The following is a 57,671-nucleotide window of genomic DNA, read 5'->3' as shown; positions in this document are numbered from 1 at the left end:
TCTTCGCTCCGGGATTCAGCGCTGGCCACGGTGATCACCCCTGGGCTGCGGCCCAGCCCGCAACGCGTGCGGCACTTTCCCCTTCCGAGATGTCCTCAACCCGGGTCATGATGGACCAACGCACGCCAAAGGGATCCCGGATGCTGGCAAAACGGTCGCCCGAGACGAAGTTGGTGACGGGTTCCCTGACCGTTGCGCCAGCCTTGACGGCACGGTCCACAACAGCGTCAACATCGGAACAGTACAGGGCGATCGAATAGCAGTCGGCGTCGCCTTCCGGCGCCGGGACCAGGTGGTAATCCGGGTTGGGCTCGCCCATCTGGAGGTGGCCCTGGCCGAAGTCCAGCTCCGCATGAGCCACGACACCGGCAAACTCGGTGACTGCAACGGTCCGTGCCCCAAAAATGTCCTCGTAGAACGCGATGGCCTCCGCGGCGCGGGGGATGGCCAAAAACGGTGTCAGGCTGGTGAGGCCCTGCGGAATGCCGTGGTTGGTGAACTGGCCGTGGGCGGCGGTGGACTTTTCAAGTTCTGGTGATTTGTTCATGTCAGCAACGCTACGCAGCCTGGTTCCTGGAGGCTTGTAGATTCGCGACATCCCTGCCCATGGCACCGGCACTGCCCATAGAATTGCAAGGTGAGCAGCAGCTTCAAGGGAATCCTGTATCCCGCCCGCCTTCCAATGTTCCACCGCCTGCCCGCGCCCGCAACCGTTGAACACCTCGTACAGTGGTTTTGGATCCCGGAATGGGACATTGCACCGGGGCGCGTCTCCCGCCAGCAACTGCTCGCCTACCCGGCCTGCAACCTCGTGGTGCAGCCCGACGGGATGGAGCTATCCGGTCCCACAACCCGGGTCTCACATCAAGACCTCAGCGGGACGGGCTGGGCGGTGGGTGCACTCCTGAAACCGGCGGCGGTTCCGTTCTTTGCCGCCAATCCGCGGGAGCTGTGCGACGCCCGACTGGACGTTGAGGCACCCAAGCTGCTGGCCGCCGTCGTGCATGCCATGGGCGGGGCAGCACCGGAAGAGCAGCGGGAAAAGGCCGTCGCCATTTTCGCCGATTGGCTGGCGGAGCAGCTACCGGAAGCGTCCGCGGAGGCCCTGCTGGCCAACGCCATGACGGAGGCCATCGCGAACAACCCGGAACTGGTCCGTATCGAGGATGCGGCGGCGCAGCTGTCGGTGTCCACGAGAACGTTGCAACGGATGGCAAAGAAGTACGTGGGGTTGAGCCCTTCGGCCCTGATCCGGCGGCGGCGCCTGCAGGAGGCTGCCGACCATGCCCGCGCCCACCCTGAGATGGACCTGGCGGCCGTGGCAGCCGAGTTCGGCTACGCTGACCAAGCCCATCTGGCCAACGATTTCCAGCGCTTCCTTGGCATCACGGCCAGCAGCTATCGGCGGGCGGTGGGCGCGGGCCCGGTGGGTTCGGGCGGGCTGTGAGGGAATGAGCGGCCGCACGCTTTATGACGGGGTGTGAACGTCCGTGACCCCGAGCGTCGGGACTGTTGAAGCGGCGCCGTTCCGGTTTCTAGCCTTGGTGAATGAAGAAATCAGCCACGGCCGGGACCGCCCAGATTCCGGCCGTTTCCACCAGACAGCCCCGATTCTCACCGCGATGTAGCAGGCCCCAGACCTAAGCCCGCCATCCCCTTCATTCCGAGGAATCCCCATGTCTGAGCAAACCCCTGACAAGCAGCAATACCCGGCAATGCCTGTGCTGAAAACCAGCCGCATTGCGGCGGGCCAAAAGAGCCGCCGGAAACTTCGCGGCGTGGAAATCGTGGCCCTCGCCGCCTTGGTGGCCCTGATCGGCGCCGGGGCGGCTGTTGCCGCCGTCACCACGGGAAACCGTGACACCACGGAGCCGCCTGCCGCAGCAGCCGGCCCCGCCGCCGAGCTCCGGCTCGGCTATTTCGCCAACGTCACGCACGCCCCGGCCCTCATCGGTGTCAACGACGGCATCCTCGCCAAGCATCTGGGCGCCACCGATCTGAAAACGCAGGTGTTCAATGCCGGTCCCTCCGCCATCGAGGCCCTGAACGCCGGCGCCATCGACGCCGCCTACCTCGGCCCCAACCCGGCCATCAACTCCTTCGTGAAAAGCGGCGGTGAATCCATCCGCATCATCGCCGGGGCCACGAGCGGCGGGGCGCAGCTGGTGGTCAGGCCGGAGATCACCTCGGCGACGCAACTGCGCGGAAAGGTCCTGGCCACCCCGCAATTGGGCGGCACCCAGGACGTGGCGCTGCGTTCCTGGTTGGCCGGGGAAGGCCTGGCCACCACGCCCAGCGGCGGCGGCGATGTCGCCATCAACCCCACCGACAACGCCAGTACGCTGAAGCTGTTCCAGGAGGGAAAGCTCGACGGCGCCTGGCTGCCGGAGCCGTGGGCCTCCCGCCTGGTGCTCCAGGCCGGGGCAAAGGTCCTCATCAACGAGGCCGATCTGTGGGAGGACGGCGACTTTGCCACGACCATCCTGATTGTCAGCAAGGCCTTTCTTGACGCTCACCCCGAAACCGTGGACGCCCTACTGGCGGGCAATACGGAGGCCATCGACTGGCTCAACGCCCATCCCCAAGACGCAGCCACGGCGGTCAACGCCGCCTTGAAAGCACAAGCGGGAAAGGAACTGCCGGCGGATGTCATCGACCGCTCCCTGTCGGAGTTGAAGTTCACACCGGACCCGCTGGCGCGCACCTTCCCGAAACTGCTGCAGGACGGTGTCACCGCCGGAGTTGGCAAACAGGCGGACCTGTCCGGGATCTTTGCTCTCAAACCCTTGAACCGGATCCTGGAAAAGGCCGGTACTGCCGAGATATCCGCGGGCGGCTTGGACTAACCCTCCTCCGTCGAGATGTGCGATGACGCCCTGTGCGCCGCCAGCCCAATCCGTCGAAGTTTGAGATGACGCCCTGTGCGCCGCCGGGGACAGGGCGTCATCTCACCTGCGCCGCCGGGGACAGGGCGTCATCTCACACCTCGGCGGAGGGGGTGGGGGGAGTGCCGGGGCGGGCGCGGAGGTGACAGAGGGCAGGGGGCGCATTATTTGTGACGCCGCGTGAACTACCGTGACCTTGGGAGTCCCGGTCATTGATGCAGCCCACCCGCGTTCCCTACCGTTTAACCATGACTACACGCGGAGACGCTGCCGAGCCGCAGCCAGCCCAGCCCCTGCGCCTCACACGCATCGTTGCCGGCGAGAAGGCCAAGCACAAGATGCGCGGGCTGGAGATCCTGGTCGTCACCGCCTTGGTTGCACTGATCGGGGCCGGAGCCGCCGTGGCGAGCGTCAACGCGAAGGGCGCCAGCGACACCGGGATGGCCGCAGCTGCCGCAACCCCGGCCGCCGTCGTCAAGCTAGGTTACTTCGGCAACATCACCCACGGGCCGGCACTGGTGGGCGTGGAAAAGGGCATCTTCGCCAAGGACCTTGGCGCCACCGGGCTGGAAACGCAGGTGTTCACCACGGGACCTGCCACGGTGGAGGCGCTGAATGCCGGCGCCATCGATGCCGCGTATCTCGGCCCGAATCCGGCACTGAACTCCTTTGTGCAGAGCGGTGGCGAGTCCATCCGGATCATTGCCGGGGTGGCGTCGGGCGGGGCACAGTTCGTGGTCCGGCCCGGCATCAGCGACGCTGAGGACCTCCGCGGGGCAACCATTGCCACCCCGCAGCTGGGCGGCACCCAGGACGTGGCGCTGCGCAAGTGGCTGGGCGAGCGCGGACTGGAAACCAACACCTCCGGCGGCGGCGACGTGAACATCACCCCCACCACCAACGCCCAGACTTTGCGCCTGTTTCAGGATGGGAAGATCGACGGCGCATGGGTCGCCGAGCCGTGGACCTCGCGGCTGGTGTTGCAGGCCGGGGCCAAGGTCCTGGTCAACGAGGGTGACCTCTGGGACAAGGGCGAATTCAGCACCACCGTGCTGGCCGTGAATAAGAGCTTCCTGGAGCAACACCCGCAAACCGTGGCGGCGCTGCTGGCCGGGCACGTCGATGCAGTGAAGTGGCTCGGCGAACACCCCGACGAGGCCGGGGCCGTCATTAACGACGCCCTGACGGTGGCGATCGGCCAGCCGTTGGAGGATGACGTCATTGCGCGGTCCCTGTCCGAACTGAAGTTCACCTCGGACCCACTGGCCGGGACCTTCCCCCAACTGCTGGAAAACGGGGTCAGTGCCGGCGTCTCCAAACCGGCGGACCTGAACGGGCTCTTCGAGTTGACACTGCTTAATAAGGTGCTAAAAGCTGCCGGGCAACAACCCGTCACGGCAGCGGGATTGGGAACAGAATGACCGAGCTGCTGATTGCCGGAGCCGAAACTGACAGCCGCAGACGCGGGGGAGCCGACGGCGCGGGCCGGGCACCCGCCGTCGTCCTTGAGAACCTGGGCAAACGCTTTGGTGGCGGGGCGCCGGTGCTGGAGGACATCAACGCGACCGTCTACCAGGGCGAGTTTGTGGCCCTCTTGGGGGCCTCCGGCTGTGGAAAGTCAACGCTGCTGAACATCATTTCCGGGCTTGACGTGCCTTCGGCCGGCGCGCTCGAAGTGCCGGAGGCGGGGGCGGCGTTCATGTTCCAGGAATCATCGTTGTTCCCCTGGCTCAGTGCGCGCGGCAACGTGGAAATGGCGTTGAAGCTGCGCGGTGTGGGGCGCGCCGAGCGCAGGGTGCGTGCCGCCGAACTGCTGGACCTGGTGAACCTTGGCCACTCCATGGACAAGCGCCCGCACGAGCTCTCCGGCGGCATGCGCCAACGCGTGGCGCTGGCACGGTCGCTGGCGCAGGACCGGCCGCTGCTGCTCATGGATGAGCCGTTCGCCGCGCTGGATGCGATCACCCGCGACCTGCTGCACAACGAGCTGGAACGGATCTGGAAAGAGACCGGCCGGACCATTATTTTTGTCACCCACAATGTGCGCGAGGCTGTGCGGCTCGGGCAGCGCGTGCTGCTGCTCTCGTCGCGGCCGGGGCGCGTGGTTGCTGAATGGAACGTTTCCGACGAGCATCGGACCAACGCCGCAGCGGCAGGTTCATTGACCGCCGACATCACCACCCGATTGCGCCAGGAGATCCGCAAACATGCCTGAAACAGTAACGTCGCCGCTGCTCAAGAGCGGGACCGAAGAGGAAATGCGTTCCCTGGAAGCGGGGCTGGATTCGCTGCAGTCCGAGGCCGTTGAACGCCGCGGGGTCGACTGGTCCCGGGTGCTGCTGCCGCTGGCCGCCTTCATTGTGGTGCTGCTCGCCTGGCAGTTCTACGTCTCGCTGGGACTGCGCCGCCGCGACCTGGTGCCGGGGCCGCTGGATGTGCTTGGTTCACTGGGTGCGCTGTGGTCTGCAGGGACTGCCCAGGAAGCCATCTGGACCTCGCTGCAGCGCGGCATTATGGGCTTCACCATCAGCATCGTGGTGGCCACGCCGATCGGTTTGCTGCTCTCCCAGGTGCGTCTGCTGCGCCGCGCGTTTGGGCCGCTGATTTCCGGGTTGCAGGTGCTCCCGTCCGTGGCGTGGGTGCCGGCCGCCATCATCTGGTTCGGGCTGACCGACGCCACCGTCTACTTCGTCATGTTTATGGGCGCCATCCCGTCCATCATCAACGGGCTCATCGCCGGTGTGGACCAGATCCCTCCGCAGTACCGCCGCATGGGCCAAATCCTGGGCGCCTCGCGCTGGGAGATGGCCGTGAACGTGGTGCTCCCGGCCGCGCTGCCCGGTTACGTCGGCGGGCTCAAGCAGGGCTGGGCGTTCTCGTGGCGGTCCTTGATGGCTGCCGAGATCATCGCCATGGGCGGCTCCTTGGGCTTCGGACTCGGATCGCTGCTGGAACAGGGCCGTCAGCTCTCCGACATGGGCATCGTGATGTCGGCCATCCTGATCATCTTGTTCGTGGGCATTCTTGTGGAGCTCGTGGTGTTCGCCCCGGTGGAGAAGCGCCTCCTGCGCGGGCGCGGACTGCTCGCCGGCAGCACCCGGTAATTAAAACCGCGACAAGGAAGCCGCAGAACTGGCAGATACGGCGGGTGCCTACCAACTGGACCTGTCAGCTCGGCGGTACGGTCCCAGGATCCGTGGACCCTGGACCCTGGAGCTTGGGGCGTCAGCGACCGGATCCGTCCAAAGAGCCGGATTGGAGCATCGCAATGATCAAATGCACCGGGCATGGAACCGGAGGATAGCATGGCTGAGGTGCTGTGGATTGTCAGTCCGGCAACCGTCTTCACGGCAAACATTTAGCCATCCCCTTTCCGAAAGCAGATCCTAATGAAAACTATCGATGAACGCGCACTGGCTCTCGGCATGCCGGCCGAGGGGGCACCATCCGACTACCTGAACCTATGTGCCAAAGTGGGCTCCCTCTACTTGACGTCCGGCCATACCAGCCCGGGCACGGGCCGGCTGGGCCATGACCTTACCGTCGAGGAGGGGCAGCAGGCGGCCAGGGAGGCAATACTGAGCCTCCTGGCATCTGCCCGCAAGGCACACGGCACGCTGGAAGGACTGCGGGTGGTCCGCTTGATGGGTTGTGTGCAGGCGACGCCGGACTTTACGGAACATGGGGACGTTATCAATGGGGCCTCGGACCTCATCCATGAACTCTTCGGTCCGGAATACGGCCATCATGCCCGAAGCGCGCTGGGTTTCGCCTCGCTGCCCGGTGGCAGGGCCATTGAGATCGAGGCCATCCTTGAGGTTGTGGGCGGCTAGCAGAAGCTTCTTTTCGAATCCAATCGTCCTGGGGACGGTTGTGGCGGGGCGTCCCGCCGCGGGGTGGCCCCGTTACCGGCGGCGCAATGGTACCGTCATGAAACTCGCGGAATGTGTCCTCCCATGACGCCGCGTGAACTGGTGTAACGCGCCCCTTGTCCCTCGATATCGGCCGTCCCTAAGGTCGAAGACATGGCAATTGTGGATCTTTACCCAACCTCGCTCCGGCTGCTCGGCCGCCCCGTCCTCGTGGTGGGCGGCGGCGCCGTTGCGGCCCGCCGGGCCAAGGCATTGCTCGACGCCGGAGCCCGGGTCACGCTGGTCTCTCCCGTTCTCAGCGCCCCGACACAGGAATTGGCTGACGCCGGCCTGATCACCTGGCTCGGCCGCGGCTACGAAGCAGCCGACATGACCGGCGCCTGGTACGCCGTGGCAGCCACGGGCAGCTTGGAAGTGGACGCCCGCGTGGCGGCCGACGCCGAATGGAACCGTGTCTGGTGCGTCAACCACTCCGACACCCAGGAATCGGCCGCGTGGACGCCCGCCGTTGCGACAGTTGAAGACATCAAGGTGGCCGTCAACGCCGGGGGAGACCCACTGCGTGCCGTGGCCATCCGCAACGCCATTGCGGCTGCACTGGAAACCGGGGAACTGCCGCTGCAGAGATTCCGGGGCACGGCAGGCGGCCCTGTCAGCCGGGATATCGACAAGCTCGGCCGCCGAAGCGGTTCCGTTGCCCTCGTCGGCGGCGGCCCCGGCGCCGAGGACCTCATCACGGTGCGCGGGCGCAGACTTCTGGCCGAGGCCGACGTCGTGGTGGCCGACAGGCTCGGACCCCGCGGGCTGCTGGAAACACTGGGCGAAAACGTCAAAATCATCGAGGTCGGCAAGACCCCTGGCCACCACCCCGTTCCACAAACAGAGATCAACGCGATCCTGGTTCGCGAAGCCCAAGCCGGCAACCGGGTGGTCCGGCTCAAGGGCGGGGACCCCTACGTGCTGGGCCGTGGCGGGGAGGAAGCCATCGCCTGCCGCGAAAACGGCGTGGATGTGGAAGTTGTCCCGGGTGTCACCAGTGCCGTCAGTGTCCCGGCAGCGGCAGGAATTCCCGTCACGCACCGTGGCCTGGCCAAGGCGTTCACCATGATCAGCGGCCACGAAGAGCTGGAAAACGTCCCGCACGGCAGCGACCACACGGTGGTCCTGCTCATGGGGGTGGGCACGTTGAACCGCTCCATGCCGATTCTTGAAGCGGCGGGCCGCGGCAGGGACTGCCCGGTGGCCATCATCGAAAACGGCTACGCCAAAAACCAGCGCGTCACGATCGGCACGCTTGGCACCATCACGGCCCTCGCCCAGGCGGGCCAGGTGCGCAACCCGGCGGTCGTCGTCGTCGGCGATGTGGTGCGGGTCAGCCCGCTCGCCCCGGAAGAACTCGCCACGGCCAACTACGGCACGCGGGAAACTATCAGTTCTCTCTCTTAGACTTATCCATAAGCCCTTTGCACACAACGAAATGAGCACCTCCGTGTCATCACACACTCCAGCTGCGCCCGGAACCCAGGAGCGTCCGTTGCGCATCGCCGTCATTGGCTCAGGCCCCGCCGGCGTCTATGCGGCGGACATGATTACCAAGAGCGCGGCAGTGCGCGACGGCCTGGTCGTCAGTATTGACCTGTTCGACCGATACCCTGCCCCGTACGGCCTGATCCGCTACGGCGTCGCCCCGGACCACCCGCGCATCAAGGGCATCATGAACGCCCTTCACAAGGTGCTGGACCGCGGCGACATCCGCTTCTTCGGCAACGTCGACTACGGCACGGACCTGGCGCTCGAGGACCTGGCGAAGCATTACGACGCCGTCATCTTCGCCACCGGGGCCATCAAGGACGCGGACCTGAACATTCCTGGCATCGAGCTGGACGGCTCCTACGGCGGCGCGGACTTCGTCTCCTGGTACGACGGCCACCCCGACGTGTCCCGCGAATGGCCGCTGACCGCCAAGGAGATCGCCGTGATCGGGAACGGCAATGTGGCCCTTGACGTGGCCCGCGTCCTGTCCAAACACGCCGACGACATGCTCGTCACCGAAATCCCGGACAACGTCTACCAGGGCCTGAAGGCCTCGCCCGTCACCGACGTGCACATCTTCGGCCGCCGAGGCCCGGCACAGGTGAAGTTCACACCGATGGAGCTGCGGGAGCTGAGCCACTCCAAAGACGTTGACATTGTGCTCTACGAGGAGGACTTCGACTTCGACGAGGCCTCCGATGCCGCCGTCAAGACCAACAACCAGGTCAAGACCATGGTCAACACGCTCACCAACTGGCTCGTCGAGCAGGAGGACGACGCCGCCGACCCCGCCACGGGTGCCTCCCGACGCCTCCACCTGCACTTCCTCCACAACCCGGTCGAGATCACGGGCGACGACGGCAGGGTCACCGGCATCAAATTCGAGCGCACCGAGCTGGACGGGACAGGCAACGCACGCGGCACCGGCGAGTTCATCGACTACCCGGTCCAGGCTGTTTACCGCTCCGTGGGCTACTTCGGCTCGGCCCTGCCGGACGTTGAGTTTGACCACCGCCGCGGCGTTGTCACAAACGACGGCGGACGCGTTCTGGGTGCCGACGGAACCCATGTGCCGGGCCTCTACGCGACGGGCTGGATCAAGCGCGGACCGGTGGGCCTGATCGGCAGCACCAAGGGCGACGCCCTCGAAACCATCACGCACCTGCTCGCCGACCGTGCAGAACTGCCGCTGGCCGCCGAGCCTGCACCGGAGACGATCGTTGAGCTGCTCGATTCCCGCGGCGTGGAATTCACCAGCTGGGAAGGCTGGCTGGAACTGGATGCCCACGAAAAGGCGCTCGGTGCCGCAGCCTCCGAGGACGGCCCCGTGCAGCGCGAACGCGTCAAGGTGGTGCCCCGCGACGACATGGTCAACGTCTCCCGCGGCGCCTCCGTCGTCGGCTAAGCCGGCGGCGCCGGCCTTGACGGGGCTACTCCCCCAGGTTCTCGGCGGCTGTCTCAAATGCGGCGTCCGGGTCGCGGGCCTCAATGGCCGCAAGCAGGTCCTCGTGGCCTTCCTGCGGGCAGCCGTCGCCCTGGCCGCCGCTGTGCGCTGCAACGTCGCTGCGGACAACATCGCCGAAGGACTCGTAGAGGCCGGCCAGCAGCGGGTTCGCGGACGCCCGGGCCACGGCCAGATGGAATTCCCAGTCGTGGGCGACCCATCCGGCCACATCCTTCGCTTCCCATGCACGACGCCGGTCCGCCAGCAGCGCGCGCATCTCACCTTTTTGCGCATCCGTGGCGTTCAGCGCGGCCAACCGTGCTGCCTGGGTGTCGAGGGCGAGCCGGACCTCCACTACGTGCTGGTTGCCGTGCCGGCCGATCAGCTTTTGCGTCGCCCCGGCAATTTCACTGGTGGCCCGCACATAGGTGCCGTCGCCGCGCAGGACTTCCAGCATGCCCACGTGGGCCAGCGACTTGATGGCTTCCCGGAGGGTGCCGCGGGAGACACCCAGCTCCTTCATAAGCTCCTGCTCGGAGGGGATGCGTTCGTTGACGGCCCACATTCCCGAGCTGATCGCGTGGCTCAGCTTCCCGGTGACCTCTTGGGCAAGTGGTTCGCGGTGGGAGGGTGTCAGGCTCATGCGGGGCTTCCTTCCGCAAGGGGCACAGCAGTCGTTGCGCCCGTGTTCCGGCCGCCCCTGTCCCGGGAAACGCCGTCCCGCTTGGTGGCGGTGAGCAACCAGGCCAACACCACCTGTGCGGCGGCCACGCCCACCAGCAATATTAACGGCAGGGTCCAGCCGCCGCTGAGGCTGTGCGCCAGGCCCAGGCCGAACGGGCCCATCGTCCCCAAAAGGTAACCAACAGACTGGGCGACGGTGGACATGGCGGTGGCGTCCGCCGTCGTGCTTCCGCTCTTGCTGATGACGACCAGGACCAAGGCGAACACGCCAAATCCGAAACCGAGGAGCAGGGCGGGGGCGACGGCGGCCGGCGCGGGGAGTGTCAGAAGTGCGACGGCGCCCAGCAGGTAGGAGCCGCTGGCGAGCATGAACGCGAGGCGCAAACCGCCGGGGCGGCTGGCCAATGCGAGTAGGCCGATGTTCGTGACAACCGTGACCACCTGCGCCAGGCCGAGCATCAGGCCGGCGGTGGCGGGGTCGAGGCCGCCGTCGATCAGGATCAGGGGCAGCCAGCTGATGATGGAGTACGCGGCGATGGCCTGGATCGTGAAGAATGCGGTGATCAGTAAGCCCTGGCGGGTTTTGAGCAGCTTCCACGGTGACGTGGCGGGGCTCGGTGCGGCGGCGGGTCGGCGGTGCGCGGCGAGGGCGATCGGGATGAAGGCGAGCAGCGTCACCACGGACAGGATGGCCCACGCGGCCAGGCCCAGCGACGGCGAGTCCAGCTGCATGGCCAATGGCACGCTGACGGCCGCCGAGATGGTGGCGCCGAGCGACATGGTGATGGTGTAAACGCCCGTCATGGCGGCGGTTTTATGGGCATAATGTTCGCGGATGAACGACGGCATGGCCACGTTGCACACCGCGAGCCCGGACATGCTGACAATCGTTCCCAGGAGCAGCATTCCCACGCTGGGAACCGCCCGCAGCGCCAACCCCGCCGTCAGCGTGACCAGGGCGATGGCGATGGCCTTCTCAACGCCAACGCGGCGGACCAGCCATGAGGTTGCGGCTCCGGCAATCGCGAAACACAACGTGGGGATGGAGGGGAGCAGTGCCGCCGTGAAGGCGCCGTAGCCGACGACCAGTTGCAGGTCGTGGTACAGGGCCGAGGCGCTGGAGATGCCTGCGCGGAGGTTGAGGCCGATGAGCACGATGGCGAGGATGCCGAACGCGGCAATGAGCCGTTTTTGGGGGTTGGGTGCGGAAACCGGATGAGCGGCTGCGGGCGTCTGGGCAGGGGGCTGGGGGTGCTGCAGAGTGTGAGACATTGCTCCAATAGTAAAACGTTAGACGTTAGACGTTTGATGTCTAAGTCGTGTGGTGTTGGGCTGATCACCGCGGTGGCAGTGCCGAGGCGTGAGATATGGCGACTTAGATGGGTTGTATTCGCCATATCTCACGTCTCGCGACGAGGGCGAACCGAATTTTCCATTATTCGAAGTCCCTTCGCGTGCTGAGCTTCCCCCGCAGGGACTGTCCGGCCAGATTGTGCGGATCCGGCCACCCGCCCTGGACAAGCATTCGGGCAATCTTGGTGATGGCAACCTGTCCGCCGTTCTTCATATCGTGGTTGTTGATCAGGGCCTGGTGCCAGTCGAGGGATTTAGTGACGAAGTCGCGGTCGTGGTCCTTGCCTTGCTGCTCGGCCGTGAAGTGGTGGGCACCGTCGTACTCGGCACAGGTACGGTACTTCTTGCAGGCCAAATCTGGGCCTACTCTTCCTGTGCCGCTGGGGTCCTTGATTTCCACATTGCACTCGAACGCTGGCAGGGGGGTCCGTTCGATCAGGAGACGGAGCTGTGTTTCGCGTGGCGAATCCGAACCGACACGCACTAATTCCATGGCGGCGCGGACCTTTCGGATCCCCCGCATTCCGGTGTGCCTCTCGATGTAGTTGTGTAGTGCGCCCAGTGAGACCATGGGAAATTTTGGTGGTTTGAAGCTGTACGCATGGGCGCAGACGATTTGGTCCGCGATCTCCACGATTTCGTCAACGGCCAGCAGCGGGGCAATGTCGAGGAGTGTGCGCTGCACAGACGTCACCAGCATGCCCGCAAGCTCGACCACGTCGCCGTCTTCCAAGAACAATTCGTGGCCGCGGAGAAGATTTCTTTGCGGCCTGCCCTGACCCATGGGCCGAGAGATTTGCAGTAGTGGGTGGTTCTCCAGCCGGGACGGCAGAAAGAGACCGTGGAGGCTGGCTGCCGTGTTGTGGCTGGCGATACCGTCCGGAATCAGGGAGAGGTTCGCGCGGCAAATGCTGCGCCAATCGCCCAGGCCTTGGTGGGGAATGCGAATGCTTCTGCTGGGCGTCCACAGATCTGGCGCGCGGGTGCGTGAGCGGCTGAGCCCGGCCCGTTCGGCTTGATCGAGGGTGAATGCCTGTTGGGCCAGTGGCCAGGGGAGTGGTTTGGGTGTTCTCATACACCCATTAGCGGCCAAAAATGGATCGCAAGGGGGCCAAAATACGCCACATGGACAAATCTGTGGACAAGTTCCACTCGGCCCGGCCTGTGGAGGAATGAACACGAAGCGCTGCTGCGCCGAGACGTGAGATGTGGCGACTTAGAACCTTCGTAGTCGCCATATCTCACGCCTCGGCGCGGACAGGAGGCGAGGCAGGGCCCGGATGCCCGGTGCCCGGCGTGCCCAGCGTGCCCAGGATCAGGAAGGAGGCGACAGCCTGCGCACTGCAAGGGCCAGCCACAATTGCACGCGGTCCGGCGTCAGTGCGGGGTCGTAACCGGTCAGCTCGGCGATCTGGGTCAGCCGGTACCGGACGGTGTTTCGGTGCAGCGACAGCGCTTCTGCCACGGCGGCGACTGAGCCATTGAGCCGCAGATACGTCTCCAACGTGTCCAGCAGTTCGGAGCCGTGCGCGGTGTCGAAGGAGGTCAGGGGCCCCAGCGCCTCTGAGGCCATGTCGGCCATGGGCACGTCCTCGCTGGCCAGCAGCAGGGAGGTCAGGCTGAGCCTTTCGGGGACGTTGACCTCCAGTCCGCGTGTGGCTGCCTCACGGGCCTCAAAGTAGCTCCAGCGCAATCCGTTCGCCTGGGAATAGGCGCCGCCAATGCCCACGGGTGCCGTGATGCCAACGTTGTGCATCTGGTGGCTCAGGGCCCTGCCCAGCGAGGCGGGGTCGCCGGCCTTGGTGGGCACCACCAGCAGCAATTCCTGCCGACCCTCGGAATGCACTGTTGCGGCAATCGCCTGCTCCAAGAGGGGAGGCAGACTGATCGTGGACAGCGTTGCAAATTTGCTTTCGTCACAGCTGACCAACAGCACAAAGTTTTTTGCCGAGGCGGAGATGCCAAGATTTTCCAACCTGGCAGCCGAGTCCGCTGCCTCCAGCGTTCCGCGGATGACATCGGAAATGACCTGCCCGGCAATTTGCCGTGCCGCCTGCCTTCGCTGCATCAGGTTGTTCAATTCGATGCTGATCAGGCCGCGCGCGTAGTCAACAATCCCGTCATCGTGAACCGGTTTGCGGAGCCAAAGTGTGCTGGCATCGCGTTTGCCTGTTGACAGCGCAACCGCATGCCACGCGCCGTCGTCCGGGATGGTGCCGGGCATGGTGGAGGCAACCTCGCCGCCGTACTGGGTGATGAGCAGGTCCGCGGAGACCATGGCGGAGAGCTTGAGCAGCAGCGCCGGCAGTCCGCCGCCCGTCAACAGCGCCCGCGCCAGCACCTGGTGTTCGCGCAGCAGCCGCTCCAGCTTGATGTAATGGTCGGAGGAAAGGGCGTCGGCCACGAGCTTGCCGATGGCAATAAACGGGGTGCTGTAGGGGACTTCCACAACGGGAACGCCCCACCGGTTCGCCTCGGCAATGAGTGCCGGGGGCACCGACTCATGCTCAAAGCCAATGCCAAAACCAATTCCGACGGCGCCCGCCCGCTTGATCTGTCGGACAAAGGAGCGCTGTGCGTCAGCGGTGCCCTGCCGGGCTCCCGTGGTCAGCACCAGTTCCCCGCCGCTGAGGAAGGACTGCGGGTTTTCCAGCTCGGTGACAGCAACCCAATCGATGGCAGCCGTCAGCGGGGTTCGGCTGGAACCCATGTTCTTGAGCAGCAAGCTGGGTACGCCGAGGAGGTCCGCTAATGAAAGTGCCATGGAACAACTATACAAACGCACTACGGCTGTACGGTGAAGTGGTGCAGATGGCTATTCGGTTCGGATGGCTGCGGGGCCTAAGCTGTCGCATATGCGGTGCATACACCGCCTTCCACATCGAGCTAAAGAGGTTGAACACTGTGGTCCAGACCTTGCAGAACTTCATCAATGGAGAGTTTGTTCCTGTAACGGGCACGGATTCCCTGGATATCGTCAATCCCACCAACGGCGAGATTGTGGCGAAGGCGCCCATCTCCAGTCAGGCCGATGTGGACGCCGCCATGGAGGCGGCAGCCACCGCGTTCAAGACGTGGAAGCACGCCACCCCGGGTGAACGCCAACGGGTGCTGCTGAAACTTGCCGATGCCGTTGAGGCCCGCAGTGGCGAACTTGTCGAGGCGCAGCACCGCAACACCGGCCAGGTTCGCCAGATGATCGCCGATGAGGAAGTTGGTGCCGGCGCAGACCAGTTGCGCTTCTTTGCCGGTGCGGCACGACTGTTGGAAGGCCGCTCCGCCGGGGAGTACATGGAGAACTTCACCTCCTTTGTGCGCCGCGAACCTGTTGGTGTCATCGCCCAGGTCACCCCGTGGAACTACCCGTTCCTCATGCTCATCTGGAAGATTGGCCCCGCGCTGGCGGCAGGCAACACGGTTGTTCTCAAGCCCAGCGACACCACGCCCGAAAGCACCCTGGTATTCGCCGACATCGCCAAGGACATTGTTCCGGCAGGCGTCCTGAACTTTGTTCTGGGCAACGGTGCCACGGGCGCATCCATGGTTGACCACAAGACCCCCGCCATGGTGTCCATCACCGGATCCGTGCGTGCCGGAATCGCTGTGGCCACCGGGGCAGCAAAGGGCCTCAAACGCGCCCACCTGGAACTCGGCGGCAAGGCCCCGGCAGTTGTCTTCGCCGACGCCAACCTGGGCAAAACGGCCCAGGAAATTGCGGAATACGCCTTCTTCAACGCGGGCCAGGACTGCACGGCCATCACCCGCGTTCTTGTGGAAGAATCAGCCCACGAAGAGTTCGTGGCCGCCCTGGCCACTGCATCCGAAGGCCTGGAAACCGGCAACGAGGACGATTCCAAGAACTACTTCGGCCCGCTGAACAATATCAACCACTTCAACCAGGTGGTCGATGTGGTGGCCAACATCCCCGAGTACGCCACGGTGGTCACCGGAGGCACCCGCGTTGGCGACAGGGGCTTCTACTTCGCACCCACAGTGGTTGACGGTGTCAAGCAGACCGATGACATTGTCCAGCAGGAAACCTTCGGCCCCGTCATCACCGTCCAGACGTTCAAGACGGAAGAAGAGGCCGTCGAGCTGGCAAACGACGTCGAATATGCCCTCGCATCCAGCGTCTGGACGTCCAACCACGGCGTGGCCATGCGCCTCGCCCGCGACCTCGACTTTGGCGTGGTGTGGATCAACACCCACGTCATGCTCACGGCCGAAATGCCGCACGGCGGCTTCAAACAGTCCGGCTACGGCAAGGACCTCTCCATCTACGGCGTGGAAGATTACACCCGGATCAAGCACGTCATGAGCAACCTGGACGCGTAAGTCCCACAAACCCCTTGGCGCGGCGGCACGTTCGCGTTTGAACAACATTGAGAGGAACTTCCCATGAGCGATATCCAGTACCGCCTTGCCCAAAAACGCCAAATTCTCGGAGCATTCCCCGGCCCCAAGTCGCAGGCACTTAACGAACGCCGCAAGTCGGTTGTGGCCGGCGGGGTTGCCTCCACCGTTCCCGTTTATGTAGCGGACGCCGACGGCGGCATCATCGCCGACGTTGACGGCAACTCCTTCATCGACCTGGGGTCCGGCATCGCCGTCACCTCCGTCGGCGCCTCGGATGCCAACGTCGTTGAGGCCGTCCGCGAGCAGGTGGGGCACTTCACCCACACCTGTTTCATGGTCACCCCGTACGAAAGCTACATCCAGGTTGCCGAAGAGCTCAACGCCCTGACCCCCGGCACCCACGAGAAGCGCACCGTGCTGTTCAACTCCGGTGCCGAGGCTGTGGAGAACGCCGTCAAGGTGGCCCGCCTGGCCACCGGGCGCGACGCCATCGTCGCCTTCGACCACGCCTACCACGGCCGCACCAACCTGACCATGGCGCTGACCGCCAAGGCGATGCCGTACAAGACGAACTTCGGCCCGTTCGCACCGGAGATCTACCGCGTGCCCATGAGCTACCCCTACCGCGAGGAAGCAGACATTAAGGGTGAAGAGGCGGCACACCGCGCCATCACCATGATCGAGAAGCAGATTGGCGCCGACTCCGTCGCCGCAATCCTGATCGAGCCCATCCAGGGTGAGGGCGGCTTCATTGTCCCGGCCGACGGCTTCCTGCCCACCCTGGCTGCCTGGGCCAAGGACAACGGTGTCGTCTTCATCGCCGACGAGGTCCAGTCAGGTTTCTGCCGCACCGGCGAATGGTTCGCCACCGCGCACGAGGGCGTTGTCCCGGACATTATCACGATGGCCAAGGGCATCGCCGGCGGCCTGCCGCTTTCGGCCATCACGGGCCGCGCGGACCTCATGGATGCCGTGCACCCCGGCGGCCTCGGCGGCACCTACGGCGGAAACCCGATCGCCTGCGCCGCAGCACTCGCTGCCATCAAGACGATGAAGGAGCACGACCTCAACGGCCGTGCCGCAAACATCGAACGCATCGTCACCGCACGCTTCGAGGCGCTCGTTGCGGAGATGGGCGAGGCCGGCATCATCGGCGAAATCCGCGGCCGCGGCGCCATGCTGGCGATCGAACTGGTCCAGCCGGGCACTGCCAACACCACCAAGGAAGTCAACGCGGAGGCCGCCAAGGCCATCGCCGGCGCCTGCCTGGCCGCCGGTGTCATCATCCTGACCTGTGGCACCTACGGCAACGTCATCCGCCTGCTCCCGCCGCTGGTCATCAGCGACGAACTACTCAACGATGGCCTGGATGTCCTCTCCGACGCGATCCGCGCCTCCGCCTAACCGCCTACTCGCCGAGATGTGCGATGACGCCCTCTCCGGGAGGGCGTCATCGCACATCTCGGCGAAGTGGTTGGGTTAGTACGTGGGTGCGGCCGCGAGGCCGAAGTGCTGCTCCAGTGTTTGGTAGCCGCGGTTGTGCATGTCGGTGGCTGTCCGGACGCCGATGTAGCGCAGATGCCAGGGTTCGTAGGTGTAACCCGTTGCCCAGTCATTGGCCCACGTGTAGCGGATGATGAAGCCGTACTGCCAGGCGTGGTTCCTGACGAACTCTCCGGCGGGCGTGTTTTCGAAGCAGGCCTGTAGTGAGCACGCCCCGTTGGGGTTACCGACGTCCATGACCAAGCCGGTTTGGTGTTCGCTGAAGCCGGGCCGGGCGGAGATGGTGTCGGCGACGGCCCGGCCGTACTGAGACACATAGGAGTTGTAGAGGCCCACCTGTGTGTCGTAGGAGCGGAATCCGCTGACGGTGGTGACCGGCACGCCCGCCGCGGACGCTCCGGAAACCAGCTGTGAGAACTGCCAGGCCGCCTCGCTGCGCATGAGCTGGGAACCCACCCAGACAAGATCTGGGGGTGTTTGGTTCATGGGTGAATTGGGCCGGCGCTTGTTGACCACCACGCCGGTACTGGAAGGGGAGGGGGTGACGCTGACACCCGCAAAGGTGGGCCAGGTGATGGTGCCGCCCTGGAAATATTGGCTGCAGCTCAGCGGCGTCCCGCCGCAGCTCTCGTCACTGACAGGATAGCCCAGCGGGCTGAGCTCATAACCCATCTGGACCCACTTGGCTCCGAGGGCGCCATGAACTGCATGGGATCCTATGGAGGGCTGCCAGTAGACGTAGCCCCCCTGAAAATTTTGTACGCAGCCCCCTGCAACCAGCGCACAGTTTTCACCGCTGATTGGGTAGCCAAGGGGGCCGCGTTCAGCCGCTGTCTGGTCCCAGTGGAACCCGATTCCCCCGGCAATGGGGTTGGCCCCCGTATTAGGCTGCCAATAGATGCGGCCGCCCTGGAACTTCTGAACGCAGCCAGAATTCACCAGCGTGCAATTTTCATCTGTGGTGGGGTAGCCGAGGAAACCGCGCTCCCAATTGAGCGATGCCCACCGCCCCGCGATGGCGCCCACTGTCATGTGCGCCCCGGTGGCCGTGGACCAGTAAATGCTGCCGTTCCGGTACGAGCGGTAGCAGCCCCCTTGCCGCAGGTTGCATCGCAGGGGTGTGATGGCCACCCGAGCTGCGGGTTTGAGACGTATTTCGAGGCGATCGCTCCGTTGTCCGGCGTTGTCGCCAGGGCTGCCCCGGGCACTGCCAGGAACGTCCCCACCATGGCAAACACTGCCATCACCAGGAGCATCAATCGTTTTGTTTTCATGGCAGAGCCACCCTGTCCAATCTGAGTTGATTTTTTGACACTAAACCGATTCCCAGGGCAGGACAAGAGGTTTCGCTGATGTCATGGATGCGTGGCGGACCGGTTGGCTCGGTAAGCTGAAGGAATATTTTCCTTCAGGCGCGGCACATTGGGGTGGCATGAGCAACCAGGACTTCGACCGGCGGTACCCGGCCATGTTTCAGCCCGGAACGGATGCTGAGAGTTCCGCGATCCGTGAAGGGGTCCTGCCGGTGCAGGAAGTGATCCCCCAGGTGCTGGAAGACGCCCCGCAGCTGCAAGACGAGAGCATATCCGGCGCAGAGGAAACTGCCGCCGCGGTCCAGCCGGACAAACGGTGGATGCTGGCGCCGGCAGCGGCCGTGCTGCTGTTTGGGGGAGGGCTGTTTTCACTGTCGGCCCAGTACTGGGCCACGTCCTCCAGCGGAGGCCCGCCGGGTTATCCCGGAACCGTCTACGCCGAGTGGGGCACAGACCTTGCACCCGCAGCATCCGCCCTGATTGTCGCAGGCCTGGGCATCGCTGCGGCATCGCTTTTCCTGGTGTCCAGACGGACTGCCGAGCGGGAATCCGCAGGGAGAAAAGCGTTTGGGGTTGTGGCCGTCCTCGTCGCTGTTGTTGCCTTGCTCGCACTGTATTCCTTTGCCTTGTTCCCGGGCCAGGCAGACTACGCAGCTGCGGCCTACGACGGCGTGCCCCGGCGGACACCCTGGCCGACTGCCATCCGGCCGACCGGCACGTGGACACTAACGTTGGCGTTGTTCATGCTTGCTGTGCTCGTCATCGTGCCGCGCAGATGGGCTGAGGAAATAGCTGGTACGGAGACACCGGGGGCACAACCTAGCGCGCCGGACTTTTCCACCAAGAACGCCCTGTGGTGTGGTGGCCTGGCAGTGGTTGGGGGCCTGGCTGCCTTATTGGCTGCTTCCATCCTCCCGGCAGTTGACAGCGCTGCACCAAGGTATCCGGACGCACAAGCATTCGATGCGGGGTTCATAATGATGCCGATTGGGCTCCCGATGTTGGTGGCAGGCCTGCTGGTGTTGGCGTGGGCAACCATTCAAGGAAGTCTTGGCCTCCCCAGCGGGGCAGTCACAGACAAACATATGAAGGAAGCAAAGGAACAGCCTTGAGCAAGCAGCCATTTGATGACCGCTATCCGGCGATGTTCCAACCCGGCGGTGAGGCCATGCCGGCAGGGATCCATTTGCCTGTCACACCGGCCGACACTATAGCTCCGGCGGCTGTGCCCGCCGCAGTTCCCGTGATGCCGCAGGCGCCCGGACAATACAGCACGGCATCAGATGCGCAGGAAGCCTTGGCCGCGACAGGACTGCCAATCCCCGCCGCAGCAGGACTGGCTGGGACAGAACTAGTCGACTCCAACGCAACAGCCGACCCCGGCGCAGGCGCCAAGAGCCCGTGGCTGTTGTGGCGCGTGCCGGCCATCGTCGGTGCCCTGCTGCTAAGTCTCGGTGTGTTGTTGCCAGTGCTTCCCTCTTGGATCGCCAAGTCCTCCGGGGATCCCAATGAGATGTATGCCGGCGAGATGTGGGCCTACGTTGCGTCGCAGGCTGCCGCGCCAATGGTTGGTGTGGGGGCGGGGGCATTGGCACTGTTGTTGTTCCTCTACACCCAGCAGCACCCAACACGCAGGGAAGGGTTGCGGCGGCTGTTTGCGATTGCTTCGGCAGCGGTGCTGGCCGCGGGGCTCTTCGCCCAGTTCGCCACGTACATGTATCCGCCGATCCGCCACGAGAGCGTTGACTCATTGTCCGGGCAGTCGACCTTTTTCATGAGTCCCTCGACCTTTGTCAGTCTTCTGGGATTGTTCGCGTTCGGCCCCCTTGTCGTAGGCCTGTTGATGTTTGCGGCGCTGGCGATCAGCCACAAAACTTCCCTGATACGTGCCTACACAGTGGGGCTGCTTCTTGTCGCCGTCGCCGTATTCTCACAGTTTGCGCAAAAGATCTTCCCCAATGTTCCACTCTCAACCCAGTATTACGAGGGCGGAAACCAAGGGATTCCCGGCTGGCCGTCCATGTTGCCCATGTTGACTCCGGCATTGGTGGCCGCCGGAGTCATTGTCATAGCTGCCGCTGCACTTGGCCCCGTCATCACAGCGGTCATTCGAACACCACGGGATGCGCCCCAGGCGGGTCGCCTCGACGAGCGGAACGACGAAGTGGAACAGGCGGAGGACCATGTCCAGCCGGAACTTTGATGAACGCTACCCCTCGATGTTCCAGCCCGGAGGGGACGGGGGTGATGCGCCCGCATGGTCGCCTGCGGAAGGCGGCGCAGCGCTTGCAGGCCCGACGGGCGCAGCACTGGCTCCTGCCACAGTTCCGAAGGAAAAGACCGGGCCCGTCACCGAAAAACCGGACACCGTGACGGCAGCGCCGAGCCGGGACGCGAAGATGGACAGCCCCGTCTGGCCGCCCTGGCGCTGGCTCATTGCGTTGGGTGCCGCCGTTGTGATGATCGCCGCCGGAGTGTTTACCCTGATGGCGCAGTACTGGGTGCCCTCAAGCATGGAAATGGATCCGTCCCAGTTTCAGGGAATAGAGCTGCAGCCCTGGGGCCAGGTCGTCTTTGCGGCCGCACCAGCCCTGTTCACAACGGGGGTAGGCATCCTGGCCGCGATGCTGTTCCTTGCTTCACGACGCAAGGCGGAGTGGGAGCCTGCACTGCGGATCTCCTTCGCCGTGGTGGCGGTAACGGTGGGCGCAGCCGGATGGGTCGGATTGTTCGCAATAGTGATCTTCCCAGGCGCCATGTCGCAGTGGAGCAGGGCAGCAGGAAACATGGCCATGCCCTGGACCTACCTGGTGAGATTTAGTGGCAGCTGGCTGTTTGTCGCGGCATTGCTGATGCTGGCTGTGCTGTTCGTGGTGCCCCGGCGCTGGCGGCAATCCTTTTCGGACAACGACATGACGGACGACGCCGGACTGCCGGACTTGGCGGACAAAGGCACCACCCATCAAAGCTCCAACTCTTCTGAGGCCAACCCTTCCAAGAGCCAGCTTTCCGGGCGCCAGTCCACCGGCGGCCGCCCGTCCAGCATGCGCGGCCTATGGTTTGGGACCGCCGCGGTGGCAGCGGGCATGTTCGCCATGTTTGCGCCGTACCTGTTTCCGACGGCCACCGGCACGGTCATGGTGGAGCTCGCCGACGGGGGCCAGACCAGCCACCAGGACTGGGCGGTCTTGGCACAAAACCTGATCACGCCGCTGCTGCTCGTCGGCTTTCTGGTGCTTGGCTGGGCACTTGTCAGCCTTGCCATCACACCCCGGACCGGGCCGGCAGCGGAACTGGACGGATCCGGCGTCGTGCTTGGGAAAGAAGAACCCTAGGCCGGCCAAAGCACTTTAGAAGAAGCCTGTTGCACACACCCCTCGCGGCGGTACAGTCAATGCTACGAACGCCCCGCCGTGCACAGCGTTGTGCCGGGGCCAGCCGAAGGGTTTATTCATGAAGTATGTAGTTGGCTACCGGCCTGATGAACGGGGCGCCGATGCGGTGGCCTTGGCGGGGGTTCTCGCCCGGACCCAGGGTGCGCAGCTGCACCTGGTCACCGTGGTCCACGGCAGCAAGACCGCGGATCCGGAGATTGAAAAACGGGCCCTTTCCATGGTGCCCGACGGCGTGAAGGCCACCTTTTCGGTGCGGGTCGCCGACTCCTTCGTCCACGGTTTGATCGCCGCAGCCAAGGAGGATGACGCGGCGTTGATCGTGGTGGGCGCGGCCAGCAACGGGCTGTTCAAACGCTTCACGGTGGGCTCGGTGGCGAACGGCCTGCTGCACGCCTCGCCCATTCCTGTGGCGCTGGCCCCGCGCGGCTACAACCGCCGGGCCCCGCTCACCCGGCTGACCGTCATGACGGGGATGCGTGAGGGCTGGCAGGGCGTGCTCGACGTCGGCACAACAGCCGCCGGGCGCCGCCACCTGCCGCTGCGGCTGGTTTCCGTAGTGGAAATCGACCAGACCACCCAGACCGACTTTGACCTGGACAACGCCCTGAGCCCGGCGAGACAGCACGTCAACACGGTGCTCGCCGAGGCCGCGGCGAAGCTGCCGGACAACAAAGTCACCGTCACCCTCGCGCACGGGCGCAACATTGAGGAAGCCATCGACGGCATCGGTTGGAAGTCCGGCGAAGTGGTCATCGTGGGCTCCAGCCGGCTCGCCGAAAACCGCAAGATCTTCCTGGGATCAACGGCCAACAAGATCCTGCGCTCGCTGCCGGTACCCATGGTGGTGGTCCCGCGCGACTTCGTGACGCAGGGGATCTGACGGGGTTCAGGCCTCCAAGAAAGCGTCGCTGAACAGCAGCTGCAGGCCCTCCGCCATGGTGGGGTGGGCGATCACGGCATCGCGGACCCGCTGGTACGGGAGCCCTCCGAGCATCGCCATCTGCACCACGGCGATCACCTCACTGGACTCGTGGCCGAGCAAGGAAACGCCCAGAATCCTGTCGGTGCCGCGCTCCACAACGGCCTTCCACACGCCCTCGAGCTGGCCAACAGTGCGGGCGCGGGGGATAGCGGTGATGGGCATTTTGGCAACGCGAATGGTGTGCCCCGCGGCCCGTGCTTCGGCTTCCGACAGGCCAACGCGGCCCAACTCGGGCGTCGTGAAGACGCAGTACGGAATCAGCCGGTCCCGGGTGCTTTGCAGAACGCCGTCCGGTCCGGCGGCCAGATTGGCCTTCAGAATCCGGTAGTCATTCCACGACGCATGCGTGAACTGTGGGGTGCCGGCCACATCCCCGGCACCCCACACGCCGTCAGCCGTGGTGCGCAGGAATTCATCCACCTCCACCAGCCCCTTGCCGGCAAGCTCGACGCCGGCCGCCTCAAGTCCCAGCCCTGCCGTGACGGGTTCACGGCCCACCGCCACCAGGATCTCTGCCGCCTCCACGGTGCCGCCGCCGGCCAAGGAAACGGTGACCGTGCCATTGTGCCGGACCACCGATTCCGCCGCAGCACCCAACCGCACGGACACGCCGTCGGACTTCAGGGCAGCGGTGACGGCAGCGGAAACGTCGGCGTCCTCGCGGGGGAGCAGGGCGGCGCCGCGCTGCACCACTGTCACGGCGACGCCCATGATGGAGAGCATGGAAGCGAATTCGCAGCCGATGTAGCCGCCGCCCAGGATGACAATGCTTTCGGGCAGTTCCGCCAGGGCAAGGATGGTGGTGCTGGTGAGCGGCCGGGCCTCACGCAGGCCGGAAATGTCCGGAACCAGCGGCACCATCCCGGTGTTGACCACCACATTGGTGCCGGACAGCGTGCGGTGAGTTCCGGCGTCGTCCATCACCTCAACCGTGCGCGGACCGGTGAAGCGGGCCTGGCCGATAACCAGGTCCATTCCGGAGCCCAGGAATGACGTGCGCTGCCCGGCCACCATGGTCCCGACGACGTCCTCCTTGCGGGCGCGCAGCAGGTCGATATCGATGACGGGGGAGCCGGGGACGGTGATGCCGAATTCGGCGGCGCGGCGGGTTACGGCCAGCAGGCGGGCGCTGTTGACGAGGGTTTTGGTGGGGATGCAGGCGACGTTGATGCAGGTGCCGCCGATCATGCCCCGTTCCACCATCGCAACGCGCTGACCGGCCGAGGCGAGGTCCATGGCCAGCGACTTGCCGGCCTTGCCTCCGCCGATCACCAGGAGGTCGAAGTGTTCAATTGTCATGGCTTGCCTTTCGATTAGTGCGCCAGGCTGCGCAGCCTGGCCGTTTTGCGGTAGCTGATGAGCATGTCGGCGATCAGGATGGCCAGGGCGACCCAGACGATGGAGAACCCGATCCAGCGTTCGAGGCTCATGTGTTCGCCGAGGAGGGTGATGGCGATGATGAACTGGACCAACGGGGTCATGAACTGCAGCAGGCCGATGCCGGTCATGGAGAGCCGGCTGGCCGAGGCGCCGAAGAACAGCAGAGGCACGGCCGTCACTATGCCGGAAGAAGCCAGGAGCCAGAAGTGGCCGGCACCCATGCCGGTCAGCGTGGCTTGTCCGGCGAGGGTTAGCACCACCATGGCGCCAAGGGCGAACGGGGTCAGGACGGCGGTTTCAATGCTGAGACTGGTGATGGCGTCAACCTTGCCGCCCACCCGGTTTTTCACGAAACCGTAGGTGCCGAAGCTGAACGCCAGGACCAGGGCGATCCATGGCAGCTTGCCGTAACTGAAAGTCAGCACCACAACGGCCACGAAGCCCACACCCACGGCAATCCATTGCAGCGGCCGCAGCTTCTCCTTCAGGACGATGACGCCAATCAGGACCGACACCAGCGGGTTGATGAAGTAGCCAAGGGACGCCTCAACGGTGTTGCCCGTGGTCACGGCGAAGACATAGGTCAGCCAATTGATCACAATGAGGACGCCCGCCACGGCCAGGGTGCCCATGATGCGCTTGTTCTTCACGGCTGTGCGGATTTTGCCCCAGCCGCGGGCCACGGTGATGATGAGCGCGCAGAAGATCACGGACCAGACCACACGGTTGGCCACAATCTCGATGCTGTTGGCCGGCAGAAGCAAGATGAAGTAGATGGGCATCAACCCCCACAAACCGTAGGCGCCCACGCCGTACATGACACCCTTGGTGCCCTCGGATCGTGCGGGCCGGCCCGCTTTTTTGCGGTTGCCGGTTGTCGGCTGGGTCTGGGGTTCGCTCTTTGTCACTACCCCATGAGAGCACTGTTGGGGCGTTTACGCCATGTCCACTTGGAAGTCAGTGGCTTGAACGCGGCATTGCAGTCCACGGCAGGCGGGGCGGGCGGGCTGCCAGACGGGGTGCGGCTCGGTGAGGGCTTGCTCACTTTGCCCTGCACGGGGCGGCGGAAGACAATTACACTAGAAAAGTAGCGCTTAATTCGCGCTTTCGTGTGCAACAGTTGACTTGTCTTGAACACTGATTGGTCTTGATGTTGCGATTCACAGTTCGGAGGGACTTCTTTCTTGGCTAACTTGAGCGCCGCCCGCCCATTCCGCGTTGCCATCATCGGCTCCGGCCCTGCAGGCGTCTATGCAGCAGACATATTGACGAAGTCCCAGGAAGTTGCCGGCGGCGACGTGCAAGTCAGCATCGACCTCTTTGAATCGCACCCGGCCCCGTATGGCCTGATCCGGTACGGCGTGGCCCCTGACCACCCCCGCATCAAGGGCATCATGAACGCCCTGCACAAGGTGTTGGACCGTGGTGACATCCGCTTCTTCGGCAACGTCATGTACGGCCGGGACCTGACGCTGGCCGATCTGCGCGACCACTACGACGCCATCATTTTCGCCACCGGTGCCACGAAGGACGCTGTGCTGGACGTGCCCGGCGTCGACCTTGACGGCTCCTACGGCGGTGCCGACTTTGTTTCCTGGTACGACGGCCACCCCGACGTGCCGCGCGAGTGGCCGCTAAACGCCAAGGAGATCGCCGTGATCGGCAACGGCAACGTGGCCCTCGACGTGGCCCGCGTCCTCTCCAAGCATGCTGACGACATGCTTGTCACCGAAATACCCGACAACGTCTATGAGGGTTTGAAGGCTTCTCCCGTCACGGATGTGCACATCTTCGGCCGCCGCGGCCCGGCACAGGTCAAGTTCACCCCGCTTGAACTGCGCGAACTTTCGCATTCGCGCGACGTGGACATCGTCCTCTACGAGGAGGACTTCGACTTCGATGAGGCCTCCGACACCGCCATCAAGACCAACAACCAGGTCAAGATCATGGTCAACACCCTGACCAACTGGCTGGCGGAAGATCACGACGAAAGCCGGGTTCCGGCGTCGCGCCGCCTGCACCTGCACTTCCTGCACACACCTGTGGAAATCACCGGAGAGGACGGCAAGGTGTCCGGCATCCGTTTTGAGCGCAATGAGCTCGACGGCACGGGCAACGCTCGCGGGACCGGCGAGTTCGTCGACTACCCGGTCCAGGCCGTGTACCGTGCGGTGGGCTACTTCGGCTCCGAGCTGTCCGAGGTTGATTTTGATGCCCGCCGCGGGGTCATCCCGAACGACGGCGGACGCGTGTTGGCAGCCGACGGCACCCATGTGCCGGGCCTCTATGCAACGGGCTGGATCAAGCGCGGACCGGTGGGCCTGATTGGCAGCACCAAGGGTGATGCGTTGGAAACCATTGGCTGCCTGCTCGAAGACAGGCTGAACCTGCCCGTCGCAGCGCATCCCGGTGAAGCCGACATTGTTGAACTGTTGGAATCCCGCGGGGTTGAATTCACCACGTGGGAAGGTTGGAACAAGCTCGACGCCCACGAAAAGCACCTCGGGGAAAGCTACGTCCCCGCCCCCGGTATCGAGGTTGTGCGCGAACGCGTCAAGGTTGTTGACCGTGAGCAGATGGTGAACATCTCCAAAAAGTAACAGCTGCCCGCAGCCAATGGAACTGGGTCCTCCCGTTCCAGCCTGAATATTTCAGGTTGGAACGGGAGGACTTTTCTTTGCTTTCCAAGCCATGTGGCTCAATTCACTAGCCGATCGGGTAAAAAGCACGTCACGAATGCGTGTTTTGTCTCTCTCAACTACATGCAGGGGTAGTTCCGGGCCCGTTATTCTTTTGCTCAGATACTTCCCAGGTCGTGAATCCATGGCCAAGAACCGATCATTTTTACTACTTTGGGAAGTGTATGTTGTACATAAGACGTGGCATGGCCGTTGTGCTTGCCCTGCTATTAACTTTGGGTGTTGGGATGCCGATGGTTTCCGCAGCACCAGATGCGGCCCCAGCCAACACTGGCTTAATCACCGCCGTTCTGGAAACAACCAAGACTGTTGCCGAGTCCGAGCTCACGCCGGGCCAGCAAACCGTCTACACAGTGACGGCCGGTTGCACCTCCGGAACCACGCTTTGCGCAGATGCGGTGCTCACCGACATTGTTCCCGCGCCGCTGGTCGTTGAAATGGTCCAGGTCTCAGGTGCATTCGCCCATGACGCAACGGTTTCCCAAGCTGGCGAGGGAAACCGTGAAATTACGGTCTCATTTGCCAGCCAGAGCGACGATGGCGCCTCTGGTCTCAAAGACGGCAGCACCACGACGATCCTGATTACCGTCCGCCTGCCCCAAGACGTTTCAGCAGAATACGATGGCACCCCCTTGGTGAACAAGGTGGACATCGTGGCCAGCAACGCCACCCCGAAGTCTGCCGAGGCAACAGTTGCCTTGAAGGTTCCCATCACCTTTGGTGCGGACATTTCCAAGCGCTGGTCCACAGGCGGGTTCATTGCCGGTGTCGGTGGCGAGAACAACGTTGAGCTGTCCAACATCAAGAACACTTCCAACGTGGGCGCCACGTCGCTGACCATTGTGGAGCCGTCGGGGCCAAACAACCCCTTTAACGTGGTTGGCTTCACCGGGTTTGGCAATATTGTGTTCCCTGCCGGTGCCGACCAGGTGCAAGTCAACGCCATCATGACCGACGGCGGCACTGCCGAGGGTGTCCCCGGCACCACAGCTGTGTTGCCGGACGGTGTGACGAACGAGCAGGTCAAGGGCCTGGTATTCGTCTTCACCTCCACCAAGAGCACGCCGGAGCGGGGAGGGATTGACGCCAACGGCTCAGCCGGCTCAATCTCCTTCGCAACAACTGTTCCGGCCGATGCGCCTGCCGGCACCGTTGACAATGAAGTGTCCATCACCGCCCAGACACCCAAGGGGGATTCAGCGCCGAAGACGGCTCAGGCTCCATTCACGATCACCGACGCCAGGTACTCGGTATCAGCAGCCAAGTCCTTTGAAACTTCAACCATCGTTGAAGGTGGAACCTCAACCGTAAAACTCAGCGGCACGAACACGTCTGACCAGCCGTTGACATCCATGACCATCACGGAGCCCAGTACCGGAACGGACAACCCGTTCACCGCAACTCCCGGAATGACGTTCACCGGCTTTGCCACTACGCCGTGGCCGGCTGGTGCCGAAAAAGCGATCCTCGTCGTCAACGGCCAGAGCCATACCTTGGTCAGGGGCGACGATACTAATGTGTCATTCCCGGATCTTGGCTCTGTAGCGGTTACCGGATTCAGCCTGGCCTACACCGGGTCCCTGGCCCCGAATGAGACCATCGCGGCGAACTTCACTGTCACCGGTGACACCGCCGGCAACATCCCCAACACGGTGGGCGTCACCGGCACTTCGCCGGATGGTGCCAAGGATCCTGCGGAGGCTGAGCACACCGCGAACTTGGTTGTGAATACATCCAAGGTAGTCATCATGCCTAAAAAGGAGTTCTCAGGTTCGGTACAGGGCAAGACCGGCGATAAGGTCACTGCCACACTCAGGGGAACAGTAGTTGACGGCACCAACACAGCAGTGCCATCCATTGTCCTTGTCGACGAATTCACGCCGGAGATGGCTGCAGACTGGAAAGCTACCAAGCTCCGCCTGACCCCGACGGCAGACGAGACGATCACCGTGCAGGTGTTGCTCGGTACGGTTTGGACCGATGTTCCGGTCACTGCAGGCGCAAACGACGTGGAGCTCCCCGAAGACACCAAGGGTGTGAAGATCACCTTCACCAAGGCTGGCGGAGGTTCCTATGACAAGGGCAGTTCTGTTGCAGCGAAAATTGAATTTGCGCTGACAAAGGATGTCGCCTCCGGCAAGACGTACACGAACGTACTCGTCATCGACGGGCAGGACGAAGAAGGCACCGACACCGTTACCACCAACAACGAGATCCAGATGGATGCAGGCAAACGGTGGAGCCCGGACGCGATTGCCATCACCAGTACGGACACCGAGCCCGTTTCGACACTTAAAGCATGGGTGAAGAACAACTCCATATTCGCCGTTGACAAACTGGCCATCACTGACCCCGTCGACTCCACGGATCCGTTCAACTTCGTTGACATGACCGGCATTGAGAGCTTCCAACTGCCTCAAGGTGCGGCTGCGGCAACTCTGACCCTCACTTTTGCCGGAGAATCATCCGCTGAGTTCGAAGGCGAAAATGCTGGCGCATTCAACGAAGCCTTCACGGCGGAGCAGTGGGCCAAGGCAACCGGCTTCACGTTGGAAGCCGCAGGGCAGATCAAACCCGGTCAAGAGTTGAACCTGGTCCTCAAAACCCGTCTGCGCACCGAAACACGCGACGCCAAGACTCCGATCAAGGATGCCCTGGCAGCTCAGAATTACAAGATTATCAACACCATGGCGGGGACTGTATCCGAGGGCAAACGCGACCCGTCGACGCAGAAGAAGTCCGCTGAGCTGAAGGTCGAGACCAAGGAAAGCATCAATCTCAAGCCCGAACTCGTCAAGAGCTTCGAACCGAAGAGCGCTGTCATGTTTGGGGCCGACGGGAACGCCGTGCCGGTCAACACCAAGCTGACCGTCAAGAACGTTGGCGACCGTCCAGACGTCGTCACGTTCGAAGAAACGGATCCCACGTTCTTCAACGCCTTCGACTTCGGCGGTTGGAATGAATTCAATGTCACTGATTGGTCGGACAACGGAAACATCAAGGCTGAGATTCAGTACCTGACGGGTGGAACCTTCACCGCTAAGGATGGGGACCTCGACCTTGAAGGCGCAGCATGGGGTGACCCCGTGACCTTCACCGTCCAGGACAGTGAAGATTTGGTGGCCCAGGCAAACACCGGCATGCCGGAAGGCATCACTGCAGTGGATGTGCAGGGGATCCGGGTTAAGTACTACACGGTCAACGGTACCGACCTGCCGCAGATTTGGCAGGCTGGAACCAATGCACACGGCCAGTCGCTGGCATTCACTGCAGTACCCCGCTACACGCTGCACACCGGTGAACTGAACTCCACTGACGGCAAGACCACCAATCCTGGTGAAGCGAAGCCGTCAACTGTTGAAAACACGGCCACTGTCACCACCCAGCGTGACGAAGCTGCATCCGAAGTAGTCTCGGCGAAAGACGACTTTGTCTTCCAGTCCGGAGAAGCCAAGGCCGCAGTCTCCAAGACCGATCAAACTGCGCTGCACACAACCACGAGTGCAGGTGGACTGATCGTGTACACCTTGATCATGAAGAACACTGGAACCGAGCCGTTGACGAACCCGGTGTTCACCGATCTGCTCCCGGCCGATGCCAATGGTGCCATTTTGGTGTACAAACCTGAAGAGAAGGCTGCATCATTCTCGAAGTCTTCTGAATCCGTCGCAATCACCACGGACCCCGAGGAAGTCACAACTACATACCGTGCAGAAGGCGCCGAGCCTTCCGTAGCGTTCAGCTTCCCGCAAGGCAGCGTCCTGTTGCCAAGCGAGAGCTACACCATCACCCTGCCGCTGTATGTCCGTGCGGGCATGGAGCCGCGTGAAGGCATTGAGAACAACCTGGAAGTCAAGGTTGATCAACTCACGGAAATTGCGCCGCCGGCCATCGTCAAGGTGGTCATTGGGCAAAGCTACGAGGCACGAAAACTGGTTCGTGAAGTCTTGGCCGAAGGTCAGGAAACACCCACAGGTGTGCACAACGTCTTGGGCGAGGACCGCAGCTGTGTGGACTATGGCGAGGACTTCTACCGGTACCCCTGTGTAGTTGAAACCAAGCCAGGCGCAGATGCGGAATGGAAGATCACGGTTTCTAACACGGGCAACGTGCCAACCAACCGTCTGGAGTTTGTGGATGTTCTGCCGTACGTAGGCGACCACTTGATCTCTCCAAACGCAGTGGAATTGGCTCGTAATACTCGGTGGCTGCCCAAGTTCAAGGAACTGAACCTGGTTGAGGTACCGGCCGGCACCACCGTAACGGTCAAGTACTTGATTGGCGACCCCAGCCGCTGTGTGGCTGACGGTGTGAGGCTGTCGGAGGATCCGTGGGGAGCCGGCTGTGCAGAATCGCTCTTCACTGAGACTCTGCCGGAAGACGTTTCAACGGTGACCGGTTTTAAGATCTCCTACGACTTCAAAACGCCACTGCCTCCCTTGGGCTCAGTGGAAGTCCGCTTCCTAACCACCTCAGGCACAAAGATGCCCGAAGGCGTTGCGGACCTGGCACCTGCCTGGAACACCTTTGCCTACGTTGCAACCTCACCGATTGGCAACGAGACGAAGTACTGGCAACAGGAACCGAACCAGACGGGCATCACGTTCCGTTCAATTCCGGATATGGTCTCCGTTGGCGATTATGTGTGGGTTGATTCTGACCGCAACGGTGTTCAGGGTGATCCTGCCACTGAGGCCGGTATCAAGGACGTTGTCCTGACCCTCACCGGTCCGGACGGCCCGGTCACCGATGTGTTCGGCAATGTGGTCAAGCCGACGAAGACTGATGAGAACGGCAAGTACACCTTTGACAACTTGCCGATCCTGAAAGATGGCGAATTCTATACCGTCAGCATCGACAAGGATGGATCGAAGGAGCCGCTGGCCCCCTACGTTCCGACCATCGAGACTGAAGGCAACCGCGAAGGCGACTCCTCCACCTGGACGGCAACGTCCAAGGGCCTGACGAAGGATGGCGACCGGGACCCCACCTTGGACTTTGGGTTTGTTGTGCCGAAGGTTTCCGTGGGTGACTACGTGTGGGTTGATTCCAACCGTGACGGTGTTCAGTCCGAGGGTGAGAAGGGTATTCAGGATGTTGTTCTGACCATTACCGGTCCGGACGGCAAGCCTGTTGTTGATGTGTTTGGCAACGAGGTGAAGCCGACCACCACGGATGAGAATGGTTTCTATACCTTTGTGAACCTGCCGGTTCTCAAGGATGGGCAGTCCTACACGGTCAGCATCGACAAGGATGGATCGAAGGAGCCGCTGGCCCCCTACGTTCCGACCATCGAGACTGAAGGCAACCGCGAAGGCGACTCCTCCACCTGGACGGCAACGTCCAAGGGCCTGACGAAGGATGGCGACCGGGACCCCACCTTGGACTTCGGGTTTGTTGTGCCGAAGGTTTCCGTGGGTGACTACGTGTGGGTTGATTCTGACCGTGACGGTGTTCAGGGTGGTCCTGCCACTGAGCCCGGTATCAAGGATGTTGTTCTGAGCCTCATTGGTCCGGACGGGAAGCCTGTTGTTGATGTGTTTGGCAATGAAGTGAAGCCGACCACCACGGATGAGAACGGTTTCTATACCTTTGTGAACCTGCCGGTTCTCAATGATGGTGAGTTCTACACGGTCAGCATTGACAAGGACGCATCCAAGGAAGCCCTGGCTCCCTACGTTCCGACTATTGATACGGGTGCTGATCGTGCCACCAACTCGTCCACTTGGACGGCAACGTCCGAGGGGCTGACGAAGGATGGCGACCGGGACCCCACGCTGGACTTTGGTTTTGTTGTGCCGAAGGTTTCCGTGGGTGACTTTGTGTGGGTTGACACGAATGGTGACGGCCGCCAAGATGAGGGCGAGCCCGGTATCAAGGATGTTGTTCTGAGCATTACCGGTCCGGATGGCAAGCCTGTTGTTGATGTGTTCGGCAAGATTGTTGGTGCCGTGTACACGGACAAGGATGGCAGGTACACCTTTGAGAACCTGCCGGTTCTGAAGGAGGGTGAGTCCTACACGGTCAGCATTGACCGGAAGGCTTCCGCCAAGGTGCTGGCCCCGTACCAGCCGACACTGGTTGGCCAGGGTGACCGGGACGGGGATTCCTCGACCTGGACTGCTGCCAGTGGTGACCTGCTCAACGACGGTGACCGGGATCCGTCCCTGGACTTCGGCTTCACGCTGATCCCGGAACCCACCGAACCCACCACTCCGGTGGTTCCCCCGGTCACGGAACCGACCGAACCGACCACTCCGGTCGAGCCTCCGGTCACCGAGCCTGGTGTAACCACGCCGAGCGAGCCTGCCCCGAGCGAGACACCGGGTGCTGTCGCACCTAGCGAAACGCCCGTAGCAAGCGCACCCGCACCCACCACGGCACCCGCCACCGATGTCCTGTCCAACACAGGCTTCGACGGCGCGTTCCTGATGGGAATGGGTCTGCTGCTGACCCTGCTGGGAGGTGGCGCCGTGGCACTGACTGCCCGCCGCCGTCGTACATCCCCAGCACGACATTAAAGGTGAGCGACAGCTGAACCATGCATGACAACACCGCAGCCAAGACTGAAACTGACCCAGACTTGGCTGCGGTTTTGTCATAACTGGACGGCTCGTTGCAGAGACAGGCCTCGGAAAAGAATCTTTAGAAATTCGGATTTATCGCGTCATGAATCATGACTTCACTCTCACAGTGGCCAGATTTCCCCGATTTGAGGGGATGAGCGAGAATGAAGAGTTATCAGTTGGACGGAGGTGGAATGGATTACGACCATGCAGACATGGGCGACGAACTGCAGAAAAGTGACGAGGCCCTGATCCTTGAAGTTCGTACAGGTTCAGAGACGGCTTACGCCAGTTTGTACGAGCGGCATATAGGGAGTGCCCGTTCCACCGCGTACCGCCATGCGGGAAACACAAGCGACGCTGAAGACCTGGTTTCTGACGGCTTTGCAAACGTTCTGCACACCATAAAATTGGGCAAGGGCCCCACGGTTTTCTTCCGGGCCTACCTGCTAACCACCATTCGGCGCCTAGCATCAGCCAAGCGCGCGGCTAGCAACAAGGCTGTTCCAACGGACGACTTGGAGCGGGTTGAGCCCGTTGTGCATGCGGCGGACCCCGCCGTGGTCGCATTTGACCAAGAAACAGTTGCTCGATCGTTCAATGGCCTGCCGGAGCGATGGCAGGCTGTGCTTTGGCACACTGAGATTGATGGCCTGACGCCAGCAGCAGTCGCCCCAATTCTGGGCATGACACCCAACGCCGTATCCGCCCTGGCGCTACGGGCGCGTGAGGGCTTGAAGCAGGCCTATCTTCAAAACCACCTTTCCAGCCTTCCCTCCGATGGCTGTGCCGCGTACACCGACCAACTCGGTGCTTACGCGCGAAATGGATTGACGCCTCGACGGACCAAAAAGGTTCGGCAACACGTGGATTCCTGCCTCCGCTGCACTGAGATGCTTTTGCACCTTGAAGACGTCGGCACTGGCATGCGCGCGATTGTGTTCCCAACGATTATGGGTCTGATCTTTGTCGGCTCAGGTGCGACGTCTGCTGCTGGTCTGGGTCTGCACTTGGATACAGGCGGTGCGGGGGCCGGTTCGGGTGTGACAGCTGGCGGCGTTGCCGCCGGTGCGGGAAGTATGAGCCTGACAACATTCCTGGTTGCGTCGGTGGCAAGCGTTGTGTTGGTTGGCGCCGTCGTGGCCTCCGCCGTAGGGCTGTCCAATATGGGGGTTCGGAATGCGACGACCCAGGCGGCAAGCGGCGCGGTCAGCGAGTCCCCAGTGGTAGCTGCCCCGTCTGGAAACGGTTCCCAGAGTTTTTCCCCACCTTCGTTGATGAGCAGTATTGACGAGCCCATCGTCTACGTAGGGCCAGAACGCTCTATTCCTGCACCGACGCAGGAAGGTACTGTTCCGGTGGCACCGGAGGCACGCCAAGTTGAAAGTCCTTTAGACCCCGCGGTGCTCGCTGGTCAACTCGGGGGCGAACGGGAAGCTGGGTCAGTCCGGCCGCCGTCGGTGGAGCCCTCTAAACCGAAGCCAGCACCAACATCCTCGGCGACCGCATCCATGACGCTGACGCCCAAACCTTCTCCGTCAGCAACGCCGACACAGACGACGGCGCCGTCGGCCGAGCCTACTGTCGCACCATCGGTCTCGCCAAAACCCACCCCCTCGGCGATTCCATCGCATGAGCCTCCGACACCAACACCGGAGCCGACTGCTCCGGCGCCTACTCCGGAGCCGACTACTCCGGCGCCTACTCCTCCGGCGCCTACTCCGACTCCGGCGCCGACTACTCCGGCGCCTACTCCGACACCGGAGCCGACTACTCCGGCGCCTACTCCGACACCGGAGCCGACTACTCCGACACCAACACCGGAGCCGACTACTCCGGCGCCTACACCGGAACCGACACCGGAACCGACTACTCCGGCACCGACTCCGGAGCCGACAGCGGAGCCGCCGGTGTCGAAGACTGAATTTTTGGCCGAGCCTCAGGGTTTGGCTTATGCCGGGGAAAAAATAAGACTCAGTGTTGACCTGACAACAGTTGGAAACGTGGCTGTTGAAGCCCCCGAAGTCATCTTTGCGAGTAGTTCGTGGCTAATGCACTTCGCTGTCGATATTGGTCCCCCGCCTGGATGGGTGTGCGGGAATTCGACCATTTGGTATGCGCCGGAGTGGACCTGCACCACGGCGCAATGGTCGGGGGAATTAGTGTCATTCGAGCTGTCGGTGCCCATGGCACGGAGTCACTCGTCGCTGGACATGAGTGTAGTTGCGCAGGATGCGGAAAAATTAAGCACCAAACTGCGCTTCAAGTAGATATTGATGACGCAACATGACGGTCAGTGAGTCTCATAATGCGAGACAAACTATTTGCAGTTCAAATGTTCTGGTAATGCTTCGCTATTGTTGTGTGGTTGAAAAACCCCAATGATGAAGTGGCTGTAATGAACTTGTTCCGAACTAAATCCATCGAGCTCTCCCTTGCTGATGCTGACGAGCCGGGGCACGCCCTCAAGCGGTCGCTGAGCACCTGGGATCTGATGATCATGGGCATCGCCGTTGCCGTTGGTGCAGGAATCTTCTCGGTGGGGGCCGAAGCTGCTGCCAACCATGCCGGCCCAGCCGTAGTTATCTCCTTTGTGCTGGCGGCCGTCACGTGTGCCATGGCCATCATGTGCTATGCGGAGTTTGCCACGGCGATCCCGGTTACGGGCAGTGCATATGTGTTTACCTATGCCACCGTAGGGGAGCTCCTTGCCTGGATTATTGGCTGGAACCTGATCCTGGAACTGCTCATGGCTGCCTCGGTCATTGCCAAATACTGGGGAATTTACCTGAGCAACTTCTTTGAAGCCGTCAATCTGGATGTTCCCTCAAACATTGCCGTGGGCCCGCTCACCGTGTACTGGGGTCCCCTGGTGGTGGTGGCTGTCTTCACGTTCATATTGGTCATGGGAACCAAGCTGGCCGCCCGCATCAACAACGTCTTCACGCTGATCAAGATCGGCATTGTGCTGTTTGTGATCGTGGTTGGGTTCTTCTACGTCAAGATTGAGAACTACCGGCCCTTCGTGCCGCCGTCCCAGCCGGCACCGGTAACGGAAACCTCCTGGCAGGCGCAGCCTTTCCTGTCCCTGCTCACCGGCGCAGATCCTGCCATGTATGGCTTTGTCGGGATTGTTTCAGGTGCCGCATTGGTGTTCTTCGCCTTCATTGGCTTTGATGTCGTTGCCACGAGCGCCGAGGAAGTGAAGAACCCCGCAAAGACCCTTCCCCGGGGTATCTTTGCCGGACTCGCAGTCACCACGGTGCTGTACATCCTCGTGACCCTGGCCGTCACGGGCATGGTCTCCTATGCCGACTTGGCCAAGGCTGACGACCCTTCCTTGTCCACAGCGTTCTCCCTGGTGGGCGCCGAATGGGCTGTCGTGGTCATCTCCCTTGGCTCGCTGATCGGACTCACCACCGTCATCATGGTCCTGCTCATGGGCCTTGCCCGCGTCATGATGGCCATGAGCCGTGACGGCCTGCTGCCAAGGGCGCTGAGCAAGACCTCGGCCAAACATGGAACGCCGGCGCGCACGCAGATCCTCAGCGGTGTCTTTGTTGCAATTTTGGCGGGCTTCACACCCGTTGAGGTGCTCAGTGAAATGATCAACATTGGAACGCTGAGTGCCTTCGTCATGGTGAGCATTGGCATTCTTGTGCTCCGCCACAAACGCCCCGATCTCAAGCCCGCATTCCGGGTCCCTTTTGGGCCTGTCATTCCGGTACTCTCCACGTTGCTGTGCATTTACCTGATGCTGAACCTGGCCACACTCACCTGGGTGTTCTTTGCGGTATGGCTCGCAGTGGGATTGGTGTTCTACTTCAGTTACGGCCACTGGAACTCCCGCCTGCGCAAGGAAAACCTGGCGGAGTCGATCGCAGAAACGATGCCGAGTAATCTCAAGTAGACGGATGTAGTTCCCGTGCGGGCCCGGAACGGAAAGAATCGACCATGAACCAACGCCGCAGCATTAAAAATGTTGCACCCGAAGCGATCATGCTGGCCGGTGCCGGCAGGGCCATCCTGCTCCAACTGGCCAACCCTGCCATTGGGTATGGGGTTGCTCACCATTCAAACTTTGCGACAGATCCGCTCAAACGCCTCCACGGCACCTTGAGTTACATCTATGCCCTCACCAATGGCACGTCCCAGCAGAAAGCGTCCGTCACAGCTGAGGTTCACAAGGCCCACCGGCCCGTGAGTTCACCGGGCGCACAGCACCACCCGGCCTACGATGCTCAACACTCCGCGCTGCAGTTGTGGGTCGCCGCAACACTTTACGATTCGGGCATGCAGGTCTACAACAAGGTCTTCCCGGCGCTGGCGCTGAGCGATGCGGAGGAACTGTATCGGGATTACGGTGTGCTTGGCACGGCGTTGGGTATGCCCGCAGAACACTGGCCCGCCACGATCGCCGAGTTCGGCGACTATTGGGATCAGCAGCTGCGCCAGCTCAGCGTCGATGACAACATCCGCGGAGTTGCCGCGGAGCTGCTGGCCGCCCGCCAGGCGCCCTTGTGGATCAAGGTGCTCATGCCGGCGGCCCGGTTTCTCACCGCGGGGCTGCTGCCAAGCGATGTCAGGGACATGTTTGCCTTGCCCTGGTCGCCAGCCAAGGAGCGCTGGCTGCAACGGGGCTTCCGAACCGCCAAGGTCTTTGTTAAGGTGCTGCCCCGGCGCATTCGTCACGCACCCATGCATTACTACCTCCGTCGAATCCCCGGCTAAGCGCACAAATCTAAGCGTGCCCGGCCAGTCGCGGTAGGAAGGCCGTCAAGGCGGGCGGCAGCTACGGCGCAGCGTGACGGATCACCCAATCCACCAGGGGGCGCAGCTGTTCCCAGTGGTCGGCGATGTGCTGCTGGGCGCTGCCGCTTTCCAGCCAGTCCGGCCGGCCCAGCTCGAGTGAGGCACTCAAGGTTTTGTGCCGCAGCAGCTGCGGGCGAGGGTGGTCTTTAGGGAATCCCCGGGGCATTGTTTTCAATTCCGGCTCTGCAATGGCGAAACCGGCAGCCTCGAGCTGCTCGACAATCCCCACTAACGCCGTCCCGCTGGACGTGGCATCCACGGCAGCCCGGTACCGGGCCAGCTGAGCCGGTGCGGCTGAGCGGTAACCCCCACCAATGCTCAACCCCGCAGCACTTAAATGCAGGTAATACCCAACATCCTCATAGTGCGAGAGGAAAATTCCCTGGGCAGGTTTGTAGGGCGCCTTGTTGGGGGAGAACCTCATGTCCCTATAGGGGCGGAAGATCCGCCCCGGGCCAAACCTGGGTTCCAAGTTGCGGAGGAGGGCGGAAATCGGAGCCAGCACATCGGCGTCGTACTTGTCTTTGTGCCCCTCCCACCACTCCCGGTTGTTGTTGTCTTCAAGGGCGACATAAAACTCCAGGGCTGCCGCGGGAAACCCGGTAAAAGTGTCCATGGGTCGAGCGTAGGGATGCAGGGGAAGGGTCGCCAGAGGTGCGAGTCGAAAAGTGCATGACCGGCGTCGCAGCGGTGCCTGTGGAGGAATGAAACGGACAAAACACACCCTAAATTGGACTGAGTCCAGAAAAGCTGGCAGGATGGCTGTATGGACAAAGGACAAACATTCGAAGACAGGCTGCGGGCAGTTTCACTGCGCGTGACACGTCCTCGCGTTGCTGTTCTGAGTGCCGTCAGTGCCCATCCCCACGCGGACGCGGACACCGTTATTGGTGCTGCGCGAGCCGAGCTGGGCAGTGTTTCAAAGCAAGCGGTGTACGACGTTCTGGCGGCGCTGGTCGACGCCAAACTGGTGCGCCGCATTGAGCCCTCGGGTTCGCCTGCACGGTTTGAAACACGGGTGGGGGACAACCATCATCACGTGGTGTGCCGCAATTGCGGAGACATTGCCGATGTGGACTGCGCCATAGGCGAAGCGCCCTGCCTGCATGCCTCAAACAGCCACGGTTTCAGCATTGATGAGGCCGAGGTCATTTATTGGGGAATGTGCCCTGACTGCGCAACCAAAAAACTTTTGAACTAGATAATGTCGATTACCCCTAGGAGCGATCAGTAAAGATGACTGTCGAAAACACCGCACCCCTGACCACGGCGGCCGGCGCGCCCGTTGCCAACAACCAGGACAGCCTCACGGCCGGCCCCCGCGGCCCCATGCTCTTGCAGGATGTCTGGTTCCTGGAGAAGCTCGCCCACTTCAGCCGCGAGGTCATCCCCGAGCGCCGCATGCACGCCAAGGGCTCCGGTGCCTTCGGTACCTTCACTGTCACCAACGACATCACCAAGTACACCAAGGCGAGCATCTTCTCCGAGGTCGGCAAGCAGACAGAGATGTTTGCCCGCTTCTCCACCGTTGCCGGTGAGCGTGGCGCTGCAGACGCCGAGCGCGACATCCGCGGTTTCTCCGTGAAGTTCTACACCGATGAAGGCAACTGGGACCTGGTTGGCAACAACACCCCCGTGTTCTTCTTCCGTGACGGTTTGAAGTTCCCCGACCTGAACCGCGCCGTCAAGCGCGATCCCCGCACCAACATGCGCAGCGCCGAGAACAACTGGGACTTCTGGACCAACCTGCCCGAGTCGCTGCACCAGGTCACGATCGTCATGTCCGACCGCGGCATCCCGGACGGTTACCGCCACATGCACGGCTTTGGCTCGCACACCTTCTCCCTGATCAACGCCGAGGGTGAGCGTTTCTGGGTCAAGTTCCACCACGTCACCCAGCAGGGCATCAAGAACCTGACCGACGAAGAGGCCGGCGCCGTGGTTGCCGCCGACCGCGAGTCCAGCCAGCGCGACCTGTTCGACTCGATCGAGAACGGTGACTTCCCGAAGTGGAAGCTCATGGTCCAGATCATGCCCGAGGCCGACGCCGAGACGTACAAGTACCACCCGTTCGACCTCACCAAGGTCTGGTCCAAGAAGGACTACCCGCTGATCGAGGTTGGCGAGTGGGAACTGAACCGCAACGCTGAGAACTACTTCGCCGACGTCGAGCAGGCAGCGTTCTCACCGGCCAACGTGGTTCCCGGCATCAGCTTCTCCCCGGACCGCATGCTGCAGGCGCGCCTGTTCTCCTACGGTGACGCGCAGCGCTACCGCCTCGGTGTGAACCACCACCAGATTCCGGTGAATGCGGCGAAGAACCCGGTCAACACGTACCACCGTGACGGTCAGGGCCGGGTTGACGGCAACCAGGGACGCACCCCCGGCATCGAGCCGAATTCCTACGGCCGCTGGCCGGAACAGCCGGCATACGCCGATCCGGCACAGGCCATTGGCGCCGTTGCCGACCGTTTCAACTTCCGCGAAGACGATGCCAACTACTTCGAGCAGCCCGGCATCCTGTTCCGCGAGAAGATGACTGACGAGCAGCGCAAGGTGCTCTTCGAGAACACGGCCCGTGCCATCGACGGTGCCTCACAGGCCACCATCGAGCGCCACATCTACAACTGCACCCAGGCCGATCCGGCCTACGGCGCAGGTGTCCGTGCGGCCATCGAGGTCCTGCAGGCGTCCAAGGCTTAGTCCTTAAAGAAGTACGACGGCGGCACGTCACCTGGCGAGTTCTAGCGGTCGTTGCAACACCTAATTATTTTGGGAGTTGCAACGACCGTGTCGTCTTTAACGGAAAAGTACGTTTTACCGAAAGAAGCCCGTGGGAATCAGAAGCCATCGGGAGGGCCTAAGTATTCGCCGGCGCAGAAGCAAGAGTTCTTCGATCTGCTCGCAGATACCGGTAGCGTCGGCTTGGCTGCGGCGAAGCTGGTCTTGAATAGGGGCACTTGTGATCAGTGGGCCTATCAGGCAAGGAAGGCTGCAGGAACGTCAGTTCGGCAGGTAAAGACTTCCCCGGAGCAGCAGCAAGAGTTCTTCGATCTGCTCGCGACGGTTGGCAGTGTGACTGAAGCGGCCAAGGTTCTGGGTCTGAATCGGAATACCTGTTATCAGTGGGTGCGGCGGGCAGGACTGGCTCGTAAGCGGTCCGAACAGCCCAGCCGGGAGGATTTCCTGCGGCTTCGCTCCGAGGGGCTCACACGCTATGAAGCAACCGTACGGTTGGGCATTCACTCCACCACCGCGCAGGAGTGGGATGCCGGGATCCACAGAACAAAAAACGGCCGTGTTTATCCCAATGGCCGGGCTGTGGACTATAACAAGGAAATGACTTCTCGCACTAACGCCTCCGGCCGCCCTCGAGCGACGTTGCAGCAACTTGACCGCGTCATTGACAGCCGGTATCTGTGCTTGGCCGATCGGGAGGTCATTTACGACATGCTCTCCACAGGGGCATCACACCGAACAATAGCCACCGCCTTACAGAAAAGCCCCTCCTCGATCAGCAGGGAGATCAAGCGCAACAGCAGTCCGATCAGTGGCTATCGACCCTATGATGCACACCGTAAATCCGTGGTTCGGCGACCACGACCTAAACCATCAAAAATCTCGCAAAGCCCGCGGCTGAAGTCCTTCATTAAAGAAGGCCTGCGCCAGCGCTGGTCACCGGAGCAAATATCGCACAAGCTTGTTCTGACCTTCCCCGACGACCAGGACATGCGCGTGTGCCACGAAACGATCTATCAAGCCCTTTACTTCCAACCCCGCGGCGAGCTTCGTCGTGAGGTATCCGCGGCACTTAGAAGCGGGCGGACCCGCCGAATAACCCGTAAAAACCCGGAACAACGCACATCGAGGTTCCGGGACCCGATGATCAACATTTCCGAGCGCCCGGCAGAGGTTGAGGACCGTGCCGTGCCCGGACATTGGGAAGGGGACTTGATCACCGGCGCCCACAACCAGTCAGCGATCGCGACCCTGGTCGAGCGCAGTACCCGCTACGTCATGCTGGTACACCTGCCCGGGGACCACGGCGCCGAATCCGTCCGTGACGGGCTCATCCAGACCATGAGCACCCTGCCAGCCCACCTGCGCGGGTCCCTGACCTGGGACCAAGGCGTGGAAATGGCCAAGCACAAGGCCTTCAGCATCGCCACCGGCATGGACGTCTACTTCTGCGACCCCCACAGCCCCTGGCAACGCGGATCCAACGAAAACACCAACGGTCTCCTGCGTCAATACTTCCCCAAAGGCACCGACCTGTCCGTCTACAGTCCCGAAGACCTCGAACACGTCGCCCAGGAACTCAACGCCCGCCCACGCAAAACGCTCGACTGGAATACACCAGCCGAGCGCCTACGCGACGTACTATTGACAGCCTAACCACCAGTCGTGTTGCAACGACTCCTAGAATCCGCCCCTTTCGCATTCAGCGGAAGGTGGGGTGCCGCCGTCGTTGGTTAACGGACGCCGCAGCATTGAGCGAGCCTGCCCGCCCCACTCCCGCCGAGGTGTGAGTTGACGCCCTCTCCAAGAGGGCGTCAACTCACATTCCGACTGCTCGCAAGCTCGCAGAGGGGCCCGCGGCAGCTCTCTTGTTCGGCGAAAGGCCCCGTCAGCCGAGCAGGTGTTCGCGGCCAAACATGGCGGCAGTGGCCCGCGCGGAGGGGGTTCCGGCGTCGAGGTCGGCGCCTGCGGCCACGAGTAGCCCGCTGATGGTGTCCTCGCCCTTGAACAGGGTCCCGGCGAGAGGTGACTGGCCCCGGCCGTTTTGCATGTTGACGTCGGCGCCGCGGCCGATCAGCATGGACACGGTGTCGACCTCGCCCTTGTAGGCGGCGAGCATCAACAGGGTGTTGCCTTCCGCGTCCTGCGCATCGACGGGCAGGCCGTGGTCCAGGAATTCGGTAAGTTCCGCGGTTTTTCCCTCGCGGGCCAGGTCCATGGCCAGGCCAATGACCTTGGCTGTCTGCTCATCGTTGAGGGTGGCGGATTCGTCGGAGGCTGAAGTGTTGGTCATGCCTCCACAATAGGCGAAGGGCCGCTGATTATCCTGTGTAGGACTAGGCTGTTCCCGTGCCAAGAATCCTCGCCGACGTCACTCCGCTGCGTGAAAGCCCGGCGTTCAGGCGGCTGTGGATTGGCAACGGCTTATCCTCGATCGGCACGCAGCTGACGGTGGTGGCCGTCAGCCTGGAAATTTACGACCTCACCGGATCCACCCTGTCGGTGGGCATGCTGGGCCTGGTGGCCTTGATTCCGCTGGTGGTTGCAGGCCTGTACGGCGGGTCAATCGCCGACGCCCACGACCGCCGCAAGGTCGCCCTGGTCTCCTCAAGCGTTCTGTGGCTGGTCACGATTGGCATTGCGCTGCAGGCGTGGCTGGGCCTTGGCAATATTTGGATTCTGTATGGGCTCATCGCCGTGCAATCCGCGGCTGCGGGGGTGAACGGTTCGGCCCGCAGCTCCATCGTGCCGCGCCTGGTCCGCCCGGAACTGCTGCCTTCGGCCAATGCCCTGAGCATGATCGTGATGGGTATGGGCACCACCATTGGTCCGCTCATGGCAGGAATCTTGGTGGCCAATGTTGGTTACGGGTGGACCTACACGGTGGATGTGCTGACGTTCACTGCCTCACTGTGGGCCTTGTTCAAGCTCCCGCCGCTGCCGCCCCTTGCCCGGGCCGATGGTGGCCTGGTCCAGCGGGCAGGGCTGACGTCCGTGCTTGAGGGCTTCGCTTACCTGGGCACCCGGAAGAATCTGCGCATGACCTTCCTGGTGGACATGTGCGCCATGGTGTTCGCCCTGCCGCGTGCACTGCTTCCTGCCATTGGTGCGGTGTGGCTGGGTGGCGGTGAACAGACAGCGGGCATTCTGTTGGCATCCATTGCCGCCGGTTCCTTCCTGGCGGCCTTGTTCTCCGGCCCGCTCGGTGGCGTCCGACGTCAGGGGTTGGCAGTGGTGTGGTCCATTACGCTGTGGGGCGCCGCGATCGTGGCGCTGGGCGCTGTGGTGTTGGCCGGAGGGAAGACGCACGACGGCGTGACGTCGCCTTGGCTGGTGGGCGCGGTTGCCGCCTTGGTTGTGGCGGGCGTGGCTGACACCATCAGCTCAGTTTTTCGCTCCACGATTTTGCAGTCGGCCACACCCGACCATCTCCGAGGACGGTTGCAGGGCATTTTTGTTGTGGTGGTGACGGGCGGGCCCCGCCTGGGTGACGTGTTCTCCGGTTCCGTGGGGCAGTGGAGGGGTGAGGGCTGGGCAGCAGTCATTGGGGGACTGATCTGCATTGGCGCCGTGTGGGGGTTGGCTGCATGGCAACGCGGTTTCCTGCGCTATGACGCCCGCCATCCGGTGCCGTGATGTGCCGAAAATGCCGCTGGCTCGCGAAACGACCCACAAGATACGCTCGTGTGTGTCTTCCGTGGGTGGCTGAGCCGGACACGCACCATCCCGGCTGTCAGGTTTCAAGCCGTTGTTGCAGGAGCTGTCTTCGACCAGGGAGGAGGGGCGCGCCATCCTGGTATCCCCGACGTTGTGTGACATGCCGGATCATTCGATCCCAGCGGCTCCGCCGGGGTTGAGAGGTAAATGCGGGCCGAGAAGGGGCCAAACCCGCATAGATCTGAACCTGTTTCGCCGAAAATGGTTCAGGCTCGCGAGAAGGGCGCATCTTTGACGCCAGGTCACGGGTTGGACCCATTCTCGGCGAAACAGGATGCCACACAATACGGCTCAGGGCCATTCTCGGCGAAACACACACCCTCCGGCACGAGTTTCCAGTACCCCTGCGAAAGGAAGCGGGGAAAAGAAGCGGGGAAAGGAAGCGGGGAAAGGAAACGGAGACGGTCGCCGGTACCTGAGCGGTGATTCACCCAGCAGCCCATTACCAGTGCGAGGGACTGAAAGCGTGACGGTGAACCCACCCACCGAACAGCCACAACAGCCACAAGAGCCACACGATATGCCTATATTGCGAGCTGGAGCCATTTTCGCGGTTCCCGCAGGCTGTGGGAGCGGGCTGGACCCACTTTCGCTGGTTGAACCTTCTGAACCCATAACCCCTGAAAATGAACTCTTAACCCCTGACCGGCTGAATCAGCAGGAAGTGATGCGGCGTTCGCAAAAACACGCAGTTATGTGATGCCGCGTTTAAACGTGGGGCCGGGCTGTCCGCCGCCTACCAGCCCGAGGCGAAGCGGATGTCGCACGGCAGGCCACCCGATATCAGTGCAGCGGACATGACCGAAGCGCAAGGGAGCTGCCGCGGAAGTGGTGAGGGCCGTCGTCGTCCTTTGGAGCTTGCGGCACTTACCCAGACGACAAGTAGGACAGAATGGAACCATGCGACTGATTTTGATTAGACACGGCCAAACTCCCAACAATGTTCGTAGTCTCCTGGACACTGCCGTTCCCGGGCCGGGCCTGACGCCGCTGGGCGAATTGCAGGCTGCCGCAGTCCCCGGTGCCGTGGCCGATCAGAATATTGATGCCCTGTACATCTCAAATCTGACCCGCACCGCACTGACGGCCGGCCCGCTCGCGGCCGAGCGCCAGCTTGCCCCGGTGGTCCGCGACGGCCTGCGTGAGATCAGCGCCGGAGACCTTGAAATGAAGGGCGATCCGGACTCCGTCAAGGCGTATCTGGGGGCGCTCATGTCATGGCTGAAGGGCGACCTGTCGGCGCGCATGCCCGGCGCCGACAACGGGTTCGAGGTGCTGGAACGCTTCGATGCCGTGGTGGCGGAGGCCGCCGCGCACGAGTCTGTGGCGATGGTCAGCCACGGTGCCATGATCCGCTTTTGGGCAGGGCACAGGGGCATCAACATCGACTGGAGCGACTCGAAATACCACGATCTTTCCAACACGGGCATCGTCACCCTGGAGGGAGAACCTACGGGAAGCAACGCCCCCGGTGGCTGGCAGATCCAGAGCTGGCAGGGGACTCCGGCCGGTGGGCTGAGCGGCCTTGACGCCGACGGCCCCACCGCCGAAGCAGATTTTGACGGGTACGCAAATAGCTAAGGGTCAGACTCCTATGGATGCAAAGGCCGACGCCGCAGAAACACCGGCACCCTTCACCACCGTGACCTTGTGGCGGTTGAAGGGGCTCAGCTGGGTGTGGCTGGGCACGGCCGCCGTCTGCATTGCGCTGTTGGCGGTGGGCGCCCCGCTGAACATGAATTTGTACCATATGGCACTGCCCTTTGCGCTGGGAATGGCCATCCTGCATTCAGCCTCCCTGGGCCTGACCGCCGCGCGGCCGGTGGCAGGCACCCTGGTGTCACTAGTGCCGATGGCTGTCATGCCGCTGGTGTCGCAGCCGGTGGGGGCGGCCCCCATGCCGTTCAGCGTCGTTGCCATGATCACCCAGGTCTTCGTGATCTGCGTGGCGGGGCTGCGGGCGCACTGGATGGTGTCCGCCGGTGCATGGCTGGCCAGCGTGGTGGTTGGCGTGCTCTCGAACTACGTCACCATGCCCGGCGGCCAGTCGGAAGGCGCCCAAATCAATGTGGTCATCTTCGCGGCAGTCTCGGGCGGCCTCATGGTGGCGGCCGTCGTGGCGCAGCAATGGCAGCACCTGAGAGTCGAATTGGCTGCTGAACGCTCTGTCAGCGCCGAACAGCAGTCCCGACGCCGGCTGGCCGAGGAACGCACACGCATTGCCCGGGAACTCCACGATGTGGTGGCCCACGGCATGTCCGTTGTGGTGGTGCAGGCAACCACCGCCAGCTACCGACACCCCGGCCTCAGCGATGAACTGAAGCAGGAATTTGATGACATCGCCGCGAACTCCCGCCGCGCCATGACCGAGATGCGCAGCATGCTGGGCTCCCTGCGCAACACCGAAGCCGGCCGCGAGCTGGGTCCGCAGCCCGGACTGGCAGACCTGCCACAGCTCTTCGCCTCAGCCCGATCGGCAGGTGTGCAGATCACCGAACCCGAGCTGTCCGACATCGTCAATCACGACATCGGCGAGGTCATCGCACTGACCACCTACCGGATTGTGCAGGAGGCACTCAGCAACGTCATTAGGCATGCGCCGGGGGCAACCGTCCATACGGATTTTGTCATCATCGGCGGGCAACTCACCATATCGGTGGTCAACTCCAGCTCGGCCGTGGGTGCGGTGATGGCGCAGCTGGATCGCGGACAGCACCTCGGCCAGGGGCTAATCGGCATGCGCGAGCGGGCCACCATTGTGGGCGGTTCCGTTGTGTGCGTTCCCATGTCCGACGGCGGATTTTCAGTCACAGCCACGCTGCCCCTGAGCGCTGTGAACAAGACGAGTAACGGGCGGGGAGGCTCATGAGCATCAGGGTGTTGGTGGTTGACGACCAGGCCATGGTCCGTGAGGGATTTGCTGCGTTGCTGGGTGCACAGGACGACATCGTTGTGGTGGGGCAGGCAGAAAACGGCGCCGTTGCCGTGGACATGGCTTCCGAACACCAACCCGATGTGGTGTTGATGGATGTGCGCATGCCCGTCATGGACGGACTGGAAGCGGCCCGGCTGATTCTTGCGGGCACCCCCGAAAGCGGTGTCAGGTCCACGCACGTGCTGATGCTGACCACCTTTGACGTTGACGACTATGTGTACGACGCCCTGCGGTTGGGGGCCAGCGGCTTCCTGCTGAAGGATGCGCTCGCCGATGAACTGTTGACGGCCGTGCGTGTTGTTGCTGCGGGGGAGGCACTGCTGGCGCCCTCCGTCACGAGGCGGCTCATTGAACAATTTGCGCAGTCAGCTGCCCGGCCCATGCTGTCGAGGGAGCCGTTGGAAGGGCTCACGGAGCGTGAACTTGAGGTCATGACGCTGATTGGGCGGGGGTTCTCCAACCAGGAGATCGCGGCTGAGTTGTTCATCGCCCAGCAGACCGTCAAGACGCACGTCAGCAAGATTCTGGCGAAACTGGGACTGCGCGACCGGGTGCAGGCCGTGGTGCTGGCCTACGACACCGGTCTGGTGGAGCCGGGCAGCTGATTCCTGCCGAAAAAGCGGCTCTTGTGGCTCTTCCATGGGTGGGTTCGCCATCGGACCGTCACGTCTTCATACCCTTTTGGCTCAGCTGGCGGGCTGTTGTGGCGATCCATCGCTCAGGTACCGGACATCGGCCCTGTTTCCTTGTGCAGGGGTGCGGGAAACTCGTGCCGGAGGGGGTGTGCTTCGTCGAGAATGCCCCTGGGCCGTAGCGTGTGGCTTCTTGTTTCGCCGAGAATGACCCTGGGCCGTAGCGTGTGGCTTCTTGTTTCGCCGAGAATGACCCGAACACGTGAGATGCCGTCGAAGTTGCGCCCTTCTCGCGAGCCTGCACCATTTTCGACGAAACACGGTCGGAATGCTGCGAGTGTGGCCCATTCTCGGCGCGTAGTCTCCAGTCAAACCCCGGCGGAGCCTCGGGGATCGAATGATCCGGCCTGTCAAGGAACGTCGGCAAGACCAGGACGGGTGCTCTGCGACCCTGCCGAAGACAGCCAGGGCGAAAACGGCTTGAACGCTGCCAGCCGGGATGGTGGGTCCCAGACTGAAGCACCCACGAAAGAATCACAAGAGCCGAAAAGCCGCCCATAATGCCCCCTGCCGTTGACATATTAGCGGCGTGAGGCATTGTGAGCGGCATTTTTTCGAATCAGCGCCCGACGGCCCGGACAGCGGCCTGTGGCCGGCCTGGCACGGTCAGGATTGGGGTTGGACGAGCTTGAACATGGCCCCGGTGCAGTCGGTGAGCCCGGCAATCCGGCCGTAAGGGGAATCCTCGGCGGAGTTGATGATGGTGGCACCCAGGGTGAGCGCCTTCGCGATGGTGGCATCGACGTCGTCCGTCTGGAAGTACACCTGCCAGCTGGAGGGCGACTCATCCGGCAGCCACTGGCTGGCGTCCATGATGCCGGCGAGCTCCTTGCCGCCGAAGACCATGTTGGTGTAACGGAACTCGTCGGTGTCGCTCATGACGGAGGTCTCCACGCCAAAGACGTCCCTGTAGAAGCTGACCGCGGCCCGATAGTCCTTGCTGTGGAGCTCATGCCAGGCTGCGGCGCCATTCTCCTCATGGGCCTGGAATCCTGTGTGTCCGCCAAACTGCCACAAGCCCACAGCAGCGCCACTGGGATCCCCAATCATGGCCATGCTGCCCTGCTCCGGAACATCCATGGGCTCCATATAGGCCATGGCGCCCGCATTTTTGGCTGCCGCCATGGATGCTGCCATGTCATCGACGCGCAGGTAGGTGCTCCATATGTCGGGCTGTCCGCCAGCGTCCTGTCCGCTCTGCATCAGCCCGGCAACGCTCTTTCCGTCCTTGTACGCCATGGTGTAGCCGCCATACTTTTCCTCATCTCCGGTTTCGTAGCTCCAGCCGAAAAGGGCCGTGTAAAAATCGCGTGACTTGTTCATGTCAGAGGTCATCAAGTCGATCCAGCAAGGCGCGCCAGCAGGGATGTTTTGGGTGTTCATGGCAGCTCCAAGGGTGATTCGCGGACGACGGCTGGCGTCGGATGGATATAGGGAAGACTATGCCCGCAGCTGCAGCCGGGCAAGAGAAAAAAGCGCCTGCCGGCTGAAAGTTTTCCCAGAGTTTCCAGGGAATTCCAGCGGCAGACGCTTTTTAGCGCAACCATGCCAAGGACGGGCTACACGCTGGGTGGGCCCACGGAGTTGGGGATTAGCGCAGGTTGACGAACTGCAGGTCTGTATCCTCAAACTTGCGCAGCATGTTCATGACTTCCTGAAGATCATCGCGGCTCTTGGAACTCACGCGCAGCTCATCGCCCTGAATGGTCGACTTCACGCCCTTGGGGCCCTCGTCGCGGATGAGCTTATTGATCTTTTTGGCGACGTCCTGCGCGATGCCTTCCTTGATCTCAGCTTCCTGGCGGTACTCCTTGCCTGAAGCGTAGGGCTCGCCAGCGTCCAAGGACTTCAGGGAGATGCCGCGCTTGATCAGCTTGGATTCGAACACGTCCATGACCGCCAAGACACGCTCTTCCGAGTTGGCCTTCAGCAGGATCTTCTCGCCGCTGAAATCAATCTCGGCACCGATTCCCTTGAAGTCGTAGCGCTGTGCAACTTCCTTCTGGGTCTGGTGCAACGCATTGGCGACCTCTTGCTTGTCGACTTTACTAACGACGTCGAACGTTGACTCGCTGGCCATGATTCCTCCACATACTCAAAAAGTTAGATCGATTGGTCTCCCTCTAAGCGTAGCGCCAGGGGCCCCAAAGCGAGCGAAGCGAGATTTAGGGGTGGCTGGTAGGTGCTAGCGCCAGGGATCTAAGCGGGTGCTCACAGAGTCCTCTGAGGCTTCATGGGGCGGGTGCACAGGCGGGTTTGGCACTGTAGTTGGTGTTGAGACCGCCACATCAGGAGGACCCATGAGCACCTTGGAAAACACACCCGCACCCGAACCGGGCACGCATCACGGACGCAAGACCGTGGGAACCGCCGTTGCAGCCGTCACGTTGGCTGCCGTTACCGTCCTGAGCGGTTCGGGGTTGATTGGCGGATCGACGCTCGGCCTGGAATCGGCCAGCATCATTGGATCCCCGCCAAACTCGGTATCGTCTAGGATTGCCGGTGTCCATGAAGACATGGCCCGGGCCGTTGAGTTGGCGCAAGTCACGCCCGAACAAGCGAGTTTCCTGGAGAAGCAGCTGATTCGGCACATTCAGGGAGACCCCGAGTCGGTTTAGCAGGGGTGGGGCAGCCAAGTGAAGCCTGCTGGGAGTACGCCATGAACCAGAAAATGCCCGGAATTTGGCCAACGTGCCCCTCCCAAAAAACCTCGATTCGATTCTTGGGCGAATTCCTAGTATTGTTTTACTGCTTCCACATGTTGGAGGCGAAAAGCTAAGCCCGAGTTTGGGTGACGCTGGCCTTGGCAGATTACCCGAGTGGCCAAAGGGGGCTGACTGTAAATCAGCTGGCAACGCCTTCACTGGTTCGAATCCAGTATCTGCCACCAACGGGAAACCCGGAACCACGCATAGTGGTTCCGGGTTTTCTTGGTTTTCGGCGCACCCGTCCACGCAATTCAGGTGCCAACGGATGCCCGCAAACTGTTGGCCGCTCAGGCGAACTACAGTTAAGGCATGGAATATGTAGTGCCGCTGATTATTGTGCTGGTTATTGTCGTCGTCGTGGTGGTGGGTGCCCGCCTACTGGGGCGCCGCAATCAGGCCGCCCAAACTACGGAGCCGGGAATCGACCAGGCCGGGGCGCCTGTCAAGGCTCCGCGCGGCAACCGGCAGATCACACGGGAAACCGCCCAGGAAGCCAGTGCACGCCTCACTCCTGAAACCCACCAGCGTGTCTACGCCCTGATCGCACAGCACCAGGTGTTGAACGCCGTGAAGGAATATCGCAAGGCCACCCATATGGGACTGGGCGATTCCGCTGCGGCTGTCGCTGCTCTTGCTGAGTTTCCGCAGCCGACGCCCGAGCCGCTTCCGGAGCCCGTCCTTCCGTCCAACGATGCCCCGCTGACAGTCGAGGACATCATGAAGGCCGCCCCTCCCATAAAGGCCGCCGTTCCCAACGCCTACCGCTACCGGGCGATCGTCTCGCAGGGCGATGAGGTCCGAGAGGTTGCCAGCACACGTCTGAATGCGGAGATTTATGCGCAGATCCGACAGCTTGCCTTGGCCGGAAATTACGACGGCGCAGCTCGCCTTCTGCGGGACCACGCCGACATTGGGGTGGCTGAGGCGCAGGAGTTTGTGTCAATGATCGGCCCCGAAGATTAATCTTCGGTAGGCTGTAGTTTTTCAGGAAAGCATTCGTCCGCCGGGACAACCGGCCGTTACCAAGTGGGGGAAAGTTTGAACGTTTCCATGCACCACGGCTCGCGAAGCCTGCGTCGTTTCCTGCTTGTTGTCCTGACAGCTTGTGCCGTCATGCTGCCCATGCTGGTGGCTCCGGTTGCTGCCCAGGCCGCAGCAACCACCACGACTCGCATTGCCAGTTTCGCGGTGGCTCCGGCGAGTGTGGTCAAGGGCAAGAGTGTTACGTATTCGGGCCAGGTGCAGCGTGCGTCGGGCAAGTCTTGGGTCAAGACGGGTGCCCTCACGGTGAAGGTATATTTTGATCCGGACGGCGCCGCGCCGAAGAAGCTGGTCAAGACCATGAAGACCAGCTCCACCGGTTATTTCAAGTCGGCCACGGCGGCGACTGTTTCGGGAAAGTGGTCCGTGCAGCTGGCTGCCCAGGGCGGCTATAAGGGCTCTGCCACGACTGCCAAGGCGGTAAAGGTCGTTGCCCCGAAACCGACGCCGAAGCCATCCGTGACCAAGCCTGTGAGCAAGTGGAACTGCCCCTCCTGGGCTCCCATCAAGGGCAACGCCCCCAGCAAGATCTACCACCTGCGGGGGCAGGCCTTCTACGACAAGACAACCCCGGAGCAGTGCTTCGCCACCGAGACTGCAGCTGTGAAGGCCGGATACCGCAAGTCCAAGCGCTGACGGGCCTGGCCTGCGCGCCCCAAGCAGCCAAACGAGAATGCCCGAACCCGTCACGGGTTCGGGCATTCTCGGTTCCGGGTTAATTCCGGGCCCAGTGTGCAGCCGGCGAGCTAATGGGCAGTATGCTCCAGCACAAAACCGTCTTGATGGTGGATCAGCTGGCGGCCCATGCCGGAGTCAAGTTGGATCCATAAACATTGACGGTCGTGGGAAAGTGTCTCAACCCGGCCCGACAGTCGCCAGCCGCGGTCGTTGATCAGGGCCACCGGATCGTTCTTTGCCAGAACCGGCCACACCTGGTGGTTCTCGGGGTCAATGAAGGCTCGGTGGTGAATGGGACGTGCCATGGGATCTCCTTGTGTGAAAGTCATCGCTGCTTCCTTGATTCGTTAGTCAACACCGCCAGCATGCACGCAAGAGGTGAATCGCCTGTGAACTGCATGTGTCCAGCCGCCGAAGAGTCCATGAAGGCAAGGCGGTGTCGCGGCCGTTTCTCGCAACGAACGACGGCGGTACCCGGGTGGGAATCCCCCGCGGGTACCGCCGTCTGGGGCTGGTGAGCTGTTAGGCGCGTGCTCCCTTGCGCCGGTGCAGCGCCAGCAGGGCTGCGCCCGTGAGCAGCAGTGTGCCCGCCCCGAACAGCAGCGGGGTACCGCCGGCTCCGGTGTTGGCTAGGCTGCCTTCCGCTGCCACGGCTGTTTGGTCCGGAGAGGCCGGGGCGTCTGGGCTGTCCGTGCGGGCGGGGCCGGTGTGTGGTGCTGCCGCGGCCTCGGTTGTAGGTCTCGGCTCCAGAGCCGGCGGGGTGGCCGGACGGTCCGTGGGGGCAGGGGCCGTTGTGGACGGCGAGGGTGGATCGACAGGGGCCGGCGCCGTGGATTCGGAGGGCGGTGTGGCAGTCGCCGTGGCCGTGGGTGCGGCAGTCTCTGTGGGAGCCGCCGTGGGGGAGGGTTGTTCAGCCTGCGGTGCACGCGCCGTCAGCCACTGGCTGGCAGGCAGGGCATGGTCCACGATCCGGGTCTCGCCGATGCAACCGAGGAAGCCCGAGCCGCGGACGCCGTCGTAGGAGCCGCCGCCCAGCACCCATGACATGTCGGCAAAGCCGTTGATGCCGTGCTTGTCCAGCACATTGCGCAGCACGGGGGCACCGTCCACGAACAGTGTCACGGATCCGGCAGCAGGGTCGTCAACGATGGCCAGGTGCAACCATTTGTTGGCGTCCACGTCGCTGGACCAGTTGGAGTTGCCGCGCGGGGCATCGGAGGTGTCGGTGAAGGCCCACTGGACCTCGCGGAGGGAGGAGATGGCGCCGGCCATGGGCGGCTCTTCCTCGTCACCGCCGCCATAGCCGGGCAGGTCCTTGCGCACACCGTCGCGGCCCAGCCACGTCATCCAGGCATTTTGTTGGGCGGTCCAGGACGGGTCGATTTTGATGAACGTTTCCATGGTGTAGCCGTTGCTGAACTTCTCTGCATTGACCGGGGCGCCGTCGGCAGTCAGGAAGTAGCTCATGCGGTTGGTTTGCTGGCCGTCGCTGCCGGTGTGCTTGCTGGTGTTGGAAAAGCAGACTGAGCCGGCATCAGAGGAATAAGCGGCGTGGTCGGCTGAGAACTTCACATCATCCAGAACGGCGTCACGGACAGGGCCCTCTGAATTGAGGTCTGCGCGGGAGAAGTCGTTGAGTCCCGTGAGGTCCTTGACGGTGCCGCCTTCGGGTACTGCGGTGCCAGCCGTGCCGGACTGTGCCATGCGCCAGTGGGCCACGGTACCGTCCACCTCGGGGTAGTCGGTGGCTGCGGAAGGCAGCTCCAGTGGTTTCGACACGGGATCGGTGTACAAGGCGCGGATGTCGTTGCGCAAGGACCTGCTGTAGGACTGGACCTCAGTTCCTGAGGGGGCGAAGTCCGGTGCGAAGGAGGCAAAACGCTTCGCGAAGTCGAACTCCATGCTGTAACTGTCCCCGGCTCCGTACAGGAACGCGGTGTCCATGTCCGTGAGTGTGTCAGCGGGTTTTTCCAGGACCCAAGGGGAGAATGACGTCTGGGTCAGCACGTTGTTCGTAAAGTTGAACTCCACCAGCCCCATGTACCCGTTGCCGCCCTGGTAGGCCATTTGGTAGTCGAGCAGCTGCTGGATGACAGGCTCGCCGAAGTTGTTCATCTTCACCTGCTCCGTGGCCCCGTGGTGGTGGCCGTTGTACGTCAGGAAGATCTGGCGGTTGGTGCTGATTAGACGGTCCCACAGCTTCGTGCCGAAGTCGGTTTCCACGGCCTCGGAGGTGTCGGTGTTGATGTCGATGAGCTGGTGCGAGGTAAAAATGGTGGGAACCGCGGGGTTCGCATCAAGGACCTGCTGCGCCCAGTCGATGTCGGCATCCGAGGCGTCCCAGGACAGGCCCAGGCTCAGGAATTCCTCACCGTTCATGATGACCCGGTGGAAGCTGCCAAAGCCCGACGGCGATCGGCCGCCAAAGCTTTTCTGCTGAGCGTCCCGTGACTCCGGAAACCAGGTGAGGAAGGGATTGCTGGCGTGGACGTCATGGTTGCCGGCCACCACCTGGTAGTTGGCGCCGCCGTCCTCCATGATCTCCATGGCGTCACTTGCCACCTGCCACTGTTGTGGCTTGTCAGCCTGGTCGACGATGTCGCCCAGGTGCTCGGTGAAGGCGATCCCGTACTTGTCCTGGTTCTCGACAATCCAGTTGGTCTGAGATTCAAAGGGTGTATTGCCGAAACGCATCTGGTATTGCCGGCCCTCGTCTTCCGTAGCGTAGCGGGAGTAAAACTGGGTGTCGGGCAGGATGGCGATCGTGGAGCGCAGGCCCGTGCTGGCATGGCTGGGATCGACGGGCAGTTCCTGGGCTGCGGCTGGCACCAAGGACAAACCCAGGAGTGCTGCGCCGAGACCGGCGGCCGTGGCTAGCCCAAGAAGGCCGCGAACTTTGGTGGGGCTGGTCATGGTGTTCCTCAAGACGATTCGGTGTGCAGCTCTTCAATGCCTGAGCTGTGTGTTCGGGGCGAGCTGAATTGAATTCAGCGCAAGCGCCGCAACGAGCGTAGGGAAGCCTGGTTACCCAAAGGCCACCTCGCGGCGAACACGGAGTGTCAATGAAGTTAACTGCTGGTGCGTCACAACAGCTTGACTGTTAGGTAGCCTAATAGTTAGGCTACCTAATTATGACGAAGAAGATTCAGAATCTTGCCGGCCGATACCGTGACATTCTGCGCCAGGCAGTGTTCCTGGTGCGGTCCATGGATGCAGAGGGGGAGCTCAGCATCGGCCACGTGAGCACCCTGAACATGATCTCGGCGGAACCCATGCGTGTCGGGGCCATCGCCCGCAACGCCGGCATTCGCGTTCCCAGTGCCACCGAACAAGTCATCAAGCTTGAAGCAGCAGGCCTCGTGGAACGCATTGCGGACCCCACGGACGCCCGCGTGGTCCTGGTAAGGCTGACCGCAAAGGGCCGGGTGCAACTCCAACAAGCCAACACCCGCCGCAACGCCTCCATGGCCAAGGCCCTTGAGACGCTCAGTAGCGAAGAGCGCCAGGCCATCGACCTGGCCATACCCGCCATCGCCAAACTCAACGCCGCCCTCGCCAACCAGCCCGCAACGGTCAACAAATCGGCGCACCGGCCAGCCACAGAATAAGGCGGCGCCGGAGACGAAAGGTGCGCTCCGGCGTCGAACATCACCCCGAAGAACAACACAACGATCACAGGAGAAACAGTGCAGGCCAATGCCGCCACGGACACGCACCACCAAAGGGGCGGGAAGCTCCACACCGAAAAACAGTCCATGCTCAGGCAGCCCAAGGCGGTGTGGGCGGTGGCGTTCGCGGCCGTGTTCGCGTTCATGGGCATCGGCCTGGTGGACCCCATCCTGCCGGCCATTGCGGCGAATCTGGAGGCGACGCCCAGCGAGGTGTCGCTGCTGTTCACCAGCTATTTCCTCGTCACAGCCATCGCAATGCTCGTCACCGGATTTGTGTCCTCACGGATCGGCGGCAAGAAGACCCTGCTGATCGGGCTGGGGATCATCGTGGTGTTCTCCGCGCTGTCGGGCATGGCGAACACGGTGGACGCGTTGGTGGGCTTCCGCGCCGGCTGGGGCCTGGGCAACGCGCTGTTCGTGGCGACGTCGCTGGCCGTCATGGTGGGCGTTGCCTCCGGCGGTGCGGCCACGGCCATCATCCTCTACGAGGCTGCCCTGGGTCTTGGCCTCTCGCTCGGCCCGCTCATGGGCGCGCTGCTGGGCGGCTGGCAGTGGCGTGCGCCGTTCTTCGGCACGGCAACGGCCATGGCGATCGCGTTCATCCTGGTCATGGTGCTGCTGCCCAAAACCCCGGTTCCCGCCGTCAAGACCCGCCTGCGAGACCCCCTGCTCGCCTTGGGGCACAAGGGCCTGCGGACCACGGCCGGCAGCGC

45 protein-coding genes, 1 tRNA gene and 1 pseudogene (1 of these 47 running past the window's edge) are annotated in these 57,671 nt (G+C 62.6%); 33 read left to right on the top strand and 14 right to left on the bottom strand.

From position 1 onward, the window contains the following. Window positions 1-34: 34 nt before the first annotated feature. The gene (locus art_RS10800) at window positions 35-547 is read right to left on the bottom strand and encodes a glyoxalase/bleomycin resistance/extradiol dioxygenase family protein (RefSeq protein WP_038464916.1); all 513 of its coding nucleotides are present in this window, start codon (window positions 545-547) and stop codon (window positions 35-37) included. Between the two features lie 90 nt (window positions 548-637). Between art_RS10800 and art_RS10795 the strand changes: the two genes are divergently transcribed. The 8 genes from art_RS10795 (at window position 638) to art_RS10760 (ending at window position 9,695) form a co-directional block, all read left to right on the top strand. Further along, window positions 638-1,447 (top strand): helix-turn-helix domain-containing protein, encoded by an 810-nt coding sequence (locus tag art_RS10795; protein WP_038464914.1) that lies wholly within the window; start codon window positions 638-640, stop codon window positions 1,445-1,447. A 229-nt stretch (window positions 1,448-1,676) separates the two neighbouring features. Beyond that, window positions 1,677-2,846, top strand: a complete 1,170-nt coding sequence (locus art_RS10790) for an ABC transporter substrate-binding protein (protein ID WP_253901326.1) — start codon at window positions 1,677-1,679, stop codon at window positions 2,844-2,846. Window positions 2,847-3,133: 287 nt separating this feature from the next. After that, complete coding sequence (locus art_RS10785; protein WP_038464912.1) at window positions 3,134-4,306, top strand: ABC transporter substrate-binding protein; 1,173 nt, start codon at window positions 3,134-3,136, stop codon at window positions 4,304-4,306. Beyond that, window positions 4,303-5,100 (top strand): ABC transporter ATP-binding protein, encoded by a 798-nt coding sequence (locus tag art_RS10780; RefSeq protein WP_082000239.1) that lies wholly within the window; start codon window positions 4,303-4,305, stop codon window positions 5,098-5,100. Before art_RS10785 ends, art_RS10780 begins: the two co-directional genes overlap by 4 nt. Further along, window positions 5,093-5,989: an ABC transporter permease gene (locus art_RS10775; protein WP_038464910.1), complete on the top strand. Its 897-nt coding sequence runs from the start codon at window positions 5,093-5,095 to the stop codon at window positions 5,987-5,989. The genes art_RS10780 and art_RS10775 overlap by 8 nt, the downstream gene beginning before the upstream one ends. Window positions 5,990-6,274: 285 nt before the next feature. Continuing rightward, window positions 6,275-6,718, top strand: a complete 444-nt coding sequence (locus art_RS10770; RefSeq protein ID WP_038464908.1) for a RidA family protein — start codon at window positions 6,275-6,277, stop codon at window positions 6,716-6,718. Window positions 6,719-6,910: 192 nt separating this feature from the next. Beyond that, window positions 6,911-8,203 carry a uroporphyrinogen-III C-methyltransferase gene (gene cobA, locus art_RS10765; RefSeq protein ID WP_038464906.1) on the top strand — a complete coding sequence of 431 codons (1,293 nt, stop codon included), beginning with the start codon at window positions 6,911-6,913 and terminating at the stop codon, window positions 8,201-8,203. 31 nt (window positions 8,204-8,234) lie between these two features. Further along, a complete protein-coding gene (locus art_RS10760; RefSeq protein ID WP_157875237.1) occupies window positions 8,235-9,695 on the top strand; it encodes an FAD-dependent oxidoreductase in 1,461 nt (486 codons plus the stop codon). A 25-nt stretch (window positions 9,696-9,720) separates the two neighbouring features. Here the strand turns inward: art_RS10760 and art_RS10755 are convergent, their stop codons facing one another. The 4 genes from art_RS10755 to art_RS10740 form a co-directional block, all read right to left on the bottom strand. Further along, window positions 9,721-10,377 (bottom strand): FadR/GntR family transcriptional regulator, encoded by a 657-nt coding sequence (locus tag art_RS10755; RefSeq protein WP_038464902.1) that lies wholly within the window; start codon window positions 10,375-10,377, stop codon window positions 9,721-9,723. Continuing rightward, entirely contained in the window at window positions 10,374-11,690 is a 1,317-nt protein-coding gene (locus art_RS10750) for a CynX/NimT family MFS transporter (RefSeq protein WP_052136262.1), read from the bottom strand. Before art_RS10750 ends, art_RS10755 begins: the two co-directional genes overlap by 4 nt. A gap of 163 nt (window positions 11,691-11,853) precedes the next feature. Next, window positions 11,854-12,846, bottom strand: a complete 993-nt coding sequence (locus art_RS21020; protein WP_052136260.1) for a hypothetical protein — start codon at window positions 12,844-12,846, stop codon at window positions 11,854-11,856. Window positions 12,847-13,086: 240 nt separating this feature from the next. Further along, window positions 13,087-14,535 carry a PucR family transcriptional regulator gene (locus tag art_RS10740; RefSeq protein WP_038464900.1) on the bottom strand — a complete coding sequence of 483 codons (1,449 nt, stop codon included), beginning with the start codon at window positions 14,533-14,535 and terminating at the stop codon, window positions 13,087-13,089. A gap of 140 nt (window positions 14,536-14,675) precedes the next feature. Here art_RS10740 and art_RS10735 point away from each other — a divergent pair, with 140 nt between their 5' ends. Together art_RS10735 and gabT are read left to right on the top strand one after the other, a co-directional pair. Continuing rightward, entirely contained in the window at window positions 14,676-16,106 is a 1,431-nt protein-coding gene (locus tag art_RS10735; protein ID WP_038464898.1) for a gamma-aminobutyraldehyde dehydrogenase, read from the top strand. A gap of 63 nt (window positions 16,107-16,169) precedes the next feature. Beyond that, on the top strand, window positions 16,170-17,531 hold the full coding sequence (gene gabT, locus art_RS10730; RefSeq protein WP_038464896.1) for a 4-aminobutyrate--2-oxoglutarate transaminase: 1,362 nt from the start codon (window positions 16,170-16,172) through the stop codon (window positions 17,529-17,531). A gap of 75 nt (window positions 17,532-17,606) precedes the next feature. Here the strand turns inward: gabT and art_RS21680 are convergent, their stop codons facing one another. After that, complete coding sequence (locus art_RS21680) at window positions 17,607-18,761, bottom strand: D-alanyl-D-alanine carboxypeptidase family protein (protein WP_082000238.1); 1,155 nt, start codon at window positions 18,759-18,761, stop codon at window positions 17,607-17,609. A 301-nt stretch (window positions 18,762-19,062) separates the two neighbouring features. On the opposite strand from art_RS21680, the gene art_RS10720 reads away from it, so the two are divergent. The 4 genes from art_RS10720 to art_RS10705 all read left to right on the top strand — a co-directional run bounded on the left by art_RS10720 (window position 19,063) and on the right by art_RS10705 (window position 23,218). Further along, a complete protein-coding gene (locus art_RS10720) occupies window positions 19,063-20,055 on the top strand; it encodes a hypothetical protein (protein WP_038464894.1) in 993 nt (330 codons plus the stop codon). Continuing rightward, window positions 20,052-21,146, top strand: coding sequence for a hypothetical protein (locus art_RS21015; RefSeq protein ID WP_052136258.1), 1,095 nt, complete (start codon window positions 20,052-20,054; stop codon window positions 21,144-21,146). The genes art_RS10720 and art_RS21015 overlap by 4 nt, the downstream gene beginning before the upstream one ends. Beyond that, entirely contained in the window at window positions 21,127-22,278 is a 1,152-nt protein-coding gene (locus art_RS10710; RefSeq protein WP_038464890.1) for a hypothetical protein, read from the top strand. Before art_RS21015 ends, art_RS10710 begins: the two co-directional genes overlap by 20 nt. Window positions 22,279-22,396: 118 nt before the next feature. Then, on the top strand, window positions 22,397-23,218 hold the full coding sequence (locus tag art_RS10705; RefSeq protein WP_038464887.1) for a universal stress protein: 822 nt from the start codon (window positions 22,397-22,399) through the stop codon (window positions 23,216-23,218). Between the two features lie 6 nt (window positions 23,219-23,224). On the opposite strand, the gene art_RS10700 is transcribed toward art_RS10705, so the two are convergent. Together art_RS10700 and rarD are read right to left on the bottom strand one after the other, a co-directional pair. Continuing rightward, the gene (locus tag art_RS10700; protein WP_052136256.1) at window positions 23,225-24,619 is read right to left on the bottom strand and encodes an NAD(P)/FAD-dependent oxidoreductase; all 1,395 of its coding nucleotides are present in this window, start codon (window positions 24,617-24,619) and stop codon (window positions 23,225-23,227) included. 14 nt (window positions 24,620-24,633) lie between these two features. After that, complete coding sequence (rarD, locus tag art_RS10695; RefSeq protein ID WP_038469672.1) at window positions 24,634-25,518, bottom strand: EamA family transporter RarD; 885 nt, start codon at window positions 25,516-25,518, stop codon at window positions 24,634-24,636. 366 nt (window positions 25,519-25,884) lie between these two features. Between rarD and art_RS10690 the strand changes: the two genes are divergently transcribed. The 6 genes and pseudogenes from art_RS10690 (at window position 25,885) to art_RS10670 (ending at window position 38,696) form a co-directional block, all read left to right on the top strand. After that, window positions 25,885-27,300 carry an FAD-dependent oxidoreductase gene (locus tag art_RS10690; RefSeq protein ID WP_038464883.1) on the top strand — a complete coding sequence of 472 codons (1,416 nt, stop codon included), beginning with the start codon at window positions 25,885-25,887 and terminating at the stop codon, window positions 27,298-27,300. 284 nt (window positions 27,301-27,584) lie between these two features. Next, window positions 27,585-33,920, top strand: coding sequence for an SdrD B-like domain-containing protein (locus art_RS10685; protein WP_162182053.1), 6,336 nt, complete (start codon window positions 27,585-27,587; stop codon window positions 33,918-33,920). A 209-nt stretch (window positions 33,921-34,129) separates the two neighbouring features. Next, window positions 34,130-34,840, top strand: a pseudogene (locus tag art_RS23320) (RNA polymerase sigma factor); the annotation flags it as partial. 1,035 nt (window positions 34,841-35,875) lie between these two features. Continuing rightward, entirely contained in the window at window positions 35,876-36,235 is a 360-nt protein-coding gene (locus art_RS22945; RefSeq protein WP_253901325.1) for a hypothetical protein, read from the top strand. Window positions 36,236-36,363: 128 nt separating this feature from the next. Next, window positions 36,364-37,875 carry an amino acid permease gene (locus tag art_RS10675; protein WP_038464877.1) on the top strand — a complete coding sequence of 504 codons (1,512 nt, stop codon included), beginning with the start codon at window positions 36,364-36,366 and terminating at the stop codon, window positions 37,873-37,875. Window positions 37,876-37,919: 44 nt separating this feature from the next. Next, window positions 37,920-38,696, top strand: a complete 777-nt coding sequence (locus art_RS10670) for an oxygenase MpaB family protein (protein ID WP_038464875.1) — start codon at window positions 37,920-37,922, stop codon at window positions 38,694-38,696. A 61-nt stretch (window positions 38,697-38,757) separates the two neighbouring features. On the opposite strand, the gene art_RS10665 is transcribed toward art_RS10670, so the two are convergent. Continuing rightward, window positions 38,758-39,393 (bottom strand): DUF2461 domain-containing protein, encoded by a 636-nt coding sequence (locus tag art_RS10665; RefSeq protein WP_038464873.1) that lies wholly within the window; start codon window positions 39,391-39,393, stop codon window positions 38,758-38,760. A gap of 150 nt (window positions 39,394-39,543) precedes the next feature. Here art_RS10665 and art_RS10660 point away from each other — a divergent pair, with 150 nt between their 5' ends. The 3 genes from art_RS10660 (at window position 39,544) to art_RS10650 (ending at window position 43,172) form a co-directional block, all read left to right on the top strand. Beyond that, the gene (locus art_RS10660) at window positions 39,544-39,978 is read left to right on the top strand and encodes a Fur family transcriptional regulator (protein WP_038464871.1); all 435 of its coding nucleotides are present in this window, start codon (window positions 39,544-39,546) and stop codon (window positions 39,976-39,978) included. A gap of 35 nt (window positions 39,979-40,013) precedes the next feature. Continuing rightward, window positions 40,014-41,480, top strand: a complete 1,467-nt coding sequence (locus art_RS10655) for a catalase (RefSeq protein ID WP_038464869.1) — start codon at window positions 40,014-40,016, stop codon at window positions 41,478-41,480. Window positions 41,481-42,116: 636 nt separating this feature from the next. Next, a complete protein-coding gene (locus art_RS10650) occupies window positions 42,117-43,172 on the top strand; it encodes an IS30 family transposase (protein ID WP_157875396.1) in 1,056 nt (351 codons plus the stop codon). Between the two features lie 232 nt (window positions 43,173-43,404). On the opposite strand, the gene art_RS10645 is transcribed toward art_RS10650, so the two are convergent. Further along, window positions 43,405-43,809, bottom strand: coding sequence for an ankyrin repeat domain-containing protein (locus tag art_RS10645; RefSeq protein ID WP_038464867.1), 405 nt, complete (start codon window positions 43,807-43,809; stop codon window positions 43,405-43,407). 56 nt (window positions 43,810-43,865) lie between these two features. Here art_RS10645 and art_RS10640 point away from each other — a divergent pair, with 56 nt between their 5' ends. The 4 genes from art_RS10640 to art_RS10625 all read left to right on the top strand — a co-directional run bounded on the left by art_RS10640 (window position 43,866) and on the right by art_RS10625 (window position 48,773). Then, window positions 43,866-45,152: an MFS transporter gene (locus art_RS10640; protein WP_038464865.1), complete on the top strand. Its 1,287-nt coding sequence runs from the start codon at window positions 43,866-43,868 to the stop codon at window positions 45,150-45,152. Between the two features lie 981 nt (window positions 45,153-46,133). Continuing rightward, window positions 46,134-46,814: a histidine phosphatase family protein gene (locus tag art_RS10635; protein ID WP_038464863.1), complete on the top strand. Its 681-nt coding sequence runs from the start codon at window positions 46,134-46,136 to the stop codon at window positions 46,812-46,814. Between the two features lie 13 nt (window positions 46,815-46,827). Beyond that, complete coding sequence (locus art_RS10630; protein ID WP_052136251.1) at window positions 46,828-48,102, top strand: sensor histidine kinase; 1,275 nt, start codon at window positions 46,828-46,830, stop codon at window positions 48,100-48,102. Continuing rightward, window positions 48,099-48,773: a response regulator transcription factor gene (locus tag art_RS10625; protein ID WP_038464861.1), complete on the top strand. Its 675-nt coding sequence runs from the start codon at window positions 48,099-48,101 to the stop codon at window positions 48,771-48,773. Before art_RS10630 ends, art_RS10625 begins: the two co-directional genes overlap by 4 nt. A gap of 693 nt (window positions 48,774-49,466) precedes the next feature. Here art_RS10625 and art_RS10620 read toward each other — a convergent pair. After that, window positions 49,467-50,243 carry a VOC family protein gene (locus art_RS10620; protein WP_038464859.1) on the bottom strand — a complete coding sequence of 259 codons (777 nt, stop codon included), beginning with the start codon at window positions 50,241-50,243 and terminating at the stop codon, window positions 49,467-49,469. 208 nt (window positions 50,244-50,451) lie between these two features. Beyond that, window positions 50,452-50,940: a YajQ family cyclic di-GMP-binding protein gene (locus art_RS10615; protein WP_038464857.1), complete on the bottom strand. Its 489-nt coding sequence runs from the start codon at window positions 50,938-50,940 to the stop codon at window positions 50,452-50,454. Between the two features lie 220 nt (window positions 50,941-51,160). Between art_RS10615 and art_RS10610 the strand changes: the two genes are divergently transcribed. The 4 genes from art_RS10610 to art_RS21005 all read left to right on the top strand — a co-directional run bounded on the left by art_RS10610 (window position 51,161) and on the right by art_RS21005 (window position 53,245). Then, window positions 51,161-51,478: a hypothetical protein gene (locus art_RS10610; RefSeq protein ID WP_038464855.1), complete on the top strand. Its 318-nt coding sequence runs from the start codon at window positions 51,161-51,163 to the stop codon at window positions 51,476-51,478. Window positions 51,479-51,665: 187 nt separating this feature from the next. Further along, a tRNA-Tyr gene (locus art_RS10605) sits at window positions 51,666-51,750 on the top strand. Window positions 51,751-51,877: 127 nt separating this feature from the next. Continuing rightward, complete coding sequence (locus art_RS10600) at window positions 51,878-52,531, top strand: hypothetical protein (RefSeq protein WP_038464853.1); 654 nt, start codon at window positions 51,878-51,880, stop codon at window positions 52,529-52,531. Window positions 52,532-52,606: 75 nt separating this feature from the next. Then, a complete protein-coding gene (locus tag art_RS21005) occupies window positions 52,607-53,245 on the top strand; it encodes a hypothetical protein (protein ID WP_157875235.1) in 639 nt (212 codons plus the stop codon). Between the two features lie 110 nt (window positions 53,246-53,355). Here the strand turns inward: art_RS21005 and art_RS10590 are convergent, their stop codons facing one another. Both art_RS10590 and art_RS10585 read right to left on the bottom strand, forming a co-directional pair. Next, a complete protein-coding gene (locus tag art_RS10590; protein ID WP_052136945.1) occupies window positions 53,356-53,592 on the bottom strand; it encodes a hypothetical protein in 237 nt (78 codons plus the stop codon). Between the two features lie 217 nt (window positions 53,593-53,809). Continuing rightward, entirely contained in the window at window positions 53,810-56,200 is a 2,391-nt protein-coding gene (locus art_RS10585; RefSeq protein ID WP_052136244.1) for a LamG-like jellyroll fold domain-containing protein, read from the bottom strand. 218 nt (window positions 56,201-56,418) lie between these two features. Between art_RS10585 and art_RS10580 the strand changes: the two genes are divergently transcribed. Together art_RS10580 and art_RS10575 are read left to right on the top strand one after the other, a co-directional pair. Continuing rightward, complete coding sequence (locus art_RS10580; RefSeq protein WP_052136243.1) at window positions 56,419-56,895, top strand: MarR family winged helix-turn-helix transcriptional regulator; 477 nt, start codon at window positions 56,419-56,421, stop codon at window positions 56,893-56,895. 78 nt (window positions 56,896-56,973) lie between these two features. Next, window positions 56,974-57,671, top strand: the 5' portion of a protein-coding gene (locus art_RS10575) for an MFS transporter (RefSeq protein ID WP_052136240.1). The gene runs 532 nt beyond the window's last position; 698 of the gene's 1,230 nt are visible here — the first part of the coding sequence; the start codon lies at window positions 56,974-56,976; the stop codon falls past the right edge of the window.

It is taken from the genome of Arthrobacter sp. PAMC 25486 (genome assembly GCF_000785535.1).
Classification (GTDB): domain Bacteria; phylum Actinomycetota; class Actinomycetes; order Actinomycetales; family Micrococcaceae; genus Specibacter.
Note: the sequence above shows the minus strand (reverse complement) of the source record. Positions and strands in the feature narration are given on the sequence as shown.

What these genes read in the sequence shown, in the direction of transcription:
- art_RS10800 (WP_038464916.1), bottom strand. Translation starts at nt 547, where the DNA reads ATGAACAAATCACCAGAACTTGAAAAGTCCACCGCCGCCCACGGCCAG.
- art_RS10790 (WP_253901326.1), top strand. Translation starts at nt 1,677, where the DNA reads ATGTCTGAGCAAACCCCTGACAAGCAGCAATACCCGGCAATGCCTGTG.
- art_RS10785 (WP_038464912.1), top strand. Translation starts at nt 3,134, where the DNA reads ATGACTACACGCGGAGACGCTGCCGAGCCGCAGCCAGCCCAGCCCCTG.
- art_RS10780 (WP_082000239.1), top strand. Translation starts at nt 4,303, where the DNA reads ATGACCGAGCTGCTGATTGCCGGAGCCGAAACTGACAGCCGCAGACGC.
- art_RS10775 (WP_038464910.1), top strand. Translation starts at nt 5,093, where the DNA reads ATGCCTGAAACAGTAACGTCGCCGCTGCTCAAGAGCGGGACCGAAGAG.
- art_RS10770 (WP_038464908.1), top strand. Translation starts at nt 6,275, where the DNA reads ATGAAAACTATCGATGAACGCGCACTGGCTCTCGGCATGCCGGCCGAG.
- cobA (WP_038464906.1), top strand. Translation starts at nt 6,911, where the DNA reads ATGGCAATTGTGGATCTTTACCCAACCTCGCTCCGGCTGCTCGGCCGC.
- art_RS10760 (WP_157875237.1), top strand. Translation starts at nt 8,235, where the DNA reads ATGAGCACCTCCGTGTCATCACACACTCCAGCTGCGCCCGGAACCCAG.
- art_RS10755 (WP_038464902.1), bottom strand. Translation starts at nt 10,377, where the DNA reads ATGAGCCTGACACCCTCCCACCGCGAACCACTTGCCCAAGAGGTCACC.
- art_RS10750 (WP_052136262.1), bottom strand. Translation starts at nt 11,690, where the DNA reads ATGTCTCACACTCTGCAGCACCCCCAGCCCCCTGCCCAGACGCCCGCA.
- art_RS21020 (WP_052136260.1), bottom strand. Translation starts at nt 12,846, where the DNA reads ATGAGAACACCCAAACCACTCCCCTGGCCACTGGCCCAACAGGCATTC.
- art_RS10740 (WP_038464900.1), bottom strand. Translation starts at nt 14,535, where the DNA reads ATGGCACTTTCATTAGCGGACCTCCTCGGCGTACCCAGCTTGCTGCTC.
- gabT (WP_038464896.1), top strand. Translation starts at nt 16,170, where the DNA reads ATGAGCGATATCCAGTACCGCCTTGCCCAAAAACGCCAAATTCTCGGA.
- art_RS10720 (WP_038464894.1), top strand. Translation starts at nt 19,063, where the DNA reads ATGAGCAACCAGGACTTCGACCGGCGGTACCCGGCCATGTTTCAGCCC.
- art_RS10710 (WP_038464890.1), top strand. Translation starts at nt 21,127, where the DNA reads ATGTCCAGCCGGAACTTTGATGAACGCTACCCCTCGATGTTCCAGCCC.
- art_RS10705 (WP_038464887.1), top strand. Translation starts at nt 22,397, where the DNA reads ATGAAGTATGTAGTTGGCTACCGGCCTGATGAACGGGGCGCCGATGCG.
- art_RS10700 (WP_052136256.1), bottom strand. Translation starts at nt 24,619, where the DNA reads ATGACAATTGAACACTTCGACCTCCTGGTGATCGGCGGAGGCAAGGCC.
- rarD (WP_038469672.1), bottom strand. Translation starts at nt 25,518, where the DNA reads ATGTACGGCGTGGGCGCCTACGGTTTGTGGGGGTTGATGCCCATCTAC.
- art_RS10685 (WP_162182053.1), top strand. Translation starts at nt 27,585, where the DNA reads ATGGCCGTTGTGCTTGCCCTGCTATTAACTTTGGGTGTTGGGATGCCG.
- art_RS10675 (WP_038464877.1), top strand. Translation starts at nt 36,364, where the DNA reads ATGAACTTGTTCCGAACTAAATCCATCGAGCTCTCCCTTGCTGATGCT.
- art_RS10670 (WP_038464875.1), top strand. Translation starts at nt 37,920, where the DNA reads ATGAACCAACGCCGCAGCATTAAAAATGTTGCACCCGAAGCGATCATG.
- art_RS10665 (WP_038464873.1), bottom strand. Translation starts at nt 39,393, where the DNA reads ATGGACACTTTTACCGGGTTTCCCGCGGCAGCCCTGGAGTTTTATGTC.
- art_RS10660 (WP_038464871.1), top strand. Translation starts at nt 39,544, where the DNA reads ATGGACAAAGGACAAACATTCGAAGACAGGCTGCGGGCAGTTTCACTG.
- art_RS10655 (WP_038464869.1), top strand. Translation starts at nt 40,014, where the DNA reads ATGACTGTCGAAAACACCGCACCCCTGACCACGGCGGCCGGCGCGCCC.
- art_RS10650 (WP_157875396.1), top strand. Translation starts at nt 42,117, where the DNA reads ATGACTTCTCGCACTAACGCCTCCGGCCGCCCTCGAGCGACGTTGCAG.
- art_RS10645 (WP_038464867.1), bottom strand. Translation starts at nt 43,809, where the DNA reads ATGACCAACACTTCAGCCTCCGACGAATCCGCCACCCTCAACGATGAG.
- art_RS10635 (WP_038464863.1), top strand. Translation starts at nt 46,134, where the DNA reads ATGCGACTGATTTTGATTAGACACGGCCAAACTCCCAACAATGTTCGT.
- art_RS10630 (WP_052136251.1), top strand. Translation starts at nt 46,828, where the DNA reads ATGGATGCAAAGGCCGACGCCGCAGAAACACCGGCACCCTTCACCACC.
- art_RS10625 (WP_038464861.1), top strand. Translation starts at nt 48,099, where the DNA reads ATGAGCATCAGGGTGTTGGTGGTTGACGACCAGGCCATGGTCCGTGAG.
- art_RS10620 (WP_038464859.1), bottom strand. Translation starts at nt 50,243, where the DNA reads ATGAACACCCAAAACATCCCTGCTGGCGCGCCTTGCTGGATCGACTTG.
- art_RS10615 (WP_038464857.1), bottom strand. Translation starts at nt 50,940, where the DNA reads ATGGCCAGCGAGTCAACGTTCGACGTCGTTAGTAAAGTCGACAAGCAA.
- art_RS10610 (WP_038464855.1), top strand. Translation starts at nt 51,161, where the DNA reads ATGAGCACCTTGGAAAACACACCCGCACCCGAACCGGGCACGCATCAC.
- art_RS10600 (WP_038464853.1), top strand. Translation starts at nt 51,878, where the DNA reads ATGGAATATGTAGTGCCGCTGATTATTGTGCTGGTTATTGTCGTCGTC.
- art_RS10590 (WP_052136945.1), bottom strand. Translation starts at nt 53,592, where the DNA reads ATGGCACGTCCCATTCACCACCGAGCCTTCATTGACCCCGAGAACCAC.
- art_RS10585 (WP_052136244.1), bottom strand. Translation starts at nt 56,200, where the DNA reads ATGACCAGCCCCACCAAAGTTCGCGGCCTTCTTGGGCTAGCCACGGCC.
- art_RS10580 (WP_052136243.1), top strand. Translation starts at nt 56,419, where the DNA reads ATGACGAAGAAGATTCAGAATCTTGCCGGCCGATACCGTGACATTCTG.